Origin of the sequence: Aminobacter aminovorans (assembly GCF_900445235.1) — a bacterium.
Lineage (GTDB): Bacteria > Pseudomonadota > Alphaproteobacteria > Rhizobiales > Rhizobiaceae > Aminobacter > Aminobacter aminovorans.
The window spans coordinates 2,815,755-2,872,102 of sequence record NZ_UFSM01000001.1 but is presented as its reverse complement, the minus strand read 5'-3'; the positions used below and the strand labels follow the sequence as shown (position 1 = coordinate 2,872,102).

General features: G+C 62.6%; 53 protein-coding genes and 1 pseudogene (1 of these 54 only partly in view). 25 read left to right on the top strand and 29 right to left on the bottom strand.

The features are described from left to right. Nucleotides 1-244: 244 nt before the first annotated feature. The 3 genes from DY201_RS14100 to DY201_RS14085 all read left to right on the top strand — a co-directional run bounded on the left by DY201_RS14100 (nt 245) and on the right by DY201_RS14085 (nt 3,643). Nucleotides 245-1,801 carry a PAS domain S-box protein gene (locus tag DY201_RS14100; protein WP_115731738.1) on the top strand — a complete coding sequence of 519 codons (1,557 nt, stop codon included), beginning with the start codon at nt 245-247 and terminating at the stop codon, nt 1,799-1,801. Then, entirely contained in the window at nt 1,788-2,408 is a 621-nt protein-coding gene (gene fixJ, locus DY201_RS14095) for a response regulator FixJ (RefSeq protein ID WP_115731737.1), read from the top strand. Before DY201_RS14100 ends, fixJ begins: the two co-directional genes overlap by 14 nt. 788 nt (nt 2,409-3,196) lie before the next feature. Next, entirely contained in the window at nt 3,197-3,643 is a 447-nt protein-coding gene (locus DY201_RS14085) for a pyridoxamine 5'-phosphate oxidase family protein (RefSeq protein WP_115733789.1), read from the top strand. Nucleotides 3,644-3,686: 43 nt separating this feature from the next. Here the strand turns inward: DY201_RS14085 and DY201_RS14080 are convergent, their stop codons facing one another. After that, a complete protein-coding gene (locus tag DY201_RS14080) occupies nt 3,687-6,368 on the bottom strand; it encodes a bifunctional acetate--CoA ligase family protein/GNAT family N-acetyltransferase (RefSeq protein ID WP_115731735.1) in 2,682 nt (893 codons plus the stop codon). A 153-nt stretch (nt 6,369-6,521) separates the two neighbouring features. Between DY201_RS14080 and DY201_RS14075 the strand changes: the two genes are divergently transcribed. The 9 genes from DY201_RS14075 (at nt 6,522) to DY201_RS14035 (ending at nt 13,493) form a co-directional block, all read left to right on the top strand. Beyond that, a complete protein-coding gene (locus DY201_RS14075; RefSeq protein ID WP_115731734.1) occupies nt 6,522-6,908 on the top strand; it encodes a DUF302 domain-containing protein in 387 nt (128 codons plus the stop codon). 15 nt (nt 6,909-6,923) lie between these two features. Then, a complete protein-coding gene (locus DY201_RS14070; protein WP_115731733.1) occupies nt 6,924-8,777 on the top strand; it encodes a heavy metal translocating P-type ATPase in 1,854 nt (617 codons plus the stop codon). Between the two features lie 28 nt (nt 8,778-8,805). Continuing rightward, nucleotides 8,806-9,255, top strand: coding sequence for a thioredoxin TrxC (gene trxC, locus DY201_RS14065; protein ID WP_115733788.1), 450 nt, complete (start codon nt 8,806-8,808; stop codon nt 9,253-9,255). Between the two features lie 14 nt (nt 9,256-9,269). After that, nucleotides 9,270-10,520: an MgtC/SapB family protein gene (locus tag DY201_RS14060; RefSeq protein WP_115731732.1), complete on the top strand. Its 1,251-nt coding sequence runs from the start codon at nt 9,270-9,272 to the stop codon at nt 10,518-10,520. Between the two features lie 88 nt (nt 10,521-10,608). Beyond that, nucleotides 10,609-10,995 carry a hypothetical protein gene (locus DY201_RS14055; protein WP_115731731.1) on the top strand — a complete coding sequence of 129 codons (387 nt, stop codon included), beginning with the start codon at nt 10,609-10,611 and terminating at the stop codon, nt 10,993-10,995. 30 nt (nt 10,996-11,025) lie between these two features. After that, nucleotides 11,026-11,616, top strand: coding sequence for an NAD(P)H-dependent oxidoreductase (locus tag DY201_RS14050; RefSeq protein WP_115731730.1), 591 nt, complete (start codon nt 11,026-11,028; stop codon nt 11,614-11,616). Continuing rightward, nucleotides 11,597-11,914: an amino acid kinase family protein gene (locus DY201_RS29845; RefSeq protein ID WP_425358728.1), complete on the top strand. Its 318-nt coding sequence runs from the start codon at nt 11,597-11,599 to the stop codon at nt 11,912-11,914. Before DY201_RS14050 ends, DY201_RS29845 begins: the two co-directional genes overlap by 20 nt. 317 nt (nt 11,915-12,231) lie before the next feature. Next, entirely contained in the window at nt 12,232-12,879 is a 648-nt protein-coding gene (locus tag DY201_RS14040; RefSeq protein ID WP_115731729.1) for a helix-turn-helix domain-containing protein, read from the top strand. A 92-nt stretch (nt 12,880-12,971) separates the two neighbouring features. After that, entirely contained in the window at nt 12,972-13,493 is a 522-nt protein-coding gene (locus DY201_RS14035; protein WP_115731728.1) for a GNAT family N-acetyltransferase, read from the top strand. On the opposite strand, the gene DY201_RS14030 is transcribed toward DY201_RS14035, so the two are convergent. From DY201_RS14030 to DY201_RS14015, 4 genes are all read right to left on the bottom strand, one after another. After that, the gene (locus DY201_RS14030) at nt 13,490-14,698 is read right to left on the bottom strand and encodes an acetate/propionate family kinase (RefSeq protein WP_115731727.1); all 1,209 of its coding nucleotides are present in this window, start codon (nt 14,696-14,698) and stop codon (nt 13,490-13,492) included. The genes DY201_RS14035 and DY201_RS14030 overlap by 4 nt on opposite strands. 51 nt (nt 14,699-14,749) lie before the next feature. Beyond that, nucleotides 14,750-17,173, bottom strand: a complete 2,424-nt coding sequence (locus DY201_RS14025; RefSeq protein ID WP_115731726.1) for a phosphoketolase family protein — start codon at nt 17,171-17,173, stop codon at nt 14,750-14,752. Nucleotides 17,174-17,295: 122 nt separating this feature from the next. Next, on the bottom strand, nt 17,296-18,897 hold the full coding sequence (locus tag DY201_RS14020; RefSeq protein ID WP_115731725.1) for an MBL fold metallo-hydrolase: 1,602 nt from the start codon (nt 18,895-18,897) through the stop codon (nt 17,296-17,298). A gap of 10 nt (nt 18,898-18,907) precedes the next feature. Next, the gene (locus DY201_RS14015) at nt 18,908-19,744 is read right to left on the bottom strand and encodes a universal stress protein (RefSeq protein WP_115731724.1); all 837 of its coding nucleotides are present in this window, start codon (nt 19,742-19,744) and stop codon (nt 18,908-18,910) included. Nucleotides 19,745-20,439: 695 nt separating this feature from the next. Between DY201_RS14015 and DY201_RS14010 the strand changes: the two genes are divergently transcribed. Further along, entirely contained in the window at nt 20,440-21,111 is a 672-nt protein-coding gene (locus DY201_RS14010; protein WP_165915876.1) for an outer membrane protein, read from the top strand. Between the two features lie 374 nt (nt 21,112-21,485). Here DY201_RS14010 and DY201_RS14005 read toward each other — a convergent pair whose 3' ends face one another. Continuing rightward, nucleotides 21,486-23,237 carry a putative bifunctional diguanylate cyclase/phosphodiesterase gene (locus DY201_RS14005; protein ID WP_115731722.1) on the bottom strand — a complete coding sequence of 584 codons (1,752 nt, stop codon included), beginning with the start codon at nt 23,235-23,237 and terminating at the stop codon, nt 21,486-21,488. Between the two features lie 67 nt (nt 23,238-23,304). Continuing rightward, nucleotides 23,305-24,291 (bottom strand): GlxA family transcriptional regulator, encoded by a 987-nt coding sequence (locus tag DY201_RS14000; protein WP_115733787.1) that lies wholly within the window; start codon nt 24,289-24,291, stop codon nt 23,305-23,307. 340 nt (nt 24,292-24,631) lie between these two features. Here DY201_RS14000 and DY201_RS29050 point away from each other — a divergent pair, with 340 nt between their 5' ends. From DY201_RS29050 to DY201_RS13990, 3 genes are all read left to right on the top strand, one after another. Beyond that, nucleotides 24,632-24,994 (top strand): patatin-like phospholipase family protein, encoded by a 363-nt coding sequence (locus tag DY201_RS29050; protein ID WP_165915877.1) that lies wholly within the window; start codon nt 24,632-24,634, stop codon nt 24,992-24,994. Nucleotides 24,995-25,032: 38 nt separating this feature from the next. After that, nucleotides 25,033-25,200 carry a hypothetical protein gene (locus tag DY201_RS29045; RefSeq protein ID WP_165915878.1) on the top strand — a complete coding sequence of 56 codons (168 nt, stop codon included), beginning with the start codon at nt 25,033-25,035 and terminating at the stop codon, nt 25,198-25,200. A 181-nt stretch (nt 25,201-25,381) separates the two neighbouring features. Further along, complete coding sequence (locus DY201_RS13990) at nt 25,382-26,014, top strand: hypothetical protein (protein WP_115731721.1); 633 nt, start codon at nt 25,382-25,384, stop codon at nt 26,012-26,014. 279 nt (nt 26,015-26,293) lie between these two features. Here DY201_RS13990 and DY201_RS13985 read toward each other — a convergent pair whose 3' ends face one another. From DY201_RS13985 to DY201_RS13955, 7 genes and pseudogenes are all read right to left on the bottom strand, one after another. Next, entirely contained in the window at nt 26,294-26,767 is a 474-nt protein-coding gene (locus DY201_RS13985) for a YbaN family protein (protein WP_115731720.1), read from the bottom strand. Next, a pseudogene (locus tag DY201_RS29735) lies at nt 26,764-27,111 on the bottom strand (hypothetical protein); the annotation flags it as partial. The pseudogene DY201_RS29735 and the gene DY201_RS13985, both read right to left, overlap by 4 nt. Before the next feature lie 27 nt (nt 27,112-27,138). Then, a complete protein-coding gene (locus DY201_RS13975; protein ID WP_115733786.1) occupies nt 27,139-28,281 on the bottom strand; it encodes an alpha-hydroxy acid oxidase in 1,143 nt (380 codons plus the stop codon). Nucleotides 28,282-28,389: 108 nt separating this feature from the next. Further along, a complete protein-coding gene (locus tag DY201_RS13970) occupies nt 28,390-28,743 on the bottom strand; it encodes a VOC family protein (RefSeq protein WP_115731719.1) in 354 nt (117 codons plus the stop codon). A gap of 67 nt (nt 28,744-28,810) precedes the next feature. After that, nucleotides 28,811-29,608, bottom strand: a complete 798-nt coding sequence (locus DY201_RS13965; RefSeq protein ID WP_115731718.1) for an FAD binding domain-containing protein — start codon at nt 29,606-29,608, stop codon at nt 28,811-28,813. A 12-nt stretch (nt 29,609-29,620) separates the two neighbouring features. After that, nucleotides 29,621-31,972 (bottom strand): xanthine dehydrogenase family protein molybdopterin-binding subunit, encoded by a 2,352-nt coding sequence (locus tag DY201_RS13960; RefSeq protein ID WP_115731717.1) that lies wholly within the window; start codon nt 31,970-31,972, stop codon nt 29,621-29,623. A gap of 106 nt (nt 31,973-32,078) precedes the next feature. After that, complete coding sequence (locus tag DY201_RS13955; RefSeq protein WP_115731716.1) at nt 32,079-32,579, bottom strand: (2Fe-2S)-binding protein; 501 nt, start codon at nt 32,577-32,579, stop codon at nt 32,079-32,081. A 294-nt stretch (nt 32,580-32,873) separates the two neighbouring features. Between DY201_RS13955 and DY201_RS13950 the strand changes: the two genes are divergently transcribed. Beyond that, nucleotides 32,874-33,563, top strand: a complete 690-nt coding sequence (locus tag DY201_RS13950; RefSeq protein ID WP_115731715.1) for a fumarylacetoacetate hydrolase family protein — start codon at nt 32,874-32,876, stop codon at nt 33,561-33,563. Nucleotides 33,564-33,585: 22 nt separating this feature from the next. Here DY201_RS13950 and DY201_RS13945 read toward each other — a convergent pair whose 3' ends face one another. From DY201_RS13945 to DY201_RS13925, 5 genes are all read right to left on the bottom strand, one after another. Beyond that, nucleotides 33,586-34,089 (bottom strand): MaoC family dehydratase, encoded by a 504-nt coding sequence (locus DY201_RS13945; protein WP_115731714.1) that lies wholly within the window; start codon nt 34,087-34,089, stop codon nt 33,586-33,588. A gap of 71 nt (nt 34,090-34,160) precedes the next feature. Continuing rightward, a complete protein-coding gene (locus DY201_RS13940; protein ID WP_115731713.1) occupies nt 34,161-35,669 on the bottom strand; it encodes a helicase HerA domain-containing protein in 1,509 nt (502 codons plus the stop codon). Nucleotides 35,670-35,891: 222 nt separating this feature from the next. Next, nucleotides 35,892-36,323, bottom strand: a complete 432-nt coding sequence (locus DY201_RS13935; RefSeq protein ID WP_115731712.1) for a phasin family protein — start codon at nt 36,321-36,323, stop codon at nt 35,892-35,894. Nucleotides 36,324-36,394: 71 nt separating this feature from the next. Further along, complete coding sequence (locus DY201_RS13930) at nt 36,395-37,699, bottom strand: DUF445 domain-containing protein (protein ID WP_425358727.1); 1,305 nt, start codon at nt 37,697-37,699, stop codon at nt 36,395-36,397. Between the two features lie 243 nt (nt 37,700-37,942). Further along, entirely contained in the window at nt 37,943-38,479 is a 537-nt protein-coding gene (locus tag DY201_RS13925) for a GNAT family N-acetyltransferase (RefSeq protein ID WP_245431995.1), read from the bottom strand. A 277-nt stretch (nt 38,480-38,756) separates the two neighbouring features. Between DY201_RS13925 and rirA the strand changes: the two genes are divergently transcribed. Continuing rightward, entirely contained in the window at nt 38,757-39,218 is a 462-nt protein-coding gene (gene rirA, locus DY201_RS13920) for an iron-responsive transcriptional regulator RirA (protein ID WP_067961133.1), read from the top strand. 25 nt (nt 39,219-39,243) lie between these two features. Here the strand turns inward: rirA and DY201_RS13915 are convergent, their stop codons facing one another. Genes DY201_RS13915 through hemP form a run of 5 tightly spaced genes read right to left on the bottom strand, consistent with a single transcriptional unit; the run spans nt 39,244 to nt 43,376 of the window. Then, a complete protein-coding gene (locus tag DY201_RS13915) occupies nt 39,244-40,035 on the bottom strand; it encodes a heme ABC transporter ATP-binding protein (RefSeq protein ID WP_115731710.1) in 792 nt (263 codons plus the stop codon). A 22-nt stretch (nt 40,036-40,057) separates the two neighbouring features. Beyond that, nucleotides 40,058-41,167, bottom strand: a complete 1,110-nt coding sequence (locus DY201_RS13910; protein ID WP_115731709.1) for a FecCD family ABC transporter permease — start codon at nt 41,165-41,167, stop codon at nt 40,058-40,060. A gap of 10 nt (nt 41,168-41,177) precedes the next feature. Continuing rightward, complete coding sequence (locus DY201_RS13905) at nt 41,178-42,077, bottom strand: heme/hemin ABC transporter substrate-binding protein (protein WP_425358726.1); 900 nt, start codon at nt 42,075-42,077, stop codon at nt 41,178-41,180. 11 nt (nt 42,078-42,088) lie between these two features. Next, a complete protein-coding gene (locus tag DY201_RS13900) occupies nt 42,089-43,141 on the bottom strand; it encodes a hemin-degrading factor (RefSeq protein WP_115731707.1) in 1,053 nt (350 codons plus the stop codon). Nucleotides 43,142-43,151: 10 nt separating this feature from the next. Then, complete coding sequence (hemP, locus tag DY201_RS13895; protein WP_067966393.1) at nt 43,152-43,376, bottom strand: hemin uptake protein HemP; 225 nt, start codon at nt 43,374-43,376, stop codon at nt 43,152-43,154. A 253-nt stretch (nt 43,377-43,629) separates the two neighbouring features. Between hemP and DY201_RS13890 the strand changes: the two genes are divergently transcribed. From DY201_RS13890 to DY201_RS13870, 5 genes are all read left to right on the top strand, one after another. Continuing rightward, on the top strand, nt 43,630-45,747 hold the full coding sequence (locus tag DY201_RS13890; RefSeq protein ID WP_207904331.1) for a TonB-dependent hemoglobin/transferrin/lactoferrin family receptor: 2,118 nt from the start codon (nt 43,630-43,632) through the stop codon (nt 45,745-45,747). A 65-nt stretch (nt 45,748-45,812) separates the two neighbouring features. Further along, nucleotides 45,813-46,190: a hypothetical protein gene (locus DY201_RS13885; RefSeq protein WP_165915892.1), complete on the top strand. Its 378-nt coding sequence runs from the start codon at nt 45,813-45,815 to the stop codon at nt 46,188-46,190. 59 nt (nt 46,191-46,249) lie between these two features. Beyond that, nucleotides 46,250-46,504 (top strand): hypothetical protein, encoded by a 255-nt coding sequence (locus DY201_RS13880; RefSeq protein WP_115731705.1) that lies wholly within the window; start codon nt 46,250-46,252, stop codon nt 46,502-46,504. Between the two features lie 10 nt (nt 46,505-46,514). Further along, entirely contained in the window at nt 46,515-46,829 is a 315-nt protein-coding gene (gene hmuQ / locus DY201_RS13875; RefSeq protein WP_115731704.1) for a heme-degrading protein HmuQ, read from the top strand. Nucleotides 46,830-46,832: 3 nt separating this feature from the next. Further along, nucleotides 46,833-47,192, top strand: coding sequence for a bleomycin resistance protein (locus tag DY201_RS13870; protein WP_245431994.1), 360 nt, complete (start codon nt 46,833-46,835; stop codon nt 47,190-47,192). Between the two features lie 82 nt (nt 47,193-47,274). Here the strand turns inward: DY201_RS13870 and putA are convergent, their stop codons facing one another. After that, on the bottom strand, nt 47,275-50,880 hold the full coding sequence (gene putA / locus DY201_RS13865; RefSeq protein ID WP_115731703.1) for a bifunctional proline dehydrogenase/L-glutamate gamma-semialdehyde dehydrogenase PutA: 3,606 nt from the start codon (nt 50,878-50,880) through the stop codon (nt 47,275-47,277). Between the two features lie 172 nt (nt 50,881-51,052). Here putA and DY201_RS13860 point away from each other — a divergent pair, with 172 nt between their 5' ends. Beyond that, on the top strand, nt 51,053-51,505 hold the full coding sequence (locus DY201_RS13860) for an Lrp/AsnC ligand binding domain-containing protein (protein ID WP_115731702.1): 453 nt from the start codon (nt 51,053-51,055) through the stop codon (nt 51,503-51,505). On the opposite strand, the gene DY201_RS13855 is transcribed toward DY201_RS13860, so the two are convergent. The 4 genes from DY201_RS13855 to DY201_RS13840 all read right to left on the bottom strand — a co-directional run bounded on the left by DY201_RS13855 (nt 51,506) and on the right by DY201_RS13840 (nt 56,011). Beyond that, a complete protein-coding gene (locus DY201_RS13855) occupies nt 51,506-52,714 on the bottom strand; it encodes a cytochrome-c peroxidase (protein WP_115731701.1) in 1,209 nt (402 codons plus the stop codon). 4 nt (nt 52,715-52,718) lie between these two features. After that, nucleotides 52,719-53,159, bottom strand: a complete 441-nt coding sequence (locus DY201_RS13850; protein WP_165915879.1) for a FixH family protein — start codon at nt 53,157-53,159, stop codon at nt 52,719-52,721. A 256-nt stretch (nt 53,160-53,415) separates the two neighbouring features. After that, nucleotides 53,416-54,873: an NAD-dependent succinate-semialdehyde dehydrogenase gene (locus DY201_RS13845; protein WP_115731699.1), complete on the bottom strand. Its 1,458-nt coding sequence runs from the start codon at nt 54,871-54,873 to the stop codon at nt 53,416-53,418. 187 nt (nt 54,874-55,060) lie between these two features. Continuing rightward, nucleotides 55,061-56,011, bottom strand: a complete 951-nt coding sequence (locus tag DY201_RS13840) for an AEC family transporter (protein WP_115731698.1) — start codon at nt 56,009-56,011, stop codon at nt 55,061-55,063. Between the two features lie 165 nt (nt 56,012-56,176). On the opposite strand from DY201_RS13840, the gene DY201_RS13835 reads away from it, so the two are divergent. Then, a protein-coding gene (locus DY201_RS13835; protein WP_115731697.1) for a histidine phosphatase family protein crosses the window boundary here: on the top strand, nt 56,177-56,348 show its 5' end (the start). Its footprint extends 374 nt past the window's final position; only the first 172 of its 546 coding nucleotides appear in the window; its start codon is at nt 56,177-56,179; its stop codon lies beyond the right edge, outside the window.

Genomic DNA, 56,348 nt, shown 5'->3' with positions numbered 1-56,348 from the left:
GCACTCTTCGACCAATGTGCGGGTCACGAAGCTCACGATGATTGACTTGCAAGACATTGCGCACGCCTTCACTGAAACGATGGCATGTGTGAAGAATTGCATTCGCCAGCACCCGCTGCCTTGATGCGCGTCAAAGATCTGCCAATTGCATCTGCACCCGAAAACGTCGGTCTTCATCCGTTTCTTCGTGTATGAATAGAAGTAGTTGGCCTTAGTTCAGGCGTCTCGAACCCAAGGATGTCAGGTGAGTGAAGACGAGGACCTTGTTCTGTCGGCCGGCGGGACCGTCCTGAAATCACTTTTGTCCCAAATATTCGACCAGGCTCCGGGCTTCATGGCTCTGATGCGCGAGCCAGATCACGTTTTCGAACTGACCAATGCCGCCTACCAACGGCTGATAGGCGGCAGACAAGTGATTGGAAAGTCGATGCGCGAGGCCCTTCCCGAACTCGAAGGGCAAGGGCTTATCGAACATTTGGACCAAGTGCACAAAATCGGCGAACCCTATCGAGGACAGGGCGTGAAGGTCGCACTTCGCAACAACGACAAGGGACCCGTTGAAGAGCGAATCCTGGATTTCGTGTATCAACCTATCAAGGCCGACGACGGCCGCATTACCGGGATCTTCATAGAAGGCACCGATGTTAGCGAGCTCTCCTTTGCGAACGCCGCACTTCGGCTGCGTGAGGACCATTTGCGATCGATCCTGGCAACAGTGCCAGATGCTATGGTTGTCATCGATGAGCAAGGCGGGATTCAATCCTTCAGCACCGCTGCCGAAACACTGTTCGGCTACCAATCGGGCGAAGTCATTGGTCAAAACGTGAAAATGCTGATGCCCTCGCCTTACCGCGACGAGCATGATGCCTATCTGCTTCGCTACCTGACGACGGGCGAACGCCGGATTATCGGTCTCGGCCGCACCGTCACAGGGATGCGCAAGGATGGCTCGACCTTCCCAATGGAGCTTTCCGTCGGCGAGATGCATCCAGGAACCGGACGCTTCTTTACCGGCTTTTGCCGCGACCTGACCGAACGCCACCGGGCAGAAGCAAGAATCCAGGAGCAGCAGCAGGAGCTCCTCCACATGGCGCGGTTTACCGCACTCGGCGAAATGGCCTCGACGCTTGCACATGAGATCAACCAGCCCCTGACAGCCATCACGAACTACCTGAAGGGCAGTCGTCGCCTGCTTGAGAAGAGCACGGAAGAGAACGCGCCCATGCTGCGGGATGCCGTGGAAAGAGCAGCGGAGCAGGCCCTGCGGGCAGGAGACGTCATTCGTCATCTGAGAGATTTCGTTGCAAGAGGCGAAAGCGAGCGTCACGTGGAACGCTTGCCAGCGCTGATTGAGGAGGCCTCATCACTGGCGTTGGTTGGCGCCAGGGAGATAAATGTCCTCGTCAGCTACAAGCTTGACCCCGCCGCCGAACTTGTCTTGACCGACCGCATCCAAATTCAACAGGTTCTGCTAAATCTGATGCGCAACGCCGTGGAGGCGATGCAGGAGGCGCAACGCAAGGAATTGAAGGTCACGACTGTAGCCCGCGATGACGGGATGGCCGAGGTGAGCGTGATCGATACCGGCCCCGGTCTGGCGCCAGAGATCTCGGCACAGCTTTTCCAGCCATTTGTTACCACCAAGAAGCAAGGCATGGGTGTCGGGCTCTCCATTTGCCGCACCATCGTTGAATCCCACGGTGGTCGCATATGGGCCGAGGCCATGCCTGCCGGCGGAACCGCTTTCCGGTTCACATTGCGGATCGTAGAGAAAGAAGAGGTCACAAATGGCCGACATTGATCTGGTCCACGTGGTCGACGACGACGTCGACGTCCGGAAATCGCTCGGTTTTCTTCTAGCCACGGCGGACTTCGCCGTCCGCCTGCACGAATCGGCCACAGCCTTTCTCTCGACGGCGACTGACAATCTCGACGGCTGCATTGTCACCGACGTGCGCATGCCGGGCATTGACGGTATCGAGTTCCTGCGCCAACTCAGAGCAGGCAGGCATACTATTCCGGTCATTGTCATGACTGGCCATGCCGATGTTGCGCTCGCCGTGCAAGCAATGAAAGAAGGTGCCTCCGACTTCATCGAAAAGCCGTTCGACGACGAAGTGCTGATCCAAGCGATCCGTTCCGCACTGGCCAACCGAAGCCAGGTCAATGCAGCGCATCCGCAGTCTGCGGATATCCGCAGGTGTCTGTCGACCTTGTCAGAGCGCGAACGGCAGGTGCTGGACGGGCTTGTCTCGGGGCTGCCCAACAAGACGATCGCCTATGACCTTGGGATTAGCCCACGTACGGTCGAAATCCACCGCGCCAATGTCATGAGCAAGATGGGCGCGGGCAGCCTGTCACATCTCGTGCGCATGGCCTTGATCGTGGGATCCAGACCCTGGGAATAGCCATGGAGAGGTTTGCTAATCTTAGCTTGGGGTCTTCTCCTCCTGCCAATCGCGCCAGTGGGTCGGTCGGATATCGACACGGGCGCCAGTGGTGGCATGCTTCCAGCCGTCTCTACTTCTTACGCACGGGAATACGAGCGCATGCGTCCCCTCCTCGTCGAAGACAGCCAGTTCGAGATCGCGACCAAAAGGTGCGCTTAGGATTGGGCTCCACATCAGCCAATGATCCCCTAAGCGCAGGCGAGTGCTTTGATCTGGATCATTTTTGCAATTTGGCGGTGCGATTCCGGCCCATTGCGTGTCAGTTGTTCCGAGCGGGTAACTCCCAGATGCACACCGTCCCCGAACCGGCGGAACTGCTTCTCCGCCAGGGAAACACAGGTTGATCTGATTGTTCTGCGCGGCTACGGTCATGGCCGTGCGCGGGAGCGGAGCATCGTTCGCAAGGCGTGATGCCGGCAAGATCGAAGTCGAACTTCGCCACGGGCGTACGAACGATTAAGCTGCCCAAGACAGCTGAAGCTCACAAGACCGAAAAGACGATCACAGTCAAAGCTACGTGAGAGCCACGACCCCTCGTCTGTTCGGCGTGCTGAGAACGCAGATTGATCCGGATCAATGCCCAGTTGGCCATGTCCCTCCAACGTGATGCTCAATCCTTCACGGAGAACGGCATGAGCCAGATGTCTCATGCCTCTTTCGACAGTTTCGGACACGTCGCCCAGCGCCACCACGAAATCAATGACACGGAACAACCGAAAGACATAAGGGAAACAGGAGATCACGCCATGCTGGTCCGCTCGCTTACTGCCTTGGAATGCACCAAAATCCTGACGGCCAACCGCGTCGGTCGCCTCGCATGCGCAAAGGACGGGCAGCCCTACGTCGTGCCCCTATACTACGCTCATTCAGACGCTCATCTTTACGCGTTTTCCATGCCCGGCAAGAAGATCGAATGGATGCGAGCCAATCCGCTGGTGTCCATTCAGGTTGACGAACGCGGCCAAGGGCGAGGATGGAGAAGCGTCGTTGCCGACGGCCGATACGAGGAACTGCCGGATCAGATTGGTCACAAGCTTCAGCGGGATCATGCCTGGTCGGTGTTGAGCAAACACTCCGACTGGTGGGAGCCTGGTGCGCTCAAGCCGGTCGTCCCACCCACAGCCCACAGTGCACCACACGTGTTCTTCCGAATCCTGATTGAACAGGTGTCCGGACGAGAAGCAAGCGAGTAGTCGCTCCGTCACGTCTGGAGACACGGCGGCAAGTGCTCGACCTCTATTGCAGTTGGAGCCGGGCCTTCGCAAGGCCGAGCCCGTCTGGAAGATTGGTGATCGAGAAGCCGAATTCGCGACACATGGCCAGCATCCTCGTGTTCTCGCCGAGCACAATGCCTTCGATTCGTTCTATCCCGTCGGCTTTTGCATAATCGACGAGCTGCCTGAGCAACTCCCAGCCAAGACCATGCCCCTGCAGATCAGTGCGAACCAGCAATGCGTATTCGGCGCTGGTATGATCGGGATCGCAGGAAAGCCGGCTGATACCCGCCAATGCGCCGGTGCGTGTCTCGAGGGCGACGAAGGCCATGTTGCGGTCGTAGTCGAGCTGGGTGAGCCGCTTCAACATCTGGTCGGAGAAGCTGCTGCTCGACGACAGAAAACGCAGGCGCAGATCGTCAGGCGAAATCCTGGCAAGAAATTCGGGATAGAGCGCGATGTCGGCCGGCTTGATCGGGCGGATGTTGTAGTGAGTGTCACCCGCTGAAAACGCCTTTTCCCAACCCGACGGATAAGGCCTGATGGCAAGTGCGAGGTTCGGCCCCGCCTCGTCGACCCGTTCCGGCTCGATCACGATGCGGGCGTCGAGCGCAGTCACGCCGGCCTGGTCTGCCAGCAGTGGATTGATGTCCATCGAAACCAGGCATGGAAAGTCGACGATCATCTGCGACAGGCCATTGAGTGCTGCAACGATCGATTGCCTGTCCGCCGGCTTGCGATCCCGGAAACCGGCGAGCAGGCGGCCGATCCGCGTTTGGTCTATCAAGTCACCGGCAAGGACGTCGTCGAGCGGGGGCAAAGCGATCGCCGTGTCGTCCATCACTTCAACTGCCACGCCGCCGGCACCAAACAGGATGGCCGGCCCGAAGATCGGATCCAGGCTCATGCCGAGGATGAGTTCCTGCGCGTGTTTTCGAACGACCATGGGCTGAACGGCATAGCCTTCAATATCGGCTTGTGGAGCGTGGCTGCGCACACGCGCTTCGATTGCGCGTGCTGCCTCGCCGGCGGCAGCGGCATCGGCAATGTTGAGCACCACACCACCAATGTCCGATTTGTGCGAGATCGCCTTGGACAGCAACTTGACGACGATATGTTCGGACGTCGTGAGGAGCCGTTCGGCCGCCGCTTCCACTTCGGCAGGAGAGCTGGCGACGACCGTCTCGGGCACCGGGATGCCGTAGGCAGCAAGTGCTGCCTTGGCTTCCGGCTCTGTCAGCATTCGCCGCCCTTCCTTGGCCACGCGCCTGAATATCGCAAGCACGGCTTCTCGGCCGCTTTTGGTGTCCTCGCTGCCGCTGGACGGTGTGCGCATCAATGCCCGCTGGGCACGCGACAATTGACTGAGATTAGAAACCGCCGTTGCGGCATCCGCTGGCGTTTCGAAGCTGGCAATACCGGCATCCTGAAGAACACGTCGCCCTTCGCGCGCCGTGTGTTCGCCGAGCCAACAGGTCAGGACAGGTTTGCCGTCAATCTTGCCGTCCTGCGCGAGCGCTGCCACCGCTCTTGCCGCCGCAAGCGGCGAGCCGAGCCCGGTCGGGCAGTTCATGACCAGGACGACGTCGATCCCGGCATCGCCAGCGACGGTCTCCACCGCTGCCCGATAGCGCTCCGGCGGGGCATCGCCGATAATGTCGACCGGATTGGCGTGGGACCATGTGACCGGCAGGACGGCATCCAGAGAGGCGATCGTTTCCAGCGAGAGTTCGGCCAGTTGCCCGTTGCCGTCGATGAGTTGATCGACCGCTAACACGCCGGCGCCGCCGCCATTGGTGACAATACCGACGCGGGCTCGTTCCAGAGGACCGAAACGCGCGGTCGTTTCAACCGCATCGAACAGCTCGGTCAGGCCTTTGACACGCAGGATGCCAGCGCGGAAAAGTGCCGCATCGACGACACGATCGGCCCCCGACAGCGCACCGGTGTGGGTCGCAGCCGCTTTGGCCGATTGCTCGTGCCGGCCCGACTTGATCGCGATCACCGGCTTGACCCATGCCGCCGCACGGGCGGCCGAGATGAACTTGCGCGGATTGGGAATGGTTTCGAGATACATCACGATGGCGCGGGTGTGCGTATCGCCCGCCAACATGTCGAGACAATCCCCCACGTCGACATCCGCCATGTCGCCCAGGGAGACGATCTGCGAGAAGCCGACATTGTTGTCAGCCGCCCAGTCGATCAGCGATGTGGCGATGGCGCCGGATTGCGACAGCAGCGCGATGTTGCCAGGCTTGGCGGCCATATGGGCAAATCCGGCATTGAGCCGTATTGGTGGGATCATCAGCCCCACCGTGTTGGGCCCGATGATGCGGAAAACGGTAGGCTTGGCCGCATCGAGCATCGCCTGGCGCAGCCCGTTCTCGAGCGTAAGGCCGGCGGTGATCACGACCGCCGCCCGCGTACCCTTGTCAGCAAGCTCGCGCACGATGGCGGGAACCGTCTCAGGCGGCGTGACGATGACGCCAAGGTCTGGGACACCCGGAAGGTCGACCGCCTTGGGAAAGCATTGCCGACCGGCGACCTCAGAATACTTCGGGTTGACGGGCCAGATCTCGCCCTCGAAGCCGCCGTCAACGATGTTGTTGAAGACGACGCGACCGACAGAACCTTCGCGGACCGATGCACCGAACACGGCGACCGACTTCGGGGCAAAGGCATGTTCGAGATTTCGGATCGTCACCCCATAGGCCTCCTGTTCATGTCAATTATCGCCTGTCGATCTTGCCGGTTCGTTGCGTTGGATCAAAGCGTTCTGCGATCCACGTGATTAGCTGTTGCGAAAGGTCGCTCGCTCGTGGCGACGAGGTGTTGCGTTCAACGGTCGGAGAATTAGATGAGCTACTATTTCAGCAAGACCGTCGCCATGCCGTTCGCCACGGCGATCAGTCACGTGACCAACAAGCTCGCAAGCAAGGGCTTTGGTGTTCTGACGTCGATCGACGTAAAGCAGGTCATGAAAGCCAAGCTTGGCGCCGATTTCAAGCCGTATGTGATCCTGGGCGCCTGCAATCCGCATTTCGCATGGCGTGCGCTCCAAACCGAAGACAAGATCGGAACCATGCTGCCGTGCAACGTCGTCGTCATGGAAGTCGGACCAGGACAGGTAGAGATCGCAGCAGTCGATCCGGTCGCTTCAATGGGCGCTATCGGCAATCCCGCGCTTGCGCAGGCCGCACAGGAGGTGCGTCGCCTGCTCGAGGATATGGTCCGCGAACTCTAGCGCCGAGGGACATCGATGAACGAGACTGCTCTGCGACGCGCATTGCTGGCCATAGCCATCCTGGGTCTCGCCATTGGGGGTGCAGTCTGGCGAACCGGGCTCGGCCCTCTCGAAGCCGATATGATCTGGACGGTGGCGACTTTACCCGTGGTGGTGGCTCTCGCCATATCCATACTTCGTGATTTCTGGATCGGCCGTTTCGGTGTCGATGCGATCGCCTTGGTGTCGATGTCCGCCGCGCTGCTGCTTGGTCAACCCCTCGCAGCAGTGGTGGTGGCGATCATGTATGCTGGCGGTACTGTGCTTGAGGATTTCGCCCGCGGACGAGCCGAACGAAATCTCAAGGCATTGACTGACCGCTCTCCGCGTGTCGCCCATCGCAAGTCGCCACAAGGTACGGTGACCATTTCCGTCGAAGAGGTGGCAGTAGGCGACGCTTTGATGGTGCATGCCGGCGAGTTGCTTCCTGTCGACGGCATCCTGCTCGATGCTTCGGCTTCGCTTGACGAGTCGGCGGTGACCGGAGAGCCATTGCCGGTGCGACGCAGCCCGGGAGATGTGCTGCGCAGTGGCACACTCAACGCTGGTGAGACTTTCAGCATGAGGGCTTCGGCCCTCGCACAACAGAGTACCTATGCTGCCATCGTTCGCATGGTTGCTGCTGCGCAAACCGCAAAATCGCCGTTCATCCGTATGGCCGACCGATTTGCGCTGTTCCTGCTGCCAGCCACTTTGCTGGTCTCTGGTGCCGCGTGGTACATCTCCGGCGATCCGATTCGGGCGCTTGCCGTGCTGGTCGTCGCGACGCCTTGCCCGCTCATCCTCGCAGCACCCGTCGCCTTTATTGGCGGCCTATCGCATGCCGCGCGTGCAGGCATCCTGATGAAGGGCAGCGCGGCTCTCGAGGCGCTTGCACTGGTCCGAACCGCAATCTTCGACAAGACTGGGACCTTGACCATCGGTGGCGCCGAACTCATCGAAATCGAGGCAGCACCCGACCGCGACGCCGATAATCTGCTGCAACTGTTGGCATCCCTGGAGCAGGCCTCGCACCATGTTCTCGCCGACTCGATTATCCGGGCAGCGCGCGGCAGGCAGTTGATACTTTCGCATCCGCGCGATGTCCGCGAGCATCGCGGTGCGGGCCTGAACGGCCGCATCGAAAACATGTCGATCACGGCGGGATCTCGGACTCTCGTGCTCGCCGACAAGCCTCTGCCCGGCTGGGCCAAATGCGGTGAAGAAAAATACCGGGACAAGCCGGTGCTCAGGGTCTTTGTGGCGCTCGGCGGACGGCTTGCCGGTGTTTTCACCTTCGGGGACGCCCTTCGCGTTGATGCCCGTGATGCGCTCGGCAAGCTGCGTTCAGCCGGCATCGCGCGCATGATCATGCTCACAGGCGACGACAGCGTGGCTACCGGCCGCATCTCCGCCATGCTCGACCTCGACGCCGTTGTCGCCGATGCGACCCCTGTCGATAAAGTCGAGACGGTCAGAGCCGAGCAAGCCTTGGCACCGACGATGATGGTCGGCGACGGCATCAACGATGCCCCTGCCCTGGCGGCCGCAACGGTCGGTGTCGCCATGGGCGCACGCGGTGCGACCGCCTCCTCCGAGGCGGCAGACGTCATCGTGCTGACCGACAGACTGCAGCCGGTTGCCGATGCAGTTCGGATTGCACGGCGAACGCGAGCCATCGCCTTGCAGAGCATCATTGCCGGGCTGGCGCTCTCGGGGCTGGCAATGATCGCGGCCGCGATGGGGCAGGTCACCCCGGTTGCCGGAGCGCTGATCCAGGAAGGAATTGACGTTGCGGTAATCCTGAACGCCTTGCGCGCCCTTGGCGATGGACATCTGGGACGCACATAGTGGACGAGAGTAAAATCGGTGAATGGCAATGACACAGCAGAATCTGGTGGTTTGCAGCAAATGCGGTGGGGTCAACCGCCTGCCGCCGGCCCGCAATGCCCTGGAGGCAAAATGCGGAAAGTGCGGCACCAGGCTATTTTCAGGGCATCCTGACGACGTCGATGCAGCGACTTTCCATCATCAGATCGCGCGCAGCACCTTGCCCGTGGTCGTAGATGTGTGGGCACCCTGGTGCGGCCCCTGCAAGTTGATGGCGCCGGCTTACTCAATGGCAGCAAGTGAACTGGAGCCGCATGTTCGCCTTATCAAACTCAATTCCGACAGTGAGCAGGCTGTAGCGGCCAAGCTCGGCATTCGCGGCATCCCGACGATGCTGCTCTTCCATGGCGGGCGCGAAGTCGCGCGCACATCAGGCGCGATGACGGCGGACCAGATCGTCAGGTGGGTTCGCGACCGCCTGCCGATGGTCGCCGCCTGAAAGGCTCCACGACAATGGATTCGCTCATCGCCAGGCTTGGACTGGCTCTCGCAATAGGCCTGCTCGTCGGCTTGGAGCGCGGCTGGCAAGAACGGGATGCGCCCGATCGCAGTCGCACGGCCGGCATCCGGACATTCGGCATATCCGGCTTGCTCGGCGGCATTCTCGCGGCACTTGCCAACGCAATCGGCGCGGTATCGGTGCTGGTCGGCGGATTCATCACCTTTTCGGCAATCTTTGCCTGGTACAAGGCGCGTGAGGCTGCCCATGACGAAGATTTCAGCGTCACGAGCGTGATCGCTGGCCTGGGTGTGTTTGCCCTTGGCGCGCTTTCCGTCGCCGGCGATTATCGTGCGGCGGCCGCCGGCGGGGCGGCATTGGCGGCAATCCTGGCCAGCCGCGAGGTCTTGCACGGTCTTTTGAAGCGACTGACCTGGGTCGAACTGCGTTCGGCGCTGATCCTGGCGGTGATGACTGTGATCGTCTTGCCCCTGCTGCCAAACCGGACGATGGACCCGTGGGACGGTTTCAATCCGTGGGAGGTCTGGTTCCTGACGGTACTGATGGCCTCGATATCATTCGCCGGCTACGTCGCTGTTCGCATCATGGGAAATACACGCGGTCTGCTGGTCAGTTCGCTTGCTGGCGCGATTGTCTCTTCGACCGCCGTAACCTTGGCGCTTGCCCGCAACGCCACTTCGGCGGGCAATCCACTGCCGCTCGCCGGGGCAGCATCCTTGGCTGCCATGGTTTCGATGCTCCGCGTCTGTGCCGTTGTTCAGGTAGTCGAGCCAAGCGTGTTCGCTTCGGTCGCCATCCCGGCGATTGCCGCGGCACTCGCCTTCGCTGGCTGCGGCGCACTGTTTATGAAGCGCGACAATGGGAACGGCGACGGCAGCATTATCGCGCGCAACCCGTTCGAACTGGGCCCATTGCTGATCTTCGCCTTGCTTTTTGCGATCGTCGCAACCGCAAGTGCTGGGCTGGCCGCTCAATTCGGCGGACGCGGGTTACTGGCGAGCTCAGCGCTGGCAGGCGCATTCGATGTCGATGTCTCGGTGCTCAGTGCGTTGCGGCTGGTCAAGCAATCAGTCCCTGTCGAGACAGTCGGCCAGGCCGTGCTCGCGGCGCTGGCAGCAAATGCGATTGGACGCCTGCTGCTCGCAATCTCCGCCGGGCCGGTGTGGTTTTGGTTGCCGCTGGCCGGCGCAACGCTGTTCGCCGCGACCATGGGCGCTTGCGCGATGTTGTTTCTCAGCCCTTGATGGAATCGCGGTTTCCGATCCTTCATTGATGCGGATCAAGGGCCATGGCCTGCGACCGTTCTATGAAACTCCTTGAAAGGAGTTCGCCATGACCAATCTGAAGGACCTTACCCCGAAATTCCGCCATATCAGGCTGGTGCTCGCGCGCGAGAAAGGTCATCCGGAAGGTGACCGCGAGGAGGGATACGATGTGCTCGCTCCATTGACCGGCGAAGGCCGGATCGATGCGGAAGAGTGGAAATCGCATAAGGCCTCTTGCCGGGTTCGCCGGTTTCGCACCGGTGAGAATGATCTGATCGGGCGGCTGAGGCGCAAGCCGGGCGGACAGTGGTATTTCGACTACGCCGAAGGCGATCGCGATGACGAGAGCGGTTTTCATCTTGGCGATGAGCGGTTCGTGACCGGTGAATATGTGTCGATCGCGCGCAACGGCACCATGCACACCTACCAAGTGGCACGAGTCGAACGGCCTTGACGCCTTGGGCCAACGCCGCTGGAGTGGACCATGACGCGACGCATCCTGATTGTGGTCGGCCATCCCGATCCGTCCCCGGACCGGCTCTGCCGAGGTCTTGCCAACGCCTATGGTGAGGCCGCGGAAAAGGCAGGGCACGCCGTCCGACGGGTCGATCTGGCAATGCTTGAATTTCCGATGCTGCAGACAATGCGGGAGTTCGAGCACGGCGCGATCCCGGAGAGTCTCAGGGATGCAGCCGACGCGATCGTCTGGGCTGAGCACATCGTTTTTGTCTTTCCGCTGTGGCTCGGCACAATGCCGGCCCTGCTCAAGGCATTTCTGGAGCAAGTCATGCGGCCGGGAACGGCCTTTGCCTACCCGGACAAGGGCGGCGGCTTCACCAGGACACTGCTTCGTGGCCGCTCCGCACGCGTCGTGGTGACGATGGGCATGCCTTCCGTTCTTTACCGGCTATGGTTTCTCGGACACGGTCTCGCCGGCATGCGCCGCAGCATTCTCCACTTTGTTGGCATCAGTCCGGTGCGCGAGACCTTGTTCGGCATGGTCGCCGGAGCCACCGCTGCGACCCGCACGAAATGGATGAGCCAGATGCGCAAGTTTGGCGAGCGAGCGCTCTAGGCTGGCGATCCCTGAAATCCGAACAGCGACGCAACACCATTTGCTGCGCGGAGGACTGCTGGCCCTGCAGGCTGCGGCAACTTCGGATGGCCGCACATTTCCACTCGACGTGCTCGGCGCCGAAAGCGCAGGCATGATCGGTTACGTCATTGAGCAGGAGCTCGGCAACCTCCTCAAAGAGAGGCTGTTTGCAACCCTGCTGACGCAGGTGAAGGTCGATCCGCGCGATCCGGCTTTCGATCCATCCGACCAAGCCTATCGGCCCGATCTAACTCAGCGGCTGGAGCGTTTTGATTGATGCTCGCTTCCCGTGATCGGGGCGCCAGAAGGCAAGGCAGTCGCCGACGACGCTCAGCAGGAGGAAAACATCCGAACGTCCCGCGACAACGCTATCGGGAGGCTTCTCGCAGCTCGTTTATTGCTTCAGCAAGGCAGCATCGGGTCGCAGTTGGTGCACCGTGGCGGTCATAGATCCTCGACAGTACCAATCGCCTCTCAGCATAGCCTCAACCTGCGCCAACCGGCTCTAGGTAGTTTCCCGTAGGGACATAACCGAATTTCGCGATCAACGGATTCGCGCGATTGCTGTGTCACGCAACAATCGGAAAAACAGCCATGCACGCCTATTCGAGCTCAAGAATTTCACTACCGTCCAATTCTGCTCAGCCAAGCCTGCCAACGGCATTTGACCCCGCACCGTTGCAGCCGGTCAGCTTCTTTCCCGCCGGTTCAGAGATTTATGCCCAGGGCGAGAAGGCGGGAGCCTTCTATCAGGTTGAGTTCGGCGCCGTCCGCGTCTACCGGCTGCTAGCCGACGGCCGCCGGCAGATCAGTGCCTTCCATCTGGCTGGAGAGACATTCGGTTTCGAAGCTGGCACGACCCATCATTTCTTCGCCGAAGCGATCAATGCCACTGGTGTCCGTGTCTTTCGATTCACCGCTGGCGCAGACATGTCCCGTCAGCTGCTGCCCCTGGCGCTCAAAGGCTTGACCAGAGCACAGGAACACCTCCTCGTCCTGGGTCGGCAGAACGCCATCGAACGCGTGGCCGCTTTCCTCGTCGACATGGCCGAACGGCAGGGCGGCCTGCAGCAGGTGGAACTGCCAATGTCGCGCATGGATATCGGTGACTATCTCGGCCTGACCATCGAGACCGTGTCACGGGTCTTCACCCGATTGAAGGACAAGGGAGCCATCCGCTTGCTCAACCTGCGAAGCATCGAGATCGTCAAAAACGACGCACTTCAATTCATGAGCGAATGACAACGCTTGTCCAAACGGGCAGCCATGCTTCGCTGAACCGTCTCGGACGCTTCAGCCATTCGCTTGATCACAACCATGATTAGAGGCTCGACATGACCCCGAACAGCACAATCACCACCCGTACCGGGTTTCACTTCGATGTGCGTCCCGCGCGTCCTGACGACGAACCCACCCTGGCGGAGTTTTTCACCCATGTGACGCCAGACGACCTGCGATTTCGCTTTCTCGGCGGCGTGAAGGAAGTTTCACACGAGCGGCTGGTGGCGATGACGCGTTCCGACGACCCCCATACCCATAATTTTCTAGCGTACTCGACCGATGGAATACTGATCGCGGTTGCGATGCTCGCAAGCGATGCAGCCGACCGAAACGGCGAGGTTGCAATCTGCATCCGCTCGGATCGCAAACATCTGGGTGTCGGGTGGGAACTGCTCGGCTACATTGCAAACTATGCCGAAGAGCTCGGCCTCGATGCGATTGAGTCAGTCGAGAGCCGTGAAAACCGTGCTGCGATCGAGGTCGAGCGCAATATGGGTTTCACCGTCACCACTGATCCCGACGATGCGACGCTTGTTCTGGTTCGCCGCGAACTGGGCGCTCGATCGACCGGTTAGCTTGCCGATCGTTCCTGTGTCGATGCCGTCGCTGCAGATCGGGAGATGAGCATTTCCGTTGCCACAGCGCGTTCTTCATCCGCTGGAATGACCAGGACATCGACGCGGGATTTTGGACTGCTGACGACCTCCGCGCCTTCTCGGTTTCGTTCCTCATCGAGATCGACGCCGAGCCAAACGGCGGCAACGCCGATCCGCTCCCGGACCAACGGCGCGTTTTCGCCAATGCCTGCAGTGAACACCAGCGTGTCCAGTCCTCCCAGGGCCGCGGCCAGCGATCCTATCTCGCGTCCGATGCGGTAGACGAAGAGATCGACAGCCTCGGCGGCAGCAAGCTGGTTCGAGCTGATCAGGGTCCGCATATCACCAGATATTCCAGACACGCCGAGCAGGCCGGATCTCTCGTAGAGAAGCGTGACCAGTTCGTCCCCGGACAGCCGCCGTTCCTGCAGCAGATGGAGGACCACCCCCGGGTCGAGCGCGCCGCAACGCGTGCTCATCACCAGGCCGTCCAGTGTCGAAAACCCCATCGTCGTGGCGACGCTTCGTCCGGCGTTCATGGCACACAGACTGGCGCCGCTGCCGAGATGCGCGACGATCGTGCGGCCGCCGGCGCGCACGCCGTACCGGTCACGCAGCTTCGAAGCGATATGGCTGTAGGACAGCCCATGAAACCCGTAGGAGACAATACCCGTCTCAGTCATTGCGCGCGGTAGCGCATAGATCTTGGCAAGCTCCGGCCTGGTCGAATGATACGCCGTATCAAAGCAACCTATCTGCAGGGCCTGAGGCAAGAGCTCGGAAGCCAGCGCGACAACCTTGAGATTGATCGCTTGGTGGATGGGCGCCATCGACTCAAGCAAGCGCAGGGATTCGAGCGTGCGTTCGTCGAGCAGCATTGCCTCGGTGAAATCACGCCCGCCGTGAACGATCCTGTGGCCCACTCTGCCAACGCGACCCAGAAGATTGCCGTCGGCGAGTATGGAGGCGACCGCCGCGAAGGCATTGTCGATATTGATCGGTGCGTCGCCCAGGCTTCTGTCGATCCCGGGCCTGCCGGCCGAGGCCTCGACCCGCAGCCGCGGACGATGGCCGATGGAAGAAACGTTGCCGCGCAGCAGCAGCGGGAGCTCATCACGTCCCTCGAAGACGGCGAACTTCAGGCTCGAAGAGCCGCCATTCAGTACAAGAATCGCATCGATCATGAAGCCATCCGATATGTTGCCGTCCCTGTGCTTCTGCGGATGGGCATCCTTTCAATCTGGACGTTTCGGGCCGGCATCGGCATCCTGTTTCCACTTCCAGTCAAGGATTTCCGGCATATCCTGCCCATGGGCGCGAATATAGGCCCGGTGTTCAAGCAGCTTGCTGTCCATCGCCTGCTTCAACGCGACCCGGGCGCTCTTCAGGCGCGGAACCCAGTCAAGGACGCTTTGGACGATATGGAAGCGGTCGAGGCCGTTCAGGACCGTCATGTCGAACGGGGTTGTCGTCGTGCCCTCCTCATTGTAGCCGCGCACATGGATGTTTCCGTGGTTGGTGCGTCGATAGGTCAGACGATGGATCGTCCAAGGATAGCCGTGATAGGCAAAGATGATCGGCTTATCGACGGTGAACAGCGCATCGAACTCGCGATCCGATAAGCCGTGCGGGTGATGTTCCTTTGGCTGAAGTGTCATCAGGTCGACGACATTGACCACCCTGATCCTGACATCAGGAAGGTGTTGCCTTAAGATCTGCACAGCGGCCAGCGTCTCCAGGGTCGGGACGTCGCCGGCGCAAGCCATCACCACGTCGGGCTCGGCCCCATTGTCCGTCGACGCCCAGTCCCAGATGCCGATCCCTGCCCTGCAGTGAACAATTGCCTTGTCCATCGACAGCCACTGCCAAGACGGCGGCTTGCCGGCGACGATGACGTTGATGCGGTTCCAGGTCTGCAGCACATGGTCGGTCACGCAGAGCAAAGTATTGGCGTCCGGCGGCAGATAGACGCGCACAATGTCGGCCTTCTTGTTAAGGGCGACGTCGATGAAGCCGGGATCCTGATGGCTGAAGCCGTTGTGTTCCTGATGCCAGACATGGCTCGACAACAGGTAGTTCAGCGATGCGATTGGCCGCCGCCACGGAATCTCGTTGCAGGCATCCAGCCACTTCGCGTGTTGGTTGAACATGGAATCGACGATGTGGATGAACGCCTCGTAGCAGGAAAACAGGCCATGGCGCCCGGTGAGCAGGTAGCCTTCGAGCCAACCCTGGCAGGTGTGCTCGGAGAGGATTTCTAGAACCCTGCCCTCACGCCCGAGATGAACGTCTTCCGGCAGGATCTTCTCCATCCAGCCGCGCTCGGTCACTTCAAACACGTCCTGGAGACGGTTCGAGGCAGTCTCGTCCGGGCCGACGATGCGAAAGTTCTTGGCGGCCTCGTTCAACTGCATGACATCGCGCAGGAAACGGCCCATGACCCGCGTCGACTCGGACTTGACAGCACCAGGGCGCTCGAGCGCAACGGCGTGGTCCTGTAACCTGGGAAGGTCGAGAGACCTGCGCAGCAGGCCGCCATTGGCATGCGGGTTGGCGCTCATGCGTCTCGTCGCCAAAGGTGCAGTGGCGCGGATCGAGGCAACCGGAGCGCCCGCAGGGTCGAACAATTCCTCGGGCCGGTAGCTTTTCAGCCATTCTTCGAGCAGCTTGAGATGGGCGGGGTTTTCCGCAAGACCTGACAAAGGAACCTGGTGGGACCGCCAGAAGCCCTCGGTCTTCAGGCCGTCGACCTCTTTCGGGCCTGTCCAACCCTTGGGGCTCCGCAATACGATCATTGGCCATTCAGGTCGTGGCGCGGTCGTTGCGGAGCCGTTGCGTGCGGCATGCTGGATAGCCTGTATCCGATCAAACGCGTCGTCGAGCACGCTCGCCAGGCGCTCATGCATCAGGGCTGGCTCATGGCCTTCCACGAACAGCGGCTCATAGCCGTAACCGGCAAACAGTGCGCGCAATTCGTCTTCGGGAATGCGGGCCAGAATGGTTGGATTGGCGATCTTGTAGCCATTCAGATGCAGGATCGGCAGGACTGCCCCGTCGCGCGCCGGGTTAAGGAACTTGTTGGAATGCCACGCGGCCGCCAGTGGTCCCGTTTCAGCCTCGCCGTCACCGACGACGCAGGCAACCACGAGATCCGGATTGTCGAAGGCCGCGCCGTAGGCATGCGAGAGCGAGTAGCCCAACTCGCCGCCCTCGTGGATCGAGCCGGGCACATCAGGTGCTGCATGGCTTGGAATGCCGCCGGGAAATGAGAACTGCCGAAACAGCTTGCACAGCCCCTGCTCGTCCATCGCAATGTCCGGATTGAGCTCGCTATAAGTTCCCTCCAAATAGGTGTTCGCCACCATCGCCGGGCCGCCATGACCGGGACCGCAGACATAGATCACATTGCTGTCCCTGAGCCGGATGATGCGATTGAGGTGCGCATAGATGAAACTCAGCCCCGGCGACGTTCCCCAATGGCCGAGGAGACGCGGCTTGACGTGCTCCAGCCGCAACGGCTCGCGCAGCAGCGGATTGTCGAGCAGGTAGATCTGGCCAATCGTCAGATAGTTCGCGGCGCGCCAATAGGCATCGATATCGTGCAGCTCGCGATCGGACAGCCGGCCATCGGGTGCTGGAGTTGTCGTGTGCTCGGTCATGTCTGGCTCCCATCGCCTGCTCGCCCCCTGTCGCCGGATTGCGGCATGAGCCTATGTTCGTTGATCTGCACCACATCGATACCAACGCCCGTCCGCGCTTTCAGTTCATCGCGTCGCGGTCTCTATGCAGCCTTGTTGTTGAGCGCTCTCCGCATTCGTCTGATGATGGCAGCGCGACCGCGTTCATCGGCTGCGGCATCGATAGCCTCGGTGACGTCCAGGAGAAGTTTTGAAAGATCGTTGTGCCAGTCAAGGCGGGCAACCCTTTCCGGCTGTAGCCGGCGCGGCTGGCTGGCAGCGATCGGCAAACTGCCGCTCGGCGTCAATTGGAAGGCGTCATCCAGCCTGGGTACGATGATCCGGTCAAAAGGGATCAATCCCTGCAGACGCTGGCTGAGGCCAGCGAGCCCCGAATCCTCGCCATGTGTCAGGAAAACCGCATGCCTCACCGGAGTTCGAGCCTGGACCCAGGCGACCAGTTCGCCGGCATCGGCATGGCCGGAATAAAGGTCGAACAGACAAATATGTGCCTTGACCTCGACCTCTTCGCCCTGAATGCGCACGCGCTGCGCCCCGTCGAGCAGGATTCTGCCGAGCGATCCTTGGGCCTGGTATCCAGCGATCATCACCGTTGCGTTCCTGCGCCATAGGTTCGCCTTGAGATGATGGCGAATGCGTCCCGCGTCACACATGCCGCTAGCGGCGATCACCACGAAGAAGCCCGTCAGGCGATTGATCGCCTTGCTCTGCTCCACCGTCTCGGTGAACCGCAACTCCTTTGAGCTGAGAGCCTGGCGCAACACGTTGCCTCGCTCGATGTCATCGGCGTGCCGTTCAAAAATCGTGCTGGCGCGCGTCGCCAGAGGCGAATCGACAAAGACTGGAACCATCGGCACGGTACCAGCCTGCATGAGTAGATACAGGTCGACCAGCAGTTCTTGCGTCCTCTCGACAGCGAAGGACGGAATGATCAGCGGGCCGCCGGCCTCGGCGGCGCCACGCACGATCTCACCGAGCTGGGATCGCCGCTGCTCGGGTGAGACGTCCGGTCGGTCGCGGTCGCCATACGTCGCTTCGCAGATCAGATAGTCAACGTCGGCAGGCCCCTCGGGACTGGCCTGAAGCAGCTTATGACCTGGGCCGATGTCACCCGAAAAAATGAGGCGCAGGGGCGCATCGTGCCGGTCGATTTCGAGCTCTGCCGATGCCGAACCAAGCAGATGGCCAGCGTTCCAGAAGCGGGCGCGGAGGCCTTCGGCGACGGTGTTCCATTCGCCATACTCCAAGGCTCGAAACAGTGTCATGCAGGTGGCAGTATCCTGCTGACTGTAGATCGTCTCGACCAGCGGCCGCCCGCGTTGCGCGTTGCGGCGATTCAACTGCTCGACTTCCATTTCCTGGATATGTGCCGCATCCGGCAGCATGACCGAGCAAAGATCGATGGTGGCGCGCGTCGTATGGATCGGACCGCAAAAACCCTGTTTGACCAGTTTCGGCAAAAGACCGCTGTGGTCGATATGCGCGTGCGTCAGGATGACAGCGTCAATCGCGCCCGGTGGAAACGGGAATGCGCCATAATTCAATTCCCGTTCGGACTTCGATCCCTGGAACAGGCCGCAGTCGATGAGTATGCGCGAATACGGCGTCTCGATCTCATAACATGAGCCGGTGACGCTATGGGCTGCGCCGTGGAAACGCAGGACAGGTTCCGTCTCGCCTCTCATCTCCGTCGACCTAATGCGAAAGCAGCACAGGCAGGCGCAAATCCGCAAGAATGCCGTCAGTGGCACCGCCAAGCACGAAATCCCTGACGCGCGAGTGACCATACCCGCCCATGACAAGCAGATTGCCGCCGATCCTGAGAGCATGCTCCTGAAGAGCTGCGCCGATTGAACTGTCGCCTGCCTGGATAGTGGCAGCCTCAGCCACCAGACCACGCGTCTTCAAGCCCAGCGCAAGGCGTTCGCCGATGCGCTGTGCCGGAAGCGGCTTTTCGTCGGTCACGGTCACGACGGTGATCATGGAGGCGCGTTCGAGAAACGCCCGCGCGTCAGCAACTGCCCGTGCGGCCACTCGGCTGCCGTCCCAGGCGATCACGACATGTCCAAGCAACCCAACATCAACAGACTCGGGAAGGAGGAGGGTCGGCCTACCCGAGCCGAACAGAATCGCCTCGGCTATCATTCGTGCCGTCTGGTTGGCAGGTTCCCAGCCAACCAGACAGAGATCGAAATAGCGGGAGTGCTTTGCAGCCACATCCCCCATCAAGGCAGGTGGGGCGGTCAACTCCTGAGTGGTGACCGTTACACCGCTACGCGCAGCTTCTTGTGCAATTGCCTCCAGCAGATCGCTGCCGCGCTTGCGACTGGTCGCCTCGGCGTCTTGTATCTGGTGGGGAAGATCGAGAAAGTAGCTCGACAGCGCGTTCGAAACGTCGGGAATGTCGACATCAATGGCGACAGCATGGAGCGCCGCGTCGATCTGTTTGACGAGGGCGACCGCATGCGCCACGATCTTCGAGGAATTCGCGTCCGGATAGGTCGCCAAGGACAGAGATGCTACCAGCTTCATTGGAATCGTCTCCATTGTCGAACGGCCAACTGCCGTCCCTTGCATCATCTCATAGCCCCAATTGACGGGACGAGCTTTGACCCAGCGCAAATGCGACCTGTCAAATGCTGGGTCAGCAATCGCAAAAAGCTGACCTCAGCTAGCGCCCATGAGGTGGAGTTGAGCTGAAGGGCCGCGTGTTGCCTTTGAAAACCTGTATCTTCTCGCTGGCATTCCCAGTGCCTACAGGGGTCACCTTCGCCCAGCCGGAGCGATCGCTTCCATAGTCGGCCTTCGCGAACAGAATGTTGGCAGCCCGTTTCCACCGACCGACCAACCATCCTTGGCGGCAGAACAGGACTTGGACGGTCCAGGTTCTTGCCAAGGGCGGCAAGGGAGCCGACCATCTCACGGAATGAATGACAGTGACCATGAGCACCTGCGGATGCGCCAACGACTACTTGTTGGCATTCCGGTGGCAAGCTTCACCCAATAGGCAGGAACTGCCGACAAAAGTCTTCACAGGCAGCCACTCCGCCGTCCCTATGGTGGGAACGAAATGAGAAGAGAACAGCTACGCGGCAAGATGGCACCAGATTTGGTCGTTTACCGGACGCGGAGCTAGCCCCTATCACGCACCGCAGGGTGTGCAGCAATCAGGTTTCCAGGCAATGAAGAGTTGCCGTGTTGTGCCCCGTCACTCTCGGGGTCTTTTCATGAAGACGTTTCTTCTCGCTTCGACCATCCTGTTTATTGCTGCAGGCAGTACATTTGCCGCCGACGTGGTTGCCTACGAGCCTGCAGCCGCGCCTGCAGGTTTTGTCTGGACCGGCGGCTATGTCGGCCTGCATGGCGGCTACGCCTGGCTCAATGGCGTGGTCAATGTAGATTCAGACGCGCCGTTCGACGTCGAAGGTTTCGACAATGGAGTGTTGGGCGTCCACGCGGGTTACAATTGGCAGCTCAATGGCAGTTTCGTCGCCGGTATCGAGGCGGACATCGAACACGCCTGGACCACGCGGGATCTGCTCTTCACGTTCAACGCTCCCGATTTCCCGCCAGTCGACATTCCCGCCGAGGCCGGAACCAATTGGCAAGGCAGTGCGCGCCTTCGTGCCGGCTACGCGATGGACCGGACGCTGCTTTTCGCAACCGGTGGCGTTGCCTTTGCAAATGCCTTCGTGAAGATGTCGGAGTTTGCCTATGACGAAAGCAAGACGTTCATCGGCTGGACCGTGGGTGCCGGCATCGAGCATACGTTCACCGACAACTGGATCGGCCGCCTTGAGTATCGTTACGCCGATTTCGGTTCCGAGACGTTTCCGCAAGGTGTGAAGATCGAACTCAACGAGCACACCGTGCGGGCGGGCATCAGCTACAAGTTCTAAGCGGCGTAGACTGCGCGGGAGAGCTGGATCGGCTGACAGTCGCTGCTTGGGCACGCATCTCGGATGCGCGAGAGCCTTCAAGGAGCGGCTCGCCGGTCAAGAACAATCGCGCGTCTCAGATCTGCGAGATCGAACCCACATATTTCCTCCAATGACGTCGCTACCAATACTTTAACGCGCTTGGCATTGACCTGTACAACCTATTCAACGGCGGGCCATCAGATGAATAGGTTTTTTCTTGTCCTGACCTGGAAGATCGCAATATCAATTCACATTGGAACAATACGGGATCGCCGCCATTAGGTTGCTGGCTGGCGCCTTTAGGTCGACAATGGTAGGTCAGCTTTTGACTGGACAACAATCATAGCTGCCCTTCAATTGCGTCCGCTCGGCCTTGCTCGGCACAAATTCGCTGTGAAGCTTTCTTCATCGGCCGGAAACCCGAAGAGGTAGCCCTGGCCGATAGGACATCCCATCCCGGCGAGTAGCGCGCGCTGGGCCTCGGTCTCCACCCCTTCCGCCACAACGGTAAGACCCAGAGCGCGCCCAAGATCGCTGATGGCGCGGACGATAACCATCTTCGAAGGACTCGCGGCGAGTTCGCCGACGAAGCTCCGGTCAATCTTGATTTCGGTCACCGGAAACGTCTCGAGCAGTCGTAGGCTCGAATAGCCGGTCCCAAAATCGTCGACGGAGAGGCCGATGCCGAGATCGCGCAGCCGTCGGAACGCCTCCAGCACGCCGGGCGTGTCGTTGAGGAGCATGCTCTCGGTGATCTCCAGCGTCAGCCAGGCTGGTTCTGCACCGGTCTGCCGCAGAACCCGATCCACCAATTCCGCCATATCGCGGTGAAGGAATTCCGTGGCGGACACGTTCACCGAAAAGCGCAACGGCCTGTCGCGGTGCTCGTTGACTCGCCGGGCGAAGTCCGCCACGGCGAAGAGGCCGCGTTCGCCGAGGTCCAGGAGCAGACCGGTGCGCTCGGCCGCTTCTATGAAACGGCTCGGCGGCTGGCTGCCGAAAAGGGGATGGTTCCACCGTAGCAGCGCTTCCGCACCCACCCATTCGCCGGACGAGAGGTCAATCTGGGGTTGAAAATGATAGACGAACTCGTTGTTCGCGATGGCGACCTTCAGCTCGCGGGTCAACCGGACGCGGAGGCGAGCCTCCTCCTGGTCGGCGCCCAGAAACGGGCGAGGCCCGCCGAGCTGATCGGACTTGGCCGCCTGCAGCGCGGTGCCGGCATTTCGAACCAGCGCGATTGCACTGCCGCCAGGTTCCCCGATGGCATAGCCAATTGCAAAGCGCAGCGAGACGCTCGCCCCCGGGACCACGAAGTCATGGTCAAGCGCAATGGAAATGTGGCTCACAATGGGCTGCGCGCTCGCTTCATCAGGCAGTTCGAAGGCCAATGCGAACTCGTTTGCGCCCATCCGGGCGACCGTCGCCGCCCCGGTTTCCCGCAGCCGGCGGCCGGTCTCAAGCAGCAGCGCGTCGCCGACTTCGAACCCGTATCCGGCATTGATGTCGTGGAAACCGATGATGTCGAGCTTTACGATCAGCGCCCGACCGGAATGCGTCGCGAAGCATCTTTCCGCCGCCACGATGAATGATTGGCGGTTGAGGCACCCCGTGGCGACGTCGAAGTTGGCTGCGCGATCCAGGTCGATCTCCGTCTGACGAATGGCCGACACGTCTCGAAGAATGCCGAGGTAGAGCTGTTCCCCGACGACCGCGATGGGTCTGAGGCTGAGGCGGTTCCAGAAGGCCGAGCCGTCTTTCCGATAGTTTCGCAGCGTGACGTCTACCGACACCCGGGCCGCAATGGCTGCACGGATGCGCGCAACTTCCGGCTGGTCGCGGTTGTTTCCCTGCAGGTAGCGGCAATCCTTGCCGAGTACTTCGTGCCGCTCGTATCCCGTCAGGTTTTCGAAAGCCCTGTTCACGTAAAGAAGAGGCGCGTTGCCTGCTGAAACACGGGCGATCACGATGCCGTCAGTCAGTTCCTCGACCAGTTTCCGAACGACCAGCCGAAGTACTGCGTTGGATACGGGGCTCGCCTGGCTGCCACCGGGCCGCCTGAGGCCAGTGAAATCCGCCGGGGTGAGTTCCATGAAATCGTTCATGGCTCAAGCAATGGCGCGGTTCCGCGCAGCAGCGCAATGCTTGCGAAGGGCCGTTTCCAGACAACAGTCAGCCGGTTTCGGACAAAGTGGGTCTTGACCCGTCTCCCGAGCTTCGAAAGCGGTCTCGATACTCGGAGGGCGTCGAGCCAAGATGCTCGAGAAAGGCGCGGCGCATCGCCCGCGCCGACCCGAAGCCGCTCCTCTGGGCGATCGTTGCGACCGGCAGCCGGCTGCCTTCCAGGAGGAAGCGTGCAACATCGAGGCGCGTCAGGTTGACATAGTCGGATGGCGATATCCCGACCTCCTGCGAAAAAACGCGCGTGAAGTTGCGCGCGCTCATCGCGGCGATCTTCGCCAAGGCAGTCACCGAAAGATCCGCCGCAGGATGGTTCAGAACATATTGCTGGACGTTGTAGAGCCGGCTGCGGTCTATCGCCTGTGCCGCCAGATGCACGCTGAACTGTGACTGGTCGCCCGGTCGCTTCAGGAACACGACCAACCGGCGGGCCACGTAGAGCGCCACTTCCCGGCCGAGGTCCTCCTCGACGAGGGAAAGGCCGAGATCAATCGCCGCGCTAGACCCCGCCGAGGTGATCATCGAGCCGTCACGGACGAAAACCCGGTCGCCCTCCACACGCGCCTCGGGGAAGCGCTCCGCAAGCAGAGACGCGAACTGCCAATGCGTGGCGACCCGCCGGCCTGTGAGCAGACCAGCTTCGCCAAGCACGAATGCCCCTGTACATACTGAGCCAAAGCGGCGCGCGTGGGCGGCCGTCCTGGTCAACCAGTCGATGACCTGCCTGCCTGGGTCATGAGGAACGCCGACGCTCCCGGCCACCAGCAAGGTATCAGGGCTACCCGGGTAGGAGTCGAAGGCGGAGTCGGGCAGCACTCTCAGCCCTGACGCGCAGCGGATCGTGCGATCATTTTCGGCAACGACAGAAACCTCATAGGACATTTTGCCGGCGCGGGCGTTCGCTTCGGCGAATACGTCCATAAGGCCGGCGAGTTCCAGTGAGTGGACGTTCGACGGTGCGAAGATGACGACCCGCATGGGGAAGCTCCAGCTCATGGGCGTGGCAGGGCCATCAATTTACCACGCAGAAGGAATGGCGCCTGCCCGGATCGTCGACAACAGCCATGAACGGCGCGAATTGGGGCGCATTCAGACATTCAGCCACTGCCCGACTGCGCGTCGGTTGCCTCATCCCTTCCACATCATCCATCGCAGAACGGCCTGGATATGCTCTGCGAAGCCGAGTTCGCCACGAAAGATATCGGGCCTTGTCCCAGGCGATCCTCTTCCCCAACCGCAACACAGCCGCAGATCACGAGCAGCGCCCTCAACAGAGACGTTTCGTGAAGGTGTCGGCGACGCCGAGCGGCGATTGGTCATGCCCGCTTTCGACGAATTCAACGAAGTGACATTGTTCAAGACGCCGCACCTCCCCGCTTACAAGCTGGACTGGCCAGAGAAGATGGTCGATGTCGCGCTGGCCACCGCAGCCGCACCAACCCTCTTCTCAGCCTCTGAGAACGACGACCACCAATTTGCCGATGGCGGCGTCTGGGCGAACAACCCTGTCATGACCCTGCTTGTGGACGCGCTCGCCTGCTACGAGATTGGCCGCCATCACGTCGGCATCCTTTGTCTTGGCTGTGTTGAACGGGACTTCGCCTTTACCCAAGGCCAAGATAGGCTGCGGCCTCCATGCGGCTGCAAAGCCAGAATGCCTTGGGGCAAGCCGGACTGTTGATCGGCCGGGACCGGCTGCTCCGACTTGATGGCCCCGCCATGAAGGACAACCCCATCGAACTTGACGATTTTGCCCGCGCCTTCTCACAGCTGCCAGCCACGGCGGAGAAAATCGTCACCGACAGCGAGGAAAGTCTCGCCGCGTTCTTTCATACACCGCGGCCGGCCTATGAAGGATATTGCGGACCGCGAGTTAAATTCCCATAAGCTTAGAAACGACTTTTGCGACGGCAATAGCAGCAAAAGGCGTGTGCGAGGCACAAAATTCAAAATTAATTCACGAACGCTAGCCAACAAATCCACAACAAAGATCATGATAAAATTGGGAAATTGGTCCTATATCTTCTAGATCTCTAAGCCACCGAAAGGTCCTGCACGAGGCCACGTCATGCCCACCGATAGTCAGTACATTTTCGAGAGCATCAAGCAGGGATGCGCGACGCCTAGCGATGACGAGTTCGTCATCGACAGGCTGGTAAAGTATTTCGGCAACGGGAGGATCCGGTGGCACGTCGAATTCCGGGGGCATCGCATCGAACTGACGACGGGCCAGATCAAGAAGCAGCCTACCTTCCGAAGGAAGATACTCGAACAAGCTGGTGTACTGCCGCCCCAGCGTGCCGGCGCCGACTACCGGCGATGGGCTATCGACCTGAGAAAGAAGGCCATCGAGCTTCCCTGGCGGGACAGGCCGGTCGATGTCGATTTCGCCATTGACAGGCTCGCCAGCCATGGGGATGGGCGCTGGACGGTTGAATACCAAGGCAAGTCGATCAAGTTCACGACGACCAAACTTCGCCGGCAAGTCAGTTTCCGCAAACGCATGCTGGCCAAGGCCAAGGTGTTGCCGCCCCAACTCAACCAGGCTGCCTATCGGAAGTGGGTGGACTGGCTCATTCAGAACGCCGCTGAGGCTGCACCGCAGACCGGAGATGCCTCGATGTCGGAGAAAAGTTGGCTTGATGACCTACCGGAGCTCGCCGGCTGGAAAAATGAAGCGCCGCCCGAAGCGACCGGCTAGGACGGTAGTTTTCCAAAACAGAAGCAAGCAGTCGAGCCAAAGGGGACTGCGGAAGATATTTGCTCGATGCAATTGCGATCCGCTCAGATCGATATGTCCTGGGTTTCGCCATTGCGTAGTTCATTATTCCTTCGAAACTTCGCCGGGAGATGCGCTGGAGGACAACCAGTCTTGTGCCTCACGGCGACATCGGTGGATTTCGCAAGATTCAGCAGTTGCAGCCGTACCCGGCCGGCGCGACCTGAGCGTGCCAAGAGCCGGCCCCGTTCAGTTCCGGGCTCAGACATCTTCGTTCTGCCGCGCCGGCCGGGGCGACGCTTCAGTGCCATCGGCGGGGTCATCCGCGCCATTCCGTTCGGGTCGCGTGGCGACATAGATGGCGGCCGCCACGATGCATGTGGCAACCACGACAGCCAACGGCGGCGCAGGCCTGGTGCCGACAAGGAACAGGCCATAGCCCGATGCCATGCCCAGCAAGGCAAGGATCTTGGCCTTGCGCGGCACGGCCCCATATTGCCGCCAGTCGCGCAGGGTCGGGCCGAAGCGGGGATGGTTGAGCATCCACGCCTCGATGCGCGGCGACGAACGCCCGAAGCACCAGGCCGCCAGGATCAGGAAGATCGTCGTCGGCATGACCGGCAGGAAGGCGCCGACGATGCCGAGGACGAGCATGAGGGTGCCAAGCGCGATCAGCCCGACGCGTTTCGCCTTCAATGCCGCCCTGCCGGCGGCCCGGTGAAGCAGCGGCTTCATTCAGCCGAGCATATGCGCGAGGCCGCAATCATCCGAGAACCTCCTTGTCCATGCACGCGGCAAAACCCAGCCTCCGACCCGGCAGCCGCGCGACCTTCCTCGGCATCGCTCAGTCGCAGCGCATCGGTGGCAGGCCTGAACCCACGCCGGTGCAGGCCCTCCGGCGCCGGCGCAACATGCCGTGCGCCGAAGCTTTGGGAAAGCCCAGGCCTGTCTGCCTCCTTCAGAAGCATGGCAGCGCCGAGGTTCGAACCTTCCGCGACACAAGGCCAGCCTGGGGTGGTCGGAACATCGACGTCCGCTTCATGGAATTGACGACGACGCTCAAGGGCGCGGCTCGCGCGTCGACGGGGCTGGTGCCGCCGGGATCCTCAGCGCCGGGCGATGATGCGGCTGTCGACGTCCTTGATGTCGCGCAGGCCGCAGAAGGCCATGGTGATATCGAGCTCCTTGCGGATGATGTCGAGGCACGCGGTCACGCCCGCCTCGCCGCCGGCGCCGAGGCCATAGAGGAACGAGCGGCCGATGAACACGCCCTTGGCGCCAAGGGCCACGGCCTTGAGCACGTCCTGGCCGGAGCGGATACCGCCATCCATCAGCACCTCGATGCGGTCGCCGACCGCGTCGACAATGCCGGGCAGCGCCGAGATCGAGGAAATCGCGCCGTCGAGCTGACGGCCACCATGATTGGAGACAATCAGCGCGTCGGCGCCGCTTGCCACGGCCTTCTCGGCGTCCTCAGCATCGAGGATTCCTTTGAGGATCAGCTTGCCGCCCCACTGGTCCTTGATCCACTTCACGTCGTCCCAGCTGAGCGCCGGGTCGAACTGTTCGGCGGTCCATGACGACAGCGAGCGCAGATCGGTGACGCCCTTGGCGTGGCCAGCGATGTTGCGGAAGGTGCGCCGGTTGGTGCGCAGCATGTTGAGGCACCAGCGCGGCTTGGTCGCCAGGTTGATGATATTGGACACCGTCATGCGCGGCGGCGTCGACAGGCCGTTGACGATGTCCTTGTGGCGCTGGCCGAGAATCTGCAGGTCGAGCGTCAGCACCAGGGCCGAGCATCCGGCAGCCTTGGCGCGGCGGATGAGATTGGAGACGAACTCGCGGTCGCGCATCACATAGAGCTGGAACCAGAACGGCTTCGACGTGTTTTCGGCGATGTCTTCGATCGAGCAGATGCTCATCGTCGACAGCGTGAACGGAATGCCGGCCTTCTCGGCAGCCCGCGCGCCGTGGATCTCGCCGTCGGCATGCTGCATGCCGGTCAGGCCGGTCGGCGCGATCGCCACCGGCATCGACACCGTCTCGCCGGCCATCGTCGTTTCAAGCATACGGTCACGCATGTCGACGGCAACGCGCTGGCGCAGCTTGATCGGCACGAAGTCGCTCTCATTCTCGCGATAGGTGCTCTCGGTCCAGGAGCCGGAATCGCAATAGTCGTAGAACATGCGCGGCACCCGGCGCTTGGCGATGGCTCGAAGATCGGCGATCGAGGTAATCGGACGCGCCATTCCACTATGCTCCAGGATGCTGATGACCGGCGGCATGTAAGCCGCCTTCGCGACCGATGCCAAGGCCTGACCGGCAAGATGTCTGTCCGGAAATCGCAGACTTTCGTTCTATGCCCGGTGTTCGAGGATGTTGACGATGTTGCCGAACGGGTCGCGGACAAAAAACCGCCTGACGCCCCAGGGCTCATCGGCAAGATCGTAGACGATCTCAAGGCGTGCGGCCTTCACCCTGTCATAGAGCTCATCGACATTGTCGACCTCGATCGAAAGCAGCGGTACCGGCGTACCCGCCCCACCCTCGCTGGCAACGCCGAGCTGCGGTGTCATCATACCGCCGGTGCCGAAGGTCAGGATCCAGCCGTGATCCATGAGAATGTCGAGCCCGAGCAGGTCGCCGTAGAATGCTTGGGCTGCCCTGGGCTCGGCTGCGTGGAGATTGGCGACGATGCGACGAACGGCCATGTCTTGTTTCCTTTCTGACGCCAAAAGGGGCCCGGAGGCCCCTCTCTGCACTTTGCGTTTGCTGGCCTCAGGCGTTGGCGGCCATGACCGCACGTTTGGCCATCACCACCACCAGATTGGCGCGATACTCCGGCGTGGCATGGATGTCACCCATCAGGCTGCCTGATGGAACCGTCACCCCTTCCAGCGCCGATGCCTCGAACTTCCTGGTCAGCGCCGCCTCGATCTCCTTGGAGCGGAACACGCCATCGTCGCCTGCCCCGGTGACCGCCGCGCGCACGCCATCCTTGCCCTTGGTCACGAATACGCCGGTCATGGCATAACGCGACGCCGGGTTCGGGAACTTGGCATAGCCCGACCTGGCCGGCGCCGTGAAGGTCACTGCGGTGACGATCTCGTCGTCCTTGAGTGCTGTTTCGAACAGGCCCTTGAAGAACTTGTCGGCGGCGATCTGACGCTTGTTGGTGACGACGGTAGCCCCCAGCGCCAGCAGCGCCGAGGGGTAGTCGGCCGCCGGATCGTTGTTGGCGACCGAGCCGCCGATGGTGCCGCGATGCCGGACGGCGGGATCGCCGATGTGGCTGGCGAGATGCGACAAGGCCAGGCAGATCTTTTTCAGCTTCTCGTCATTGGCGACGTCGAAATGCGTCGTCGCCGCACCGATGGTGACGTTCTTGCCCGAGACCTTGATGCCCTTGAGGTCGGCGATGTGGTTCAGGTCGACCAGGTCCGAGGGGGCTGCGAGCCGTGTCTTCATCGCCGGGATCAGCGTCATGCCGCCGGCGAGATATTTAGCGTCACCGCTCTTGATCTTCTTGGCGGCGTCCGCGACCGAGGTGGCGCGATGATAGTTGACGGAATACATGGTGCGTCCTCCTCAGTGCTTCGTGCCGGCGCGCAATGCGGCCCAGACTTTGCCCGGCGTCGCCGGCATGGTCAGGTTGTCGTGGCCGAGCGCATCGGTTATGGCGTTGATGACCGCCGGCGGCGAACCGATGGCGCCGGCCTCGCCGCAGCCCTTGATGCCGAGCGGATTGCTCGGACAGGGCGTGTTCGACGTCGATATCTGAAATGACGGCAGATCGTCGGCACGCGGCATGGTGTAGTCCATGTAGCTTGCCGTCAGAAGCTGGCCGCTGGCGTCATAGACAGCGCCTTCCAGCAGCGCCTGGCCGACGCCCTGGGCGATGCCGCCATGCACCTGCCCTTCGACGATCATCGGATTGATGATGTTGCCGAAATCGTCGGCGGCGACGAACTGGACGATGTCGGTCTTCCCCGTCTCGGGATCGATCTCCACCTCGCAGATGTAGCAGCCGGCCGGGAAGGTGAAGTTCGACGGATCGTAGAATGCCGTCTCCTTCAGGCCCGGCTCCATGCCTTGCGGCAGGTTGTGTGCGGTATAGGCGGCCAGCGCCATCTGGAACCACGGCACGTTCTTGTCGGTGCCGGCCACCTTGAGCTGGCCGTTCTCGATGACGATGTCACCTTCGTCGGCCTCGAGCAGGTGTGCGGCGATCTTCTTGGCCTTGGCCTCGACCTTGTCGAGCGCCTTGACGATCGCCGACATGCCGACGGCGCCCGAGCGCGAGCCATAGGTGCCCATGCCCATCTGCACCTTGTCGGTGTCGCCATGAACGATGGAGACGCTGTCGATCGGCACGCCGAAGCGTGAGTTGACGAGCTGGGCGAAGGTCGTCTCATGGCCCTGGCCATGGCTGTGCGAGCCGGTCAGCACCTCGATGGTTCCGACGGCATTGACCCGCACCTCAGCGGATTCCCACAGGCCGACACCTGCGCCGAGCGACCCCACCGCTGCCGACGGCGCAATGCCGCAGGCCTCGATGTAGCAGCTCATGCCGATGCCGCGCAGCTTGCCCTTCTTGGCCGCAGCCGTCTTGCGCTTGGCAAAGCCGGCATAGTCGGCCTGCTTCATCGCCGCATCGAGCGACGCGCCATAATCGCCGGCGTCGTAGCACATGATGACAGGCGTCTGGTGCGGGAACTTGGTGATGAAATTCGTCCGCCGCAGTTCGGCGGGCGAAACGCCAAGCTCACGCGCGGCGATCTCCATCGTGCGCTCGAGCACGAAGGTCGCCTCCGGCCGCCCAGCGCCGCGATAGGCATCGACCGGTGCGGTGTTGGTGTAGACGGTGCGCACATTGCCGTAGATCGCCGGGATGTCGTACTGACCCGACAGCAGCGTGGCATAAAGATAGGTCGGCGTCGCCGAGGAAAACAGCGACATGTAGGCGCCAAGATTGGCGATGGTGTCGACCTTCAGCCCGACGATCTTGTTGTTCTTGTCGAAACCCATCTCGACCGTGGTGTGGTGGTCGCGGCCATGGGCGTCGGTCAGGAAACTCTCGGTGCGGTCGGCCACCCACTTGACCGGCACGCCGGTCCGTTTCGAGGCCCACAGGCAGACGATTTCCTCGGGATAGATGTAGATCTTCGAGCCGAAGCCGCCGCCGACGTCCGGGGCGATGACACGCAGCTTGTTTTCCGGCGCGACATTGTAGAACGCGCTCATGACCAGCCGGGCGACATGCGGGTTCTGCGAGGTCGTCCAGCAGGTGTAGTGGTCCTCGGCCTTATCGTAGTGGCCAAGGGCCGCGCGCGGCTCCATCGCATTCGGAACCAGCCGGTTGTTGACGATGTCGAGGCGGGTGATGTGGGCCGCCGACTTCAGGGCGGCGTCGGTCGCAGCTTCGTCGCCGATGCCCCAGTCGAAGATCAGGTTGCCGTCGGCTTCGGGATGAAGCTGCGGCGCGCCCTTGGCGAGCGCATCGACCGCGTCGGCAACCGACTTGCGTTCCTTGTAGGTGATCTCGACAGCTTCGGCGGCGTCGCGCGCCTGGCCCTTGGTGTCGGCCACCACCACGACGACGGCATCACCGACATAGCGCACCCGGTCGACCGCCAGTGGCGACCACGCCCCCATCTTCATCGGCGAACCATCCTTGGAATGGATCATCCAGCCGCAGATCAGGTTGCCGATGCCGTCGGCCTTGAGTTGCTTGCCGGTCAGCACGCCGATGACACCCGGCATCGCCTCGGCTTTTTTGGTCTCGATCTTCTTGATGTCGGCATGGGCGTGCGGGCTGCGCACGAATGCAGCGTGTTTCATGCCCGGCACGACCATGTCGTCGACATAACGTCCGGCGCCTGTGATGAACCTCTTGTCTTCCTTGCGCGCAACCCGCGCGCCGATGCCTTCGATTCCCATTTCAGTTCCTCCCGAACTCAAAAAGCAGATGGCGAATGCTGGCTATGGAGGCAGACCGCGACGGCGTAAGGGACCATGTCCCTGCTCGCCCTGCGCTCCCCTGTCCCTATGCCGCCTTTTTCGCCTTGCTCTTGGACGCCTTCGACATCGTTTTCGAAGCGGCGAGGATCGCCTTGACGATGTTGTGGTAACCGGTGCAGCGGCAGATGTTGCCTTCGAGCTCCGCGCGCACGGTCGCCTCGTCGAGGCCTTCGGGATGCCTGCGGATCATGTCGGTCGCCGTCATGATCATGCCCGGCGTGCAGAAGCCGCACTGCAGGCCATGATGTTCCTTGAACGCCGCCTGGACGGGATGAAGGTCGGCGCCATCGGCGAGGCCTTCGATGGTGGTGACAGTCGAACCCGAGGCCTGTACCGCAAGCATTGAGCAGGACTTCATCGCCTTGCCGTCGACATGGACGACGCAGGCGCCGCATTGCGACGTATCGCAACCGACATGCGTTCCGGTCAGCCCCAAATGCTCACGCAGGAAATGAACGAGAAGCGTGCGGTCCTCCACCGCGCCGCTGACCTTTCGGCCATTCACGACCAAAGATACATCCGACATGAAACCTCCCATGTTGCCGCGACCGGCCAGGCAGACCCCGACCAGTCAGGTGCGCAAATCCTATCCGTGCAAATGCAGGCTGCAAGCGCCTTTTTGGATCCAGACACGCAATGCGTGCATGCCAGCGCAGAAAAGACGCCTGATCGCAGCCGCTTCGACTTGAGCCATCTTGCTACGCACCGGCAACGGCCGCTTCCCTGGCTGCAGATTGCAGGTGGCCGGCCTGCAGATTGCAAGTGGAATGCGCGCGCGGATCGTGCCAAAAGCCGTCATCACATTTGCGGGAGGCCCTGCTTGGTCAACTTCGTCATCGCTCCGCCCGAGCCAGCTTCGGTAGCCGTTTCCGGATCGCCGGATCGGTTTCCGGTACGGCGCATCTTCTGCGTCGGCCGCAACTACGCAGCGCACGCCCGCGAAATGGGAAGGGATCCCGATCGCGAGCCGCCGTTCTTCTTCGGCAAGCCGGCCGACTCCGTCGTCGACAGCGGTGCGACGATCCCCTACCCGCCACTGACCGGCGACCTGCACCACGAGATCGAGCTTGTCGTCGCCATCGCCAAGGGCGGTTCGAACATCGCCGCGGCCGACGCGCTCGACCACGTCTGGGGCTATGGCGTCGGCATCGACCTGACCCGCCGCGACCTGCAGGACGCCGCCAAGAAACTCGGCCGCCCCTGGGACTGGGGCAAGGGTTTCGACCGCTCGGCACCTTGCGGACCGCTGGTACCGGTGTCCGAAATCGGCCACCCCGGCAAAGGCCGCGTCTGGCTCGCCGTCAATGGCGAAACCAGGCAGCAGGGCGACCTCTCTGAACTGATCTGGTCGATCCCAGAAGTGATCGCCATCTGCAGTCAATCGATGGAACTGAAGGCCGGCGACCTGATCTACACCGGCACGCCGGCGGGCGTCGGCGCGGTCAGGCCGGGAGACCGCATGACAGGCGGTGTCGACGGCGTCGGCGAGATCGAGATTTCGATCGCGTGACCGGGCGGAAGATGGCGCTGGCTCAGGCCGTCGCCTTCTTGCGCCGCTCATAGAGCATGACCAGCGTTTCGGCGACGAGCGCCGGCTTGTCCTCGCCTTCGATCTCGATGGTGTTTTCGGCCTTGAGCAGATATTGGCCCGGGCCCTTGTCGTCCATCGACATCAGCACGGTGCGCATGCGCACCCGCGATCCGACCTTCACCGGCGAGATGAAACGCACCTTGTCGAGGCCATAGTTGAAGGCGGCAAGCGTGTTCTCGGGCACCACGCCGATTTCCTGGACCAGCGCGCCGATCAACGACAATGTCAGGAAGCCATGCGCCACGGTGGTGCGGAACGGGCTGCGCCGCTTCGCCCTTTCGGGATCGACGTGGATCCACTGGCGGTCGCCGGTGCAGTCGGCAAAGGCGTCGATGCGGCTCTGGTCGACAAGCACCCAATCGGAAACGCCGAGTTCCTGCCCGATATTCGCGCGCAATTCCTCATAGGTCTCGATGGGCTTCCGCAAGCGTCCCTCTCCTGACATAAGCTGGCCAAGTGGGCGTTGGGGACCATAAACGAGGCGCGTTTGTCAACCTCCAAGCGCAGTGGAAAGGGCTATTCCGCAGCCTCCCGCTCAGGTAGATCGTCGGTTCTCTCGGGGTCGCCGGGGGCGGTTTCGCAGCCCAGTTCTGGGAACGCCACCGAGCGCTTGCCGTGGAAATCGGTGCGCACGACAACCAGCCCCTGTTCCTCGAAATAGGTCAGCAGCCGCCGCGCCCGGCGCGCCGAATGGCTGCCATAGGCGTGCGCGATCGCGGCGTCGGAGGGGCAAGGCGCGCCTTTGACCGCTGCCTGGGCAACGATCAGGAACACCGCCTGCAGGTCCTCGGGAAGTGCCACGGACATACCGAGCGCCTGCTGCCAGGTGTCGCTCGATGCGGTTTCCTCATCGATGCCCGAGCGCGCCACGGCGTAGCGGCGGCGGAACATCGACAGCGCCGGCGGCTCGCCCTGCAAGCGCTTGATGCGGCAGCGGACGAGAAAATCCTGGTATAGCACGGCATCGGTGCGGAACGCCGCATCGGGATCTTCGACCATCTCGCGCACGATCGTGTCGATCAGGGCCTCGCGCTCGGCCTCGTCGAACAGCGGGAAGATCGGCTCGGCGACCGGCGCCGAAGCCTCGGCGCGCAATTGGGAAAGCTGGGCGATGATGTCGGCGGTCGGCGTCGGCGCGGGCGGCGCCGTGCGCCGGACGGTCTGGCGCGTTTCCAGCGGCGCCGGCGCAAAGATCAGATCGCGCGTGTCTTCGCTGGCGTCTGGCAGCGGCATCAGCTTGGGGCTGACCGAACGTGCCGATGTCTCCACCGGGCCGATGGCGACCGGCAGCGGCCTGCGCGACATCGCCGGTCCAAGCGCGATGAAATTGCCGCGCGCCAGATCGCGGAACATTTCGGCCTGGCGCCGCTCCATGCCGAGCAGGTCGGCGGCACGCGCCATGTCGATGTCGAGGAAGGTGCGGCCCATCAGGAAGTTGGACGCCTCGGCGGCAACGTTCTTGGCGAGCTTGGCCAGGCGCTGGGTGGCGATGACGCCGGCTAGGCCGCGCTTGCGGCCGCGGCACATCAGGTTGGTCATCGCGCCAAGCGAGATTTTCCGCGCCTCGTCGGAGACCTCGCCGGCAATGGCCGGCGCAAACAGCTGCGCCTCGTCGACGACGACCAGAACCGGGTACCAGAAATCGCGCTCGGCATCGAACATGCCGTTCAGGAAGGCCGCGGCGCCGCGCATCTGCTGCTCGACGTCGAGGCCTTCAAGATTGAGCACGACCGAAACGCGATGCTGGCGGATGCGGCCGGCGATGCGGGTCAATTCGGCCTCGGTGCGCTGGGCGTCGACGACGACATGCCCGAACTTGTCGGCGAGCGTGACGAAATCGCCCTCGGGGTCGATGACGCACTGCTGCACCCACGGCGCGCTCTGTTCGAGCAGGCGACGCAACAGATGCGACTTTCCCGAACCCGAATTGCCTTGAACCAGCAAACGGGTCGCCAATAGTTCTTCGAGATCAAGCTGAGCCTTCGTCCCGCCGGACGCCGCTCCCATCTCGATGCCTACCTTCATCCTCTACCCCAGTTGAACCCTGCTGCGCCCGTCCGCGAATCTGCGTCGATTCGCGGAAGGCACAATAGCCGGATTCAGAGTGTTAAAGCGTCCTTGTGCGCCCGGACGGACGCACCGCGTTCCGATGGTGATCAGTCTTCCATAGCATCCGACAGCGGGCAATGCGCGAGCCCTGTCGCGAAACCCACAGGAGAGCTGAGGTCAGGGCCGGACCGGGACGGGTTACTTTTTCTTGTCGAAGCTGTCGCGGATTTCCTCGATCGATTCATGGATGCGGCCGCGCAGGATATCGACCGATTCCGTGCCGGATTTGCGCACGATCGCGGCCACCTCGCCGGCATTCTTGACTGCAGCCTCGAAGGAGCGCTTGGCGAATTCGGCCTGCTTGGAGATCAGCTCCTGCGGATTGCCGGGCGCCCGAAGCCCCTGGGCGGCCTCGGTGATCTCATGCAGGGTGTCCTGCAGCATCTCGCGCTGCTTCGCCACCAGCGACGACGCACCGGAGGCGGTTGCCCTGACCGATTTTTCCAGGGCTTCAAGGTTCTTGCGGTGATGGCCGATGATCGTGTCGACATCGACCGCGGGCATCTTCAGGTCGCGCCCGAATTTCGAAAACATATCCATGAAGGATTCCGGTTCCGGCTTCTTCGCCATGGTTCGCTCCCGTTTGGCTCCGGGCGTCCCCCGGAGGTCGCCAGGTCAGAATAGACGAGCAAGGCGGCCGGTCAATTCGCAAGCACCAGCAACTCGACCGAATAAAGCGCCAGACCGGCGAGACCGCCGATCAGCATGCCGTTGAAGCGTATATATTGCAGATCGCGACCGATGTTGATCTCGATCAGCCGGGTCAACTGGCCAAGGTCCCAGCGCTTGACCTGCTCGGAGATGAAGCCGGATACGCCACTCTTCTGGCTTTCGACGAACGAAGCGAGCGCCACGACGAAACCGGCATTCATGTCGGCACGGATATGGGGATCGCGCGCCAGGTTCTGGCCGACTTCGACGAACAGGCTGGTCAGGTGCTTTCGCGTCATCGACTGGGGCGATGCGACGTCCTGTTCGATGAAGCCGCGCATGCTTTTCCAGACATCCTGCGCCAGCCCGCGCAGTTCCGGGCGGGCGAGGAAGTTGCGCTTCAGCTGCTCGGCGCGCTTGGCATAGTCAGGCGAATGGCGAAGCTGGTCGATGAAGCCGTGGACGAACTGGTCGAACTCGGCGCGCAGCGGATGGTCGGGATCGCCCCTGACATCTTCAAGCAGCGTCGCTGCCGACGCCACGATCCGCTTGAGCAGATAGGCATCGGCCCGGAACAGATTGAACACCGACGGCAGTTCCTCCCTGATCTTCTCGCGCAGCACGGCCAAGGCCTGCTCGTCGCTGAGGAAGTTGCCGATGATCTTGGTGAACTCGTCGAGCAGGCGCTGGTGGCGGCGGTCTTCGGTGAAGGCCGTCAGAAGCTCTGCCGCCAGCGGCGCTACCTCGACCTTGCCGATACGATCGAGCATGCGGCGGGTTGCGAATTCGCGCAGGCCGGAGCCCTCGATCGCCTGCAGCATTTGCGGCACCAGCCGCCCGACAAAAACCGACAGCCCCTCCGCCCTTTGGCGGTCCGACAGCCAATCGGCGACGAGCGCTGCGAAATCCACGTCCTTGAGCTTCTGCCGCACCGGCTCCGGTGCCAGGAAGTTTGCCTCGATGAAACGGCCGAGATTGTCGGCGATCCGGTTCTGATTGGATGGAATGATTGCCGTATGCGGGATCGGCAGCCCGAGCGGCCGCTTGAACAGCGCCACGACGGCATACCAGTCGGCGAGGCCGCCGATCGTCGCTGCCTCAGCAAAGGCGGCGACAAAACCGAGCCACGGCCAGCGCCCCTGCAGCGACTTGGCGATGGCAAAGATGGCAACGCAGACGACCAGCGCGCCGGTTGCGATGAACTTTGTCCGCCGCAGGGCGGACAGTTTTGTCGCCTCGTCGGCACTCAAGGCGCGCAAGGCCGTGGGCATGGCGTTGCCGTTTGCTGCAACCATTCCAGGTCCGTCCTTGCTCATTTCCCGCCCTCGCCCGCGGCAGCCGGGCCGACGCGACAAACATGTCTCATGCGGTCAGATATCGAGACGGCGCGGCCGATTGCAACCCTTGCGGCAAATCGGGCGTCCTCATCCTGAAAAGCCTGTGCTTGAAAAGCTCATGCCGGGAGCGCGCAAACCCAGTCGACGGGGATCGCCGATCTCGACGCATCGATGAGCGCAGCCGCACCTCGTCGAGGCAGGTCAGGCAGCGATGGCCTTGCCGGCACCGCGCCTGCCGAGACCGGCGGGCGCGCGCCAGTCGGCATCGAGGCCTGCCTCGCCGTCGAGTTCGATGATGCCGTTGGTTTCGCCGTGCTGGAAGCTGAGTTTGGCATTGAAACGCCGGGCCAGCGCCTTCATGGCGCTGTTGTTGGCGTGCGTCGTCACCTGCAGCCTGAGGTAGCCGAGCCCCCTCGCCTGGGCAACGAGGCGCTGGAAAAGCCGTCCGCCGATGCCCAGGTTCTGGATCTTGTGCTCGACGCTGAAGGCGATTTCGGCAGTCGGCTCGCTCTCTTCGGCGCGTTCGTGCAGCTCGGCTGCGGCAAGTACCTTGTCGCCCTCGACATAGCCGATGACCGTCGCCCCCTCGCGGAAGCTGCGCTCGGCATAGGCTTGGAGAAAGCCGTCATGGGTCAGGCCGTTGAAGCGGTCGCGCCGGCTCTGGTCGTCCAGTCTCAGCAGATGTTCGGCAAAGCGGGGCAGATCGGACGGCCGCAGCTGACGGATTACGCCCGTCAATGGCCTTCGTGTACGTAGGATCCGTTCCATGTCGCAGTCCTCATGGGTTCCTCCCTGAGTCTCCGACTCCCGGGGTCTCCGACTCCCGACACGGCCAATATTGTGCAGCGCAGCATCAAAATCAACCGCTTTGACCTTTACGTAAATGCAAGGCTGCTATGCGCAACAAATATGACTGTCGTCGTCATATATAATTTGAAACCCTGTCTGGAATTGTTCTAAGGTATGGGCCATATTAGCCGGACTCGCGGACTCATCGCAGAGCAGGGAACACGCAATGCGCCTCACACGCCAGACCAACTACGCCATGCGCATCCTGATGTATTGCGCGGCCAACGAAGGACGGCTGAGCCGCGTTCCTGAAATCGCCGCTGCCTATACGGTGTCGGAACTTTTCCTGTTCAAAATCCTGCAGCCGCTGGTCGAAGCCAAGCTTGTCGAGACGGTGCGTGGCCGCAACGGCGGCGTGCGCCTGGCCAAGCCGGCCGACCAGATCTCTCTCTTCGACGTCGTCCGCGTCACCGAAGAGAGCTTCGCCATGGCCGAGTGCTTCGAGAACGATGCCGCCGAGTGCCCGCTTGTCGACAGCTGCGGCCTGAATTCCGCCCTGCGCGAAGCGCTCAACGCCTTCTTCGAAGTGCTGGCGCGCTACACCATCGCCGATCTGGTCGCTGCACGTCCCAACATGCGCGACCTGCTCGGGCTGCACTTCCCCGAGCCCAGCGCCCTGGCCAGCTGACACGCCCTGGCCAAGTGCAAAGGCTTCAGGCCACGGCCGATTGCGGCAGCACGAACGGGATATCCCCCTGAGGCAGCGCACCGACGCGCAGCCGGCAGCCGAACACCTTTTCGATCAGACCATCGGTGAGCACGACCTGCGGGGCACCCGCGGCCGCAAGCTTGCCGCGATGCATGACGCAGATCTGGTCGGCATACATCGCCGTCAGATTAAGGTCGTGCAGAATGGCGACAACGCCGCCGCCGCGCCGCGCGAAATCGCGGGCGATGTTCATGATGATCAGTTGGTGCTTGATGTCGAGGCTCGACACCGGCTCGTCGAGGAACAGATAGCGTGGCTGCCCGTCCAGCACCGGCGCCCACACCTGGCACAATACGCGGGCAAGCTGCACGCGCTGCTGTTCGCCGCCTGAAAGCTCCTGATAGAAGCGTCCGGCAAAGCCTTCGAGATCGACCCGGGCCAGCGCCCGCTCCGGCAGCCGGTCGTCCTCGCCCGCCAATGCGCCTGAGCGCCCGCCCGTCACGCCAAGCTTGACGATCTCGCGGACGGTGAAGGGAAACGACAGCGCCGTCGACTGCGGCAGCACCGCACGGATGCTTGCCGCTTCCCATGGCTTGAGCTTGGCCTGATCGCGGCCATTGAGCGATACCTGTCCCGAATAGGCGAGTTCGCCCGTCAGCGCCCTCAGGAAGGTCGTCTTGCCGGAGCCGTTGGGTCCGACGATCGCTGCCAGTTCACCCGGACGCACGGTGAAATCCACATCGCTGACGATGCGCGTGCTGCCGATCGACACCGAAACCTGGCGTGCTTCGATCATGAGTACCTCACAGTTCGCCGCATCAAAGATCCACGACGCCGCGCTTACGCAGCAATATCCACAGGAAGAACGGGCCACCGACGGCGGCGGTGACGATGCCGATCGGCAACTCGGCGGGTGCTACGATGGTGCGGCTCACCGCATCCGCCAACAGCAGCAGGCATGCGCCCAGAAGCGCCGACGCCGGCAAGAGGTAGCGGTTGTCGGGTCCGATCGCCAGGCGCAGCAGATGCGGCACGACGATGCCGACGAAGCCGATGCCGCCACTAACCGCCACCGAGGCGCCGATTGCCGCCGAAACCGCGACGATCGCGACATATTTCAGCCGTTGGACCGGAACGCCGAGATGGCTTGCCGTCGCCTCGCCCAAGGCAAGTGCATTCAGCCCCTTGGCCATGAAAGGTGTCGTCGCCAGCGCCAGGATGATGATCGGCCCGGCACCCGCGATCTTCAGCCAGGTCGCACCGGCCAGCGAGCCGAGCTGCCAGAATGTCAGGTCGCGCAATTGCCTGTCGTCGGCGATGTAGACCAGTACGCCTGTCAGGGCCATGGCCATCGCGCCCAGCGCGATGCCGGCCAAGAGCATGGTGGCGATCGAAGTGCGCCCCTGCCGCGTGGCGACATTGTAGAGGATGATGGTGGTGAGCAGGCCACCGCCAAACGCCGCGAATGGCAGCGCGTAGCTGCCGAGCAGCGCCGTGAACGGTGCAAGCACGGTTGCGCCCAGCACGATCACCGATACGGCGCCCAGGCCAGCACCTGCCGATACACCGACAAGGCCGGGATCGGCCAGCGGATTGCGGAACAGCCCCTGCATGACAGCGCCCGATACGGCAAGCGCAGCGCCCACCAGCATGCCCAGCACGATGCGCGGCAGGCGAATGTCGTAGACGATGACGCTGTCGCGCATCGACAACGCCTCATTGCCCGGCGTCGCGCCGAACAGCCAGCTGCGAACGAGTCCCAGCGCCGAGGCGTCGGATGCGCCCCATGTCAGGCTGAACAGCGCCGTTGCGGCCAGCGCCAGGGCAAGCAGGCCGATGACCAGCAAGGCACGGGCGGAGCGGTCGCCGTCGACACGGCGCCCCCTCTCCTGCACGCCGGCGTCGCCGGCGATCGTTTGATCCACCACTGTCCCGGCCTTACTTCTTGATCGCGTCGCCATAGAGCGCAACGGCCAGATCCTTGATCGCGGCGGCCGTGCGCGGACCAAAGCCGAGCAGGTAGGCACCGTCCATGCGGATCACGCGCCTGGCCTGACCGGCCGGCGTCGAGGCGATAGCCGGATGGGCAAACAGCTCGTCGTCGGGAACGGCGGTGCCGCCGCCGCGATCCATCATCAGGATCACGTCGGGCCTGGCGGTGATCGCCGCCTCGTCGGTGAGCTGCTTGTAGCCGGGGTAGCCCTCGACCGCATTGACGGCACCGGCCAGCGCGATGATGCCGTCGGCAGCCGTATGGTTGCCGGACGCCAGGATTTTGCCGCCCTGCATGCTGAGGATGAACAGCACGCGCTTGCGCTCGCTTTGCGCAATGTCCTTGGTCAGCGCCTCCGCATCCGACAGTTGCTTGCCGGTCTCGGCGGCCAGCGCCTCGGCCTTTGCATCGGCGCCGAGCGCCTTGCCGACGATGCGGATCTTCTGGAGGATGCCGTCATGGCTGAAGCCTTCCGGCACCTGGATGTAGGGAACGCTGGCCTTCTTGAGGACGTCGATCGCCTCCTTCGGGCCGCTGCCCTCGAGCGCCAGGATGCCGGTCGGGTTGACCGACAGCACACCTTCGGGCGACAGCGCCCGCATGTAGCCGACGTCGGGAAGCTTGAACACCGCTTCCGGATAGACGCTGGTCGAATCCCGGGCAACGAGCGCCCCCTCTTCGCCGAGCGCATAGACGATTTCGGTGATCGAGCCGCCGACGGAGGCGACGCGGCTGCGGTCAGGAAGTACGGTGGCGCCCTCAAGCGCCAAGCCGGCCGACCCGCTTGCCAGCAGCACCGACAGGCCTAAAGCGGCTGAGCGAAGCAGCCGTTGGGGTGTCGACATCGTCATGCTCCTCAGGCCGCGTTCTGCTGCGCAACCGGCAGGGACTCGACAAGATCGCGCCAATCCGCACGCTCGTCGTGACCTTCCTTACGCTTGCCGAAGAACTGGATGATCATCTCGCCATTGCGATCATAGGCCTCGACCGAGGTGACATGGCCGTCCTTGGTCGGCTTGCGAACCGCCCACAGCTCGTGGACGTGATCGGTCCTGAGATGCAGGTGGAACGTCTCATCCATCACATTGAGCCACGGACCCATCGGCTTGATGTTCTTGACCGAGCCGGAGTGGATCTGGATGCAGCCATGATTGCCGACAAAGCACATGATCAGCTGTCCGCTGGCCGCAGCCCGGTCGAACACCGCCGGCAACGCGTCATGCTCCAACCTCCAGGCGTAGTCCTGGCCGACCATGCGCATGGCCTGCTGGCGACCGAGCTTGAGCGACTTCAGCATGCCGAAGAACTCATGCGTGTCGGTCAGCTTGCTCCAGCGGTCGCGCAGTTCCTCGACACCGGTCGACGTCTCCTCGTCCGCCGACTTCACGACGGAAGGAACCGTCACGATGGCAGGATCCTGGTTGTCGCTGATCAGCGTTTCGACCAGCTTCTGATAGGCGTAGAGATTGGACTCGGGGCGCAGATGGATCTTGTGCACCGCCATGCCGGCGGCATCGAAGAACTGCAGGCTGCGGCGGATGTCGTCGCCGTCGCGCTTTTCCACGGCAAAACCATGGACCCAGGCCCTCGGAAAGATCCGGAGGTCTATCTGTTCACCGAGCACCATCGCGGCCTGCGTACCGGGCACGACCTTGTCGTAGATGCCGATCTTCTCGTGGACCGCGCTTTCATTGCGGGTCAGGGCCATGACCTCGCCAACGGCCTCGATGCCGGCGAGCAGGTCATTGACGCGCGGTTCGATGCGAACGGCACCCTCGCCGCAATGCGCGGCCACCAGTTCAGCTTCGGAAATGCCGAGCTGGCTGGCGAGATCGCGCTCGCGCATCTTGGGGTTGTCAGTTCGCGCCCGCCTGATTTCGTGTGGGTTGGGCCTTACGCGCTGGTCCATTTGAAAACACCTATTTGTTGAGAATGAGCTTGCCCTGACGGGTAATCTTCAGGCGGTAGAGAGCGCCGCCATGGTCGATGCCGATCTCGAAATCTCCGAGAAACAGCGACTCGCTGGTCAAGGTCCTGACCGCGAGGGATCCGGCGATCGGACGCGCCGCAACCTGGCCTTCGGGCCGGCGGTATCCGTGCCGGAATTGGCCAGAACGGAAATGGTTCGGATTGTGTGAATTCATCTCATTCCACTCCTTCATCCGTCCGCCGCGCCGGAAAAGCCCGGACGAGGCCCTCATGTCTGAATCTATTAGTTGACTCGAACATTCATGTTTATTAGTCAGTGCAATACCGGAGTGATCAAGTCAAGATTAAGACGCAGCCGGCGAGCGAAAAATTGCTAGCGAGCGAAAAGCGAGCCAGCACGAGACATTTTTGGAGTGGGAAATGGGGCTAGTTGGTCGGAGTAAGGCAGCTCTGCTGAGCGGAGCGGCAATGGCGGTGTTCGTGGGCGCGCACGCGGCCTACGCGCAGGAAGCCAAAACCACTGAGCAGGATAAAAAGCCGCGCGTCACCGTGCTCCAGCGCCTCGTTGTCAGCGCCGGCGTCGCCAAGGTCGCGATCGATACGCCACAGGCGGTGACTGTCATCGATCAGGAAGACATCGACCGCCTTCAGCCCGAGACGGTCGGCGAGATCATCCGCGCGACGCCCGGCGTCAACGTGACCGGCTCCGACAGACTGCTTGGCCAGAGCTTCAACATCCGTGGCATCGGCGCGCCCGAAAACACCGGCGACGGCGGCCGCATCATCGTCAATGTCGATGGCGCGCAGAAATTCTACGAGCAATATCGCCTGGGATCGTTCTTCTCGGATCCGGAACTCTACAAGCGCGTCGAAGTGCTCCGCGGACCGGCCTCCTCGACGCTCTACGGTTCGGGCGCCCTCGGCGGCGTCATCAATTTCGAGACCAAGGATGCCTCCGACTTCATCGCCGAAGGACAGACCGGCGCCCTGCGCCTGAAGAGCTCCTGGAACAGCAACGGCAATAGCTACCTGCTGAATTCCGTGCTTGCCCAACGGCTTGGCGACAACGCCGAGTTCCTGTTGACCGGCAACTACCGCGCTTCCGACCCTTATGAATCCGGCAACGGCAAGGAAGTCATCGGCACCAATTTCAAGGCCTGGTCCGGTCTCGCCAAGGGCACGTTCAATGTCGGCGACGAGGGCAAGCTGCGGCTTTCCTACCAGCAGTGGGATTCCGACCTCGAAGATCAGCAGCTGTCGCAGACGAGCGCCGCCGCGTTCTTTGGCCTTATCGACCGTCACATCATAGACCGCACGGCCGTGGCGTCTTACGAGAATCCGTTCTCTGACAACGACATGCTCGACGTGAAGGTGTCGGCATCATATTCCAATACCTACAACGAGCAGCGCAACGCGGATCTGCGTAACCCGGGCCCGGGAAACCCGGGCTGCGGCACCGGCTCGTTCGCCGTCGTCTGCGACTCGAACTACGGCTATGAAACCTGGCAATTCAATGCCCAGAACACCATGGAGTGGGCTGGCGACAATTGGGGAAACCACCTGACGGTCGGTTCGCAGTCGAGCTACCAGACCCGTAAGGCCGAGGCTTTCCGCAATGATGGAACGCAGTTCCCGGTCACCTTCCATCCCCAGGGCACGGACCTCAAGACAGGTGTGTTCGTTCAGAACGAGTTCGTCTGGGACGATCGGCTGACCGTCATCCCCGGCATGCGTCTCGACTGGCACAAGCTGACGCCGGACGATGCCTTGAACGCGCCATCCAGTGACGACACCGCCTTCTCGCCAAAGATTGCCGCCCACTACAAGATCAATGACACCTTCGCCGTTTTCGGCTCCATCGCCCATACGGAGCGGTTCCCGACCATCGACGAAGTGTTCTCCACCGCCAGCTCGTCATCGACGTTCCTGCCAAGCCTTGGGCTCAGGAAAGAACAGTCGAACAATTTCGAGGCCGGTTTTGCGCTGTCTGGGTTCGACCTCGCGCAGGATGGTGACAGCGGCCAGGTGAAAGTCACAGGCTTCTACAACGACGTGAAGGACCTTATCGCCCTGAACCGTCCCTTCCTGCCAGGGTTCAACAACAAGCAGGGTTTCACCAACATCGACCAAGCCGAGATTTATGGCTTCGAGATCGAGGCGGCATATGATTCCGATTATGTTTTCGCCAACGCGGCTTATTCCTACGTCGTCGGCAAGAACAAACTTACCGATGCCTATCTGACGACCGTGGCGCCACACGAGCTGGCACTGACGCTCGGAGGCAAGCTGCCTGACTACGACCTTTCGTTCGGCTGGAAGGCACGCATCGTGGCCGGCCCGCAGGATGCCGCGCGCGACGGAACCTCCGCCCCGGTCAGCGATCCCACCTCGACACGCTTCGCCAAGGCCTTCAACACCCACGACATCTTCGTCACCTGGAAGCCGCAGGACGGCCAGCTCGCCGGCTGGGAAGCCAATTTCGGCGTCGATAACATCTTCAATAAGCAGTACAAGGAGTTTCTGATGAACGACGATGCCAAGGGCCGCACGTTCAAGGTCTCCCTGTCCAAGCAGTTCGGGTGGTAATCGTGCGCTTTGGCGTGAACGCGTTGTCGCCCCTGGTCGCGGCAGCACTGCTTGCCGCCACGGCCATGGCGGGCGCCCAGAGCGCCCCGCCCGCCCCGGCACTTGTGCTTGAGCTCAACGCTGCTCAGCCCTCCGACAAGGGCTGCCGCTTCACCTTCGTCGTCACCAACAATCTCGGCGCCGCACTGTCCAAGGCGGCGTTCGAGATTGCGCTGTTCAACGAGGCGGGCGTCGTCGACAGGCTGACGGTGCTCGATTTCAAGGACCTGCCGGCCGGCAAGACCAAGGTCACGCGCTTCGACCTGTCGGGCACCGACTGCACCAAGGTCAGCCGTGTCCTGATCAACCAGGCCACCGATTGCGCCGGCGGCGGGATCGACGCGGCGGCCTGCCTCAAGGCGCTGCGGACCGAAACGAAGTCCGGCATCGCCTTCGGCATCTGAGACCAGCCTTGCCCAGACTCCTGTCCCCCGGCGCGCGCCGCATCGAAAGGCATAAACGCATGTTCGGACTGAACAAATTCGATCAGATGGTGAAACGCCGGGGCGATGGCCTGCTGCCCGAGATGCGCGCGCTGTTCGACCGCCTGGCGGCGATCAGGGCGAGTGAAAACGTCACCGACCTGGCCAGCTACCGTGCCCAGTCGACGACCCAGGCCGGCCCGAACCCGACCTTTGCCGGAGACCACATCGGCGCCAATGTTGTGTCGCTACGCAGCGCTCAAAAGACTACAACAGCGCAACGCAAGACCCGTTGAAAGGAAGACCATGTACATCGCAATGAACCGCTTCAAGGTGCAGAACGGCTCCGAGACGGCCTTTGAAGACGTCTGGAGGAACCGCGACTCGTCGCTGAACGAGATGAAGGGCTTTCGTGAATTCCACCTGCTGCGCGGCCCGGTGAACGAAGCCGAAGGCTATACGCTCTATGCCTCGCACACGATCTGGGCGAGCCAAGACGACTTCGTCGCCTGGACCAAGTCGGAAAACTTCCGCAACGCCCACAAGAACGCCGGTTCGTCCAAGGCATCCTATGTCGGCCATCCGCAGTTCGAGGGCTTCTCGGTCGTCGAAGGCGCCTGACGATTGACCGACCTCGCCCGCAGCATTCCGGTCATGCCCTCGCCCGACATCGGCAAGAGCCGCGACTTCTATCGCGACAGGCTGGGCTTCGCGGTCGTCGGTCCTGACATGGACGACTATCTGATCGTGCGGCGCGGCGAGATCGAGATGCATTTCTGGAAGTCGGACGACCGCAAATTGCCGGAGGTGACGTCCTGCTACATCAGGGGCGGCGAGGTTCCCGCCCTGCACGCCGAATTTTCGGCGCGCGGGGTGGAACGGCTCAGCCCGTTCACCGTGCGGCCATGGAAGATGAAGGAATTCTACATCCACGACCCGCATGGTAATCTGCTGCGCTTCGGCTGCGCGCCGGAAGAAAGTTGAAAAAAGGGCAGGCCCAGACCTGCCCCTTTTGCGTTGTCCCAACGTCCTGCCCGAAAACCGGCTGCCGATCTCGGGGCGATGCTTACGCAGATGCCAGCAGGCTGGCGTTGCCGCCGGCGGCCGTCGTGTCGACGCAGACAGCGCGTTCGTGGGCGTAGGCGGCCGGGTAGATCACCTCGCTGATCAGCGGAACGATCGGCCCCTTGCGCTCGGCGATGACCTTGCGGACGATGCGCGTGCTCTCTTCGGTGCCCGAATAAGCCACGACATCGACAGCCAGCGCGCGTGCTTCCACCGGGTCGGGGCGACCGTCGATCGCGGCGATCGGCAAATCCTTGCCCATCAGGGCATGGACGGCGGCCGGCGCACCGGGCGCAACGGCCAGGACCGCATTGCCGGCGGCCAGCGCCTGGATCGCCTGGGCAAGCAGGGTCTCGGCGTCAGGGCCAAGGCACAGAACGCGCCCGCGCGGGTTGAGCGACAGCGTGTTCGCCTCGCCGGTCGGTCCGGGCAGGTCAACCTGGCCGAAGTCGATGCTCGCCGCAGCCGCGATGGCCTGAGCGCCCTTGCCGCGCAGATGCTTGCGCAGCACGGCGATGCGGTCGGTCCGCGTCGACCACTCGCCGGCATCGACGAGATTGTCGACCAGTTCGGTCGCGGTGACCTTGCGGCCTTCCGGCAACAGCGCGCCCGCCTCGGGCGACTTGCGGAAACGACGGAGATAGTGCGGTCCGCCGGCCTTCGGCCCGGTCCCCGACAGCCCCTCGCCGCCAAAAGGCTGCGAGCCGACGACGGCGCCGATCTGGTTGCGGTTGACATAGATGTTGCCGGCATGGATGCCGTCGACGATGTGCTGGACGCGGCCCTCGATGCGGGTGTGCAGGCCGAAGGTCAGGCCGTAGCCCTTGCGGTTGATCGCCGAAATGATGTCGTCGATCTCATCGGCCTCGAAGGTCGCGACATGCAGCACCGGTCCGAAGACCTCGCGCTCCATCTCCTCGATGCCCTTGACCTTGAAGACATGCGGCGCGACGAAGCGGCCATCGGCCGGCGCGTCGAGCTTGGCGATCAGCTTGCCCTTGGCTTCCATCGCAGCGCAATAATCGCGGATCGAGCTCTGCGCTTCCTCGTCGATGACCGGGCCGACGTCGGTCGACAACTGCCACGGATCGCCGATGGTCAGCGCATCCATGGCGCCTTTCAGCATCTCGACCATCTTCTTTTCGACATCGGTCTGGACGTAGAGCACGCGCAGGGCCGAGCAGCGCTGGCCGGCGCTCTGGAACGACGAGGCCACCACGTCGCGGATCGCCTGCTCGGGCAATGCGGTGGAATCGACGACCATCGCGTTGAGGCCGCCGGTCTCGGCGATCAGCATCGCGTCGGGCGCCGCCGTCTCGGCCAGTTGCTTTTCGATCAGCTTGGCGACGTCCGTCGAGCCGGTGAAGCAGACACCGGCGATGCGCGGATCGGCCGTCAGCGGTGCGCCGACGGTCGGGCCGTCGCCCGGCAGGAGCTGGATCACGTCTTCCGGCACGCCGGCCTCGCGCATCAGGGCCACCGCACGCGCGGCAATCAGCGGCGTCTGCTCGGCCGGCTTGGCAATGACCGAATTGCCGGTGACCAGGGCCGCCGCGATCTGGCCGGTGAAGATGGCGAGCGGGAAATTCCACGGCGAAATGCAGACGATGGCACCGCGCGCCTCGGTGCCGGCCTCGGTCTTCTCGGCTTCGGCAGCGTAGTAACGCAGGAAGTCGACCGCCTCGCGCACCTCGGCGACGCCGTCCGACAACGACTTGCCGGCCTCGCGTGTGGCGAGTGCAAAGAACTCGGCGGCATTGGCCTCGTAGAGATCGGCCGTGCGGCGCAGGATTGCGGCGCGTTCGGCAACCGGCTTCTTCGCCCAGGCCGGCTGCGCCTCGATGGCGAAACGCACGGCCGTCGGCATCTGCTTCGCCGCAGCCTCGGTCACCGTGCCGACGATGTCGTCGGGCCTGGCTGGATTGATCACCTTGCGCGAGGCGCCGTAGCCGGCGGCGCGGGTAACCGGCTTGGCGGTCCAGCGCTCGGGGCCCTTGAACTCCGCCTTGGCCTTGTCGAGCGCGGCCAGCGTCACCGGGTCGGTAATGTCCCACCCCTTGGCGTTGATGCGGCCGGCGCCGAAGATCGCCGCCGGCGTCGGGATCGACGGATTGGATGCCGTCCCTTGCGTCTCCACCGTGTCGAGCGGGTCGCGGGCGATGTCTTCGGGCGCCACGTCCTCGTCGGTCAGCTGGTGGACGAAGGACGAGTTGGCGCCGTTCTCAAGCAGTCGGCGGACCAGATAGGCAAGCAGGTCGGAATGCGCGCCGACCGGCGCATAGATGCGGCAGCGCGTGCCCTCTGCCTTGCGCACCGTCTCGTGCAGCGCCTCGCCCATGCCGTGCAGGCGCTGGAACTCGAATGAGGTGCGGTCCGTGGCCATCGACAGGATGGCGGCGACGGTGTGGGCGTTGTGAGTGGCGAACTGCGGGTAGATGCGGTCCGTCATCGACAACAGCTTGCGGGCGCAGGCCATATAGGAAACGTCGGTATTGGCCTTGCGGGTGAACACCGGATAACCCGGCAAGCCCATCGTCTGGGCGCGCTTGATCTCGGTGTCCCAGTAGGCGCCCTTGACCAGGCGCACCATGATGTTGCGGTCGAGCTTGTTGGCGAGCGCATAGAGCCAGTCGATGACAAAGGCCGTGCGCGGGCCGTAGGCCTGGACGACGACGCCGAAACCGTTCCAGCCTTCGAGCTGCGGATTGGCCAGCACGGCCGCAATGACATCAAGCGACAGGTCGAGCCGGTCAGCTTCCTCGGCATCGATGTTGAGGCCCATGCGCGCATGCTTGGCGGCGAGGCACAGCGACAGCAGGCGCTCGGTCATGACAGGCAGCATCTCGTCCTTGTGCGAGACCTCGTAGCGGGGATGCAGCGCCGACAGCTTGACCGAAATGCCGTGGTTGTAGCGGATGTCGGGGCCGTTGGTGCCATTGTCGAGCGACGAAATCGCCTCGGCATAGGCGCGGTGGTAGCGCAGCGCGTCGGTCTCGGTACGGGCGGCCTCGCCCAGCATGTCGAAGGAATAGAGATAGCCCTTCTGGATCATCGAGCGGCCGCGCTTGACGGCCTCGGTGATGGTGCGGCCGAGGACGAACTGTTCGCCCATCTCGCGCATGGCGGCGGCGACCGCGGTGCGGATCACCGGCTCGCCGAGGCGGCGGACCATCGAGCGCAAGGTGCGCTCGATCGAGCCCTCGCCTTCGTCGAGCACGCGACCGGTCAGCATCAGCGCCCAGGTCGACGCATTGACGAAGATCGAGCTCGAACCGCCCGAATGCGACGACCAGTCATGCGGCGCGATCTTGTCCTTGATCAGGTCGTCCATCGTCTCGGTGTCGGGCACGCGCAGCAGCGCCTCGGCCAGACACATCAACGCCACGCCTTCCTTGGTCGAAAGGCCGTAGGCGGAGAGGAAAACCTCCATCAGCCTGGGATCGGTCGAGCCGCGCACGGCACGCACGAGATCGGCGGCACGGGCCGAGATCGCCGCACGGTCGTCCTTGCTGAGCGATGCGGTGGCAGCCAGCCGCTTCACGGCTTCTGCTTCGTCCGGGAGGTAGTTGGCGCGAATTTCCTGGCGGATGGCGTCGAGCGCTTGCATGGCGATCCTTGTGGAGCGGTTGACATGACGGCGCGGCGGCAGAAGGTGCCGCAGAGCCCTTTGCCGGAAACTAGCATAGCGCCCATTTCCAAGCCGGTCCAAAGACATCGACGGAAGAGACCAAATGATCTACGATTGCAATCGATGAAAGGCGATATCGGCTGAGGCTGTTATGACTGAAGACCATTTGGACCGCATTGACCGCAACATCCTGTTCGCCCTGTCGCGCGACGGCCGCCTGTCCATGGCCGAGCTTGCCACAAAAGTCGGGCTTTCCAAGACCCCGGTGCAGGCGCGGGTCAAGCGGCTGGAAAAGGATGGCTTCATCAAGGGCTATCAGGCGATCATCGACAGCGAACGCATGGGCGAAGGCCACGTCGCCTTCGTCCAGGTCAAGCTCTCCGACACACGCTCGGCGGCACTCGACGATTTCAACCGCGCCGTGCATGCCGTGCGCGAGATCGAGCAGTGCCACATGATGGCGGCGAGCTTCGACTATCTGCTCAAGGTCCGGACCCGCGACATAGCGGCCTACAGGCGCGTGCTCGGCGAGCGCATATCGGCCCTGCCCCATGTCGCCCAGACATCGACCTTCGTTGCCATGGAAACGGTCAAGGACCGCTGACTAGTCGCCGAGCGTCTTCAGGAACGCCACCAGTGCCGCCCGCTCACCTTCGGAGAGCGCCACGGAATGTATCTCGCTCTCGCCTTCGACGGATTTCGGCGCGTTCGCATAGTTGATCACGACCTGCTCCAAAGTGGCGAACTGCCCGGCATGCATGTAGGGCGCACGCCCGGCGACATTGCGCAGCGACGGGGTCTTGTAGGCGCGGAGGAGCTCGGGCGAACGCTTCTGCATGAAGCGCAGCTCACCGCAGGCCTCCTCGCCGCCATCGCGGAATTTTCCCAGGCAATTGAACGGATCGGCCAGAACCTCGTCGACAACCGCGATGCGTCCACGATCGGCCGGCAATCCGGCGACCGGCGGCACAGCGGTGTTGTGGAAGTGATTGTCGGTGAAACGTGGCCCGGTATGGCAGGTCGAGCAATTGGCCTTGCCGATGAAAAGCCGGAGGCCTTGCCGTTCCTCGGCCGACAGAGTGTCTTCGGCTGACGGCGCCCGTCCCTGCGCCACGGCATCGGCGAAGCGGTCGAAGCGGGTCCTGCCGTGGACCAGCGAGCGCTCGAAGGCAGCGATGGCCTTGCCGATGTCGGAAAAGATGCGGTCGACGCCCTCGCGCTGCGCATCGCTCATCCCGGCCCAGGCGGCCTTCTCCGCCGGCGTGCCGAACGGCCCGGCACTGGCCGGCAAGGTCGACAGGTCGGGCAGCGGCCGGAAAATGCGTTCATAGCGCTCGCCGAAGCGGCGCTTGAGATAATGCGCATAAGCGGTGCGCGTGCCGGCATGCTCGAGCACATTTTCCAGCGGCACCAGCGCCTGTGACCACAGGCTGTCGCGCCTGCCGTCCCAGAAAAAGAACGGATCGCGCGCCACGCCGGCCAGCGGCATTGTCCTTCGATTTGTCTCGCCGACGCCGACACCGCGCGGCAGGTCGTCCTGGAACTGCCTGTCGATCTTGTGGCAGGTTCCGCAGGCAACATTGCCGTCGCGGCTCATGCCGGTGTCGAAGAACAGCGTCGCACCCAGCGCGGCAGCCCCGGGATCGTCGGCGAAGCTGTTGGTCGGATCCGGCGCCAGGGGGGCAAGTGCCGACAGCGACATCGATGCGATGGTTCGCTTTTCGGCGTCGGTGAAATCGGCTTCGCCGCAGCCTGACAGCGCTGCCGTTATCGTCGCAGCGGCAATCAGCTTGGTGAGCAGGCCGCGCGCCATCGCCTCACAGCACCAGGTTGAATGTGGCTTCGTCGGCGCCGGCAGGTGCGCTGACGCCGAGTTTCAGCTGCCACCAACCGGACATGGAAAATTTCATGCCTTCGATACGGTAGCGGCCATCGCCGAGATAGGCCGTCGCTTCAGGGCTCGTCGGCAGGCCATGCGCATGCTCGGGCATACCGCCGCCGACGCTGATCGCAGCCCCCTCCACCGGCATACCTTGCCGCGTCTTCACAGTCACCACCCAGGCATGCAGCTCGCCTTGCCTGGGCTCACCGGCCTCGGGCGCGATGGACAATGCATAGAGGCCCTTGGCCGAATTCTTGGACCGCGCGAGGTCAGGCCCCGGCGCGGCAGGCGCCGTCAGGAAAACGAGCGACAGAAAGCCGATGGCCAGCGCCACCAGCCCGAATGCCCCGACGACCATGCGCCACGCTGAAGTCATGCCAGTTCCTCCCGCCTGCCGACAACGTTTATCCGACAGCGCGCCTTCCCGGCGACATCAGATTCGCGGCACCGCAAGATGGCCCGTTCCCGGGCGCTTGGCCACGCCAAAGGCGACACCGGAACCGGACCATCCGAACCTAACGATTACAGCACGATATGCCGATTTCCGGATTCTCCCTGTCAAAGATCCAAAAGAAAACGCGCGCCCCTTGCGGAGCGCGCGTTCGAGCATTCCAGTGACGTTCCGGAGCCCGTTAGAGGCCCAGCCCACCGATGCAGACATATTTGGTGTCGAGATAGTCGTCGATGCCCTGATGCCCGCCTTCGCGGCCGAGGCCGGATTCCTTGACGCCGCCGAACGGCGCTTCCGGCGTGGTGATCAGGCCTTCATTCACGCCGACCATGCCGTATTTCAGCCCTTCCATGACCCGGAAGGCGCGGCCGAGGTCGCCGGTGTAGAAATAGCTGGCGAGGCCGAACTCGGTGTCGTTGGCGAGCGCGATCGCCTCCTCCTCGGTCTCGAATTTGAACACCGGAGCGACCGGGCCGAAGATCTCGTCCTTCATGAACAGCATGGCGGGCGTCGCGCCCGAAATGACCGTCGGCTCGAAGAACGAGCCGCCGAGCGCGTGGCGCTTGCCGCCGGCAACCACCTTGCCGCCCTTGGCGGTGGCGTCGGCGATGAATTCCTCGACCTTTTCGACGGCCTTTTCGTCGATCAGCGGACCCTGCTGCACGCCGGCGTCGAGACCCGAGCCGACCTTGAGCTTGCTGGACGCCTCGGCCAGCTTGGCCACGAACCTGTCGTAGATGCCGGCCTGGGCGAAGAAGCGGTTGGTGCAGACGCAGGTCTGGCCGGAGTTGCGGAACTTCGCGGTGATCGCGCCTTCGACGGCACGATCGATGTCGGCGTCATCGAAGACCAGGAACGGCGCGTTGCCGCCCAGTTCCATCGACACCTTCTTCACCGTCGAGGCCGACTTGGCGATCAGCATCTTGCCGACTTCGGTCGAGCCGGTAAAGGTGATCTTCTTGACCAGCGGGTTGGCGCAGATTTCGTCGCCGATCTCTCCGGCCGACCCCGTCAGGACGTTGACCACGCCCTTGGGGAAGCCGACTTCCTCGCACAGCGCACCCCAGGCCAGGCCCGAATAGGGCGTCTGCGACGCCGGCTTGACCACGGCGGTGCAGCCTGCGGCAAGGGCCGGTCCAAGCTTGCGCGACAGCATCGAGGACGGGAAATTCCACGGCGTGATGGCGGCAATGACGCCCACCGGTTCCTTGGTGACGAGGACACGGCGATCCGCCCATGGCGACGGCACGACATCGCCATAGGTGCGGCGCGCCTCTTCGGCGAACCACAGCACATAGGCCGCCGACGAGCCGATCTCGCCCTTGGCTTCGGTCAGCGACTTGCCCTGCTCGATGGTAAGCAGTTCGGCCAGCGCGTCCTGATTGTCCATGATGGCGTCGTGCAGCTTGCGCAGCAGCTTCGAGCGCTCGAGCGCCGACGTCTTGCGGAAGGTCTTGAACGCCTCGTTGGCCGCTTCGATGGCGCGACGTGTCTCGGCCGCACCCGAACGCGGCACGGTGCCGATCTTCAGGCCGGTCGCCGGATTGGTGACGTCGATGGTCTTGCCGGAATCGGCCTGGACCCATTCGCCGTTGATGAGATTGGCCTGCCGCATGAAATGACTGGTTTTCTGAAGCATGGCTTCACCTCCTGAAATGGCGTCCGTTGCGACGCAGGCTACTTTGAAAATCGTCGAAAAGCGCGCGTCCGGGACAGTTTTCGGCCCGATGCGCCAGGCAATTTAGTAGCGTGCCGCCGGGTCGGCGATCAACCAAATTATGGCACAGATGCGTTGGTCCAGCCTGACCGCATGCCCGGCTGCCCATCTACCCGAAGACCATCGTCGCAATCGTCAGCCAAAATGCGGTCGTGACCACGGCACAGGCGGTGGCGATCGTCATCTGGTTGGAGGCCAGGGCCTGGCCGGTGCCGAACTGCGTGGCGATGAGATAGGAATTGACGCCTGACGGCAGGCTGGCCGCCGCCACGGCCACCTTCGCCGACAAGGGCGGCAGACCGAACAGCCAGGCAAACAGCAGCGCCACTGCCGGCATCAGCATCAGCTTGAGCACCGACAGCGCCAATGCCGGCTTGATGTTGCCCGAAATGCCAAACTTCTTCAGCCCGAGCCCCATCGCAAACAATGCGACCGGCCCGGCAATATTGGCAAGCGCGTCGACAAAGCGCGTGGCAAGGTCAGGCAACGGCACCCCGGTCGCCCTCCAGGCCAGTCCGGCCAGGATGCCGACGATCAGCGGATTGGTCAGGATCTTGCGCAGGAAATCACGAATGATCACAACAGGATGCATCGGCTCGTTGCGTCTCGGCCCAAACATCTCGAACAGGATGATCGACGCCATCATCATGGTCGGCAGGTGGACGGAGACGAGCAACGACAGGATCTCGAACCCCTCCTGACCGAAAACGCCGAGCATGAAGGGAATGCCGAGCAGCACGAGATTGGAAAAGGCCGAAGACACCCCGCCGACCACGCCTGCCTGCCCATCACGGCCGAACATGCGGGTCGTCACCAGATGTCCCGCCGTCCAGGCGACCGTGACCGCAATGAAATAGGCCGCCCACAGCGACCACGGCGCCGAACCGTGGAAATCGGCGCCGATCATGGTCCGAAACAAAAGCAGCGGCAGCGCCACGCCGATGGCGAACTCGGAAAGCGCATCGCCGGTTTGGCTGCGCAGATAGCCGGTGGCACCTGCGAGATAACCCAGTGCCACGAGGCCGAAGACGAAGAGCACGGTTTCTACGAGAGGTGACATCGGCGCTCGGCAAATGGGGAATCGGCTGGTGCGAGCATTGCGCCGCGGCCACCCCCGGATCAAGTCACGACACAGGATCGCAAGACGGCGCACGTTATTGGCGTCAGCTTGCCTTTCATTCCACTTTGGCCTCCCTATATCCGCATCGCCTGTTCGGGATCATTCATGCTCAGATTTACCATTGCGATCATGCTGTTGCTCGGCGCCCTGCCCGCAAAGGCCACCGAAGCCGGCTGGGCGCTGCTGCGAAATGGCGGCCATGTCGTGCTGCTGCGCAACGCCATGACAACCGGCACGGTCGAGCCGCCCAATTTCGACATCGAAAAATGCGCGACCC

Coding starts and splice junctions, on each gene's coding strand:
- fixJ (WP_115731737.1), top strand. CDS start 1,788: ATGGCCGACATTGATCTGGTCCACGTGGTCGACGACGACGTCGACGTC.
- DY201_RS14085 (WP_115733789.1), top strand. CDS start 3,197: ATGCTGGTCCGCTCGCTTACTGCCTTGGAATGCACCAAAATCCTGACG.
- DY201_RS14075 (WP_115731734.1), top strand. CDS start 6,522: ATGAGCTACTATTTCAGCAAGACCGTCGCCATGCCGTTCGCCACGGCG.
- DY201_RS14070 (WP_115731733.1), top strand. CDS start 6,924: ATGAACGAGACTGCTCTGCGACGCGCATTGCTGGCCATAGCCATCCTG.
- trxC (WP_115733788.1), top strand. CDS start 8,806: ATGACACAGCAGAATCTGGTGGTTTGCAGCAAATGCGGTGGGGTCAAC.
- DY201_RS14060 (WP_115731732.1), top strand. CDS start 9,270: ATGGATTCGCTCATCGCCAGGCTTGGACTGGCTCTCGCAATAGGCCTG.
- DY201_RS14055 (WP_115731731.1), top strand. CDS start 10,609: ATGACCAATCTGAAGGACCTTACCCCGAAATTCCGCCATATCAGGCTG.
- DY201_RS14050 (WP_115731730.1), top strand. CDS start 11,026: ATGACGCGACGCATCCTGATTGTGGTCGGCCATCCCGATCCGTCCCCG.
- DY201_RS14040 (WP_115731729.1), top strand. CDS start 12,232: ATGCACGCCTATTCGAGCTCAAGAATTTCACTACCGTCCAATTCTGCT.
- DY201_RS14035 (WP_115731728.1), top strand. CDS start 12,972: ATGACCCCGAACAGCACAATCACCACCCGTACCGGGTTTCACTTCGAT.
- DY201_RS14030 (WP_115731727.1), bottom strand. CDS start 14,698: ATGATCGATGCGATTCTTGTACTGAATGGCGGCTCTTCGAGCCTGAAG.
- DY201_RS14025 (WP_115731726.1), bottom strand. CDS start 17,173: ATGACCGAGCACACGACAACTCCAGCACCCGATGGCCGGCTGTCCGAT.
- DY201_RS14020 (WP_115731725.1), bottom strand. CDS start 18,897: ATGAGAGGCGAGACGGAACCTGTCCTGCGTTTCCACGGCGCAGCCCAT.
- DY201_RS14015 (WP_115731724.1), bottom strand. CDS start 19,744: ATGAAGCTGGTAGCATCTCTGTCCTTGGCGACCTATCCGGACGCGAAT.
- DY201_RS14010 (WP_165915876.1), top strand. CDS start 20,440: ATGAAGACGTTTCTTCTCGCTTCGACCATCCTGTTTATTGCTGCAGGC.
- DY201_RS14005 (WP_115731722.1), bottom strand. CDS start 23,237: ATGAACGATTTCATGGAACTCACCCCGGCGGATTTCACTGGCCTCAGG.
- DY201_RS14000 (WP_115733787.1), bottom strand. CDS start 24,291: ATGCGGGTCGTCATCTTCGCACCGTCGAACGTCCACTCACTGGAACTC.
- DY201_RS29050 (WP_165915877.1), top strand. CDS start 24,632: ATGCCCGCTTTCGACGAATTCAACGAAGTGACATTGTTCAAGACGCCG.
- DY201_RS29045 (WP_165915878.1), top strand. CDS start 25,033: ATGAAGGACAACCCCATCGAACTTGACGATTTTGCCCGCGCCTTCTCA.
- DY201_RS13990 (WP_115731721.1), top strand. CDS start 25,382: ATGCCCACCGATAGTCAGTACATTTTCGAGAGCATCAAGCAGGGATGC.
- DY201_RS13985 (WP_115731720.1), bottom strand. CDS start 26,767: ATGAAGCCGCTGCTTCACCGGGCCGCCGGCAGGGCGGCATTGAAGGCG.
- DY201_RS13975 (WP_115733786.1), bottom strand. CDS start 28,281: ATGGCGCGTCCGATTACCTCGATCGCCGATCTTCGAGCCATCGCCAAG.
- DY201_RS13970 (WP_115731719.1), bottom strand. CDS start 28,743: ATGGCCGTTCGTCGCATCGTCGCCAATCTCCACGCAGCCGAGCCCAGG.
- DY201_RS13965 (WP_115731718.1), bottom strand. CDS start 29,608: ATGTATTCCGTCAACTATCATCGCGCCACCTCGGTCGCGGACGCCGCC.
- DY201_RS13960 (WP_115731717.1), bottom strand. CDS start 31,972: ATGGGAATCGAAGGCATCGGCGCGCGGGTTGCGCGCAAGGAAGACAAG.
- DY201_RS13955 (WP_115731716.1), bottom strand. CDS start 32,579: ATGTCGGATGTATCTTTGGTCGTGAATGGCCGAAAGGTCAGCGGCGCG.
- DY201_RS13945 (WP_115731714.1), bottom strand. CDS start 34,089: ATGTCAGGAGAGGGACGCTTGCGGAAGCCCATCGAGACCTATGAGGAA.
- DY201_RS13940 (WP_115731713.1), bottom strand. CDS start 35,669: ATGAAGGTAGGCATCGAGATGGGAGCGGCGTCCGGCGGGACGAAGGCT.
- DY201_RS13935 (WP_115731712.1), bottom strand. CDS start 36,323: ATGGCGAAGAAGCCGGAACCGGAATCCTTCATGGATATGTTTTCGAAA.
- DY201_RS13930 (WP_425358727.1), bottom strand. CDS start 37,699: ATGGTTGCAGCAAACGGCAACGCCATGCCCACGGCCTTGCGCGCCTTG.
- rirA (WP_067961133.1), top strand. CDS start 38,757: ATGCGCCTCACACGCCAGACCAACTACGCCATGCGCATCCTGATGTAT.
- DY201_RS13915 (WP_115731710.1), bottom strand. CDS start 40,035: ATGATCGAAGCACGCCAGGTTTCGGTGTCGATCGGCAGCACGCGCATC.
- DY201_RS13905 (WP_425358726.1), bottom strand. CDS start 42,077: ATGTCGACACCCCAACGGCTGCTTCGCTCAGCCGCTTTAGGCCTGTCG.
- DY201_RS13900 (WP_115731707.1), bottom strand. CDS start 43,141: ATGGACCAGCGCGTAAGGCCCAACCCACACGAAATCAGGCGGGCGCGA.
- hemP (WP_067966393.1), bottom strand. CDS start 43,376: ATGAATTCACACAATCCGAACCATTTCCGTTCTGGCCAATTCCGGCAC.
- DY201_RS13890 (WP_207904331.1), top strand. CDS start 43,630: ATGGCGGTGTTCGTGGGCGCGCACGCGGCCTACGCGCAGGAAGCCAAA.
- DY201_RS13885 (WP_165915892.1), top strand. CDS start 45,813: ATGGCGGGCGCCCAGAGCGCCCCGCCCGCCCCGGCACTTGTGCTTGAG.
- DY201_RS13880 (WP_115731705.1), top strand. CDS start 46,250: ATGTTCGGACTGAACAAATTCGATCAGATGGTGAAACGCCGGGGCGAT.
- hmuQ (WP_115731704.1), top strand. CDS start 46,515: ATGTACATCGCAATGAACCGCTTCAAGGTGCAGAACGGCTCCGAGACG.
- putA (WP_115731703.1), bottom strand. CDS start 50,880: ATGCAAGCGCTCGACGCCATCCGCCAGGAAATTCGCGCCAACTACCTC.
- DY201_RS13860 (WP_115731702.1), top strand. CDS start 51,053: ATGACTGAAGACCATTTGGACCGCATTGACCGCAACATCCTGTTCGCC.
- DY201_RS13855 (WP_115731701.1), bottom strand. CDS start 52,714: ATGGCGCGCGGCCTGCTCACCAAGCTGATTGCCGCTGCGACGATAACG.
- DY201_RS13850 (WP_165915879.1), bottom strand. CDS start 53,159: ATGACTTCAGCGTGGCGCATGGTCGTCGGGGCATTCGGGCTGGTGGCG.
- DY201_RS13845 (WP_115731699.1), bottom strand. CDS start 54,873: ATGCTTCAGAAAACCAGTCATTTCATGCGGCAGGCCAATCTCATCAAC.
- DY201_RS13840 (WP_115731698.1), bottom strand. CDS start 56,011: ATGTCACCTCTCGTAGAAACCGTGCTCTTCGTCTTCGGCCTCGTGGCA.